The following is a 57196-nucleotide window of genomic DNA, read 5'->3' on the forward strand; positions in this document are numbered from 1 at the left end:
GCTCGCGTCAAGCTAACCCGCTGGCACCACTCAACTTAATTTCGGATCAGGCTCTGAGAGGATGTCTATTGGCGTCTGCCGCGTTGTTGTGCTCGGGAACAGCATTTGCCCAGGAAGCAACGCCCCAGGCGAACGACCAAACCGGGAGCGCCACGGAAGCGCTGGCTGAGGACATTGTCGTTACCGCCACCAAAAAGGGCTATGGCGAAAGCGTGCAGAAAGTACCGATGGCGGTCACGGCTTTTGGTGAAGCGCAGTTGGATGCCAAGTTCGTCCAGAATCTTCAAAGTCTGAGCTACGACGTTCCCAACGTCCAGCTCGAGGATGTGGGTACGGCACCGGGCTATGCCAATTTCACTATCCGGGGCCTCGGCATCAACAGCACGATCCCATCGATCGACCCCACCGTAGGCGTTTTCACTGACGGTATTTACCTCGGCATCAACGCTGGTGTCGTGCTGGACAACTTCGACCTTGAGGGGATCGAAGTTCTGCGTGGACCGCAAGGCTTGCTTTTCGGTCGCAACGTTACCGGCGGTGCCGTGGTTGTGCGGACCACACGGCCCAGCTTCGATTTTGGAGCCAAAGCCAAGCTATCCATTGAAACGGGACTGAAGAAGACCGTAAGCGGCACGGTTACCGGACCTATCGTCGATGACGTTTTGGCTGCCAAATTGGCCGTCTACTACAGCGACGACAATGGCTGGTTTCGCAACCGCTTCGACAATCGCAGCTTCGGTAAATCACATGACCTTATCATTCGCCCGGCACTTTCGCTCAAGGGTGGCGACCGCTTCCGAATGGATCTCCGCTATGAGCATGGCGATGTCGAAAGCGATGGAGCCCCTGTCCAGAGTCACGCGCTGTTTCCCCGCGACAGCTTCAGGTTTTCGATCAATTTCCCAGGTTTCTATGATGCCAAATGGGACCAGGCGATCGTGGAAACCAACATCGATGTCGGTCTGGGCGAAGGCGTCTTCACCAACATCGCTGGCTATCGGAAATTCCGATCCTCCGCGGGCGCTGATATCGATGGAACACCACAGTCCTTCTTTCATGCCTTTTTCGAAATCGACCAGGATCAACTCAGCGACGAACTTCGTTATGCCGGAAGGTTCGGTGACGTCGAATTGACAACCGGTCTATACTATTTTTCCCAGGATCTTCGTTACGCCGAGCTGCGGAATCTTTTGGGCGGTGCTCGGATCGTTTCCGGTGGGGGTACGCAAGACCAGACAACATGGGGCATTTTTGCTTCGACCGACTGGCATTTCACCGATACGCTGACCTTGAATCTCGGCGCGCGGTATAGCTGGGAACGCAAAGCCGTTCGGGTCTCGGCCTTACGCGCAAATGGTTGCAATCTAGACACGCTGATCTGTGCAACCAATTTCGCCGACGCGGCAAAATGGCGAGGGTTTACGCCGAAAATCGGCCTTCAGTGGAAGCCGGATGACGACACGCAGATTTATGGCCTTTACACGCGCGGGTTCCGCAGCGGCGGATATAATTTGCGCAACACCGATCCCGCTGTGCCGCCGGGGCCATTCAATCAAGAGACCCAGGACAGTTTCGAACTCGGCGCCAAGAAGCAATTCGGGCGCCACCGGATCAACCTGGCGGCCTTCTACAATCGCATGAAGGACCTGCAGCGCGAGATCAACCTGCCCGGACCGCTTGGCGTCAGCCAGGTCATACGGAACACCGCCGACGCCACAATCAAAGGCGTCGAGGCCGAGGGGCAGTTTTTTCTTTTGTCCAACCTCGTGATTTCGGGTCAGCTCGGCTACGTGAATGGCCAGTATCGCAACGTCCAGTTCGACCTCAGCGGTGATGGCGTCATCAACGATGTGGATCGTGCGCTCAAATTGCCAAGGCTGTCGCCATGGACCTATGGCGTGGGGCTGACTTATGATCAGCAGCTTGGCGAATTGGGGACAGCAACGGCGCGTGTCAGCTTCACGCATCGCGACAAGGCGGCATTCACCGACAACAACGTCGGCTTCCTTCAGGGCGCCGATATGCTCGATGCGAGCCTCACATTGGCGACCGACAACAAGCACTGGCGCTTCTCCATCTATGGCCGAAACCTCCTGAATGAGGTGACGATTGGCGGCGATACACCTTTGCCGGCGGCCTTCGGGGGCACGGGTGCAAGCCTTTCACCGCTAAACAGGGGGCGCGTCATCGGCGGAGAAGTGGCGATTAGCTTCTAGGCCATTTTCGAGGCGAGTGGAATCACCCGCCAACTCGGAAAATGCCCAAGATCAATTTGCTAGAGCATTTCCTGCCGGAAAGCCGGTTCCCACTTCTGCGCGAAATGCTCTAGCTGATCGCGACGGATGCAGCGGATTTCCGATCGCACCCCGCCCCCTTGCCGTTAATCCGATGGTGCGGTGCGCCATGCCTGACGAACAAGGCTGACGAGCGCACGGCCAGCCGGTTTTACCTGCCAGCGGCTACGCACAGCATAACAAAGCGTCAATGGATCGAATAAACCGATTCCCTCCAAGGCCACGAAATTGGCGCGAAACCATGAGTTCTCGGTGAACTGTTTTGCAACCATCCCGATAGCATCGGATGTGGCAACGATCCGTCGAACCAATTGAAAATAGTCTGTCATGTGGATCCAGTCAGCGGGACGCTTACCGCTTTTTTCGTACATCTGCTGAATGATCGATGTGTAGGGTTCGGAAGATGAGGGCACTACGAATTCGAACTGGACCAGCGGCTCCTTGCTGGTCGGGTTTATCCCCAGAATGGGATGATTGTTCCGCACAAAAGGCAGTATTTCGATCGAGGCGACCCGCTCGCACTTGAATTCCGGCCAGCGTGCAAAGGCCGCTTCAAGTCCAAAGGCGACATCGATATCGCCGCGCGACAGGAGTCGCACGCCCCTTTCGCTGTTGCCCGAAACGACTTCGACGCGCACTGCCGGATGGCGCCGCAGCAAAGAAACCAGAGGTTGGGTGAGCAACCAGTCGATTGACCCTGGGAACAGTCCGATTCGAAGCGGGCCCGCATAGGCGTCGGCGCGGCGGGCTGTATCTCCGAGTAGTTCAGCTGCGTCGGCAAGCAAGCGCGCTGCGCGATCGATAAATTCGCGTCCCTCCTCTGTCGGCATCGCGCCCCGTGAGGTCCGATGGAAAAGGGAATAGCCAAGATACCGTTCGAGTTCAGCGACACTCTTGGTCACCGCCGACTGCGTGACACCAACCGCATCCGCTGCCCTGGAGAAGGAACGAAGCTGACCAACCGCGACGGCATGCTTGAGGCGAGAATCGAGCATGGACATGCCCCACAGGAATAATTGCTCCAGAGAATGAATTAGGCGAATCAAGGTCATTTTGTCAATCTTACTTTCGACACTGCCGCCCAGCACGACTGCAACCCGTCTCGAAATCTGGAGCGGCGAAACGGCCTGGATCAAAGCGCCAAGGTCTCAGACGCAGGTATGCCTGAATGACGAAAACTGGTCCGCTTGCAGGCCTCAAAATACTCGAAATTGCGGGCATCGGCCCGGCGCCGTTTTGCGGAATGCTGTTGGCCGACCTTGGCGCCGATGTCGTCGTCATTGAACGCGTAAGCCCTAACTCCGAAAATATCGATCTTGGCAGCGGCGCCATTGTGAACCGCGGGAAACGTGTAATTGCCTTGGATCTGAAGTCCCCCGAAGGCGTCGCGCATGTCCTGGATCTCGTCCAAAGGGGCGATGTACTGATCGAAGGCATGCGGCCTGGGGTGATGGAGAGGCTCGGCCTTGGTCCCGAGGTTTGCCTAGCGCGTAACCCCCGCCTTGTATTCGGTCGCATGACGGGTTGGGGGCAGCAGGGACCTCTCGCCCAAGCGGCCGGCCATGACATCAACTATATCGCGCTGTCAGGAGCCCTTTGGTATGCTGGGCATCCTGGTGAACCGCCAATGGCGCCGCCAAGCCTGGTAGGCGATATTGGGGGTGGAGCGCTTTATTTGGCCATCGGCGTCCTCGCAGCGGCAATGCACGCCCGGGATACCGGGAATGGGCAAGTGGTTGACGCCGCGATCGTCGATGGGAGCGCTCACATGATGAACTTGCTCCTGAGCCTGAAGGCCGCCGGCCAGGTTGCCAGCATACGCGGCTGCAGCATCCTTGACGGCCCTCACTGGTACTCGACCTATCGGTGCGCCGACGGGAATTTCATCTCAGTCGGATCACTCGAGCCCAAGTTCTATGCGCTGCTTTGCAAAAAGCTGGGGTTGGCCGGCGATAGCAGTTTTGACGACGGCTATGATCGTGATGCCTGGCCCGAGCTCAAGCAGCGTTTTAGCGAGATATTCGCCATGCGGACACGGGAAGAATGGCGCGCACTGCTGGAAGGCAGCGATGCCTGCTTTGCCCCCGTGCTTGATCCGGACGAAGCGGCGCGCCATCCTCATATGGCAGCGCGAGGCGTCTATCGGGAGATCGACAATATCCTTCAGGCAATGCCGGCGCCACGTTTTTCGGGCTCGTCACTACCGATCCCCGGACCGATCCCGCTGCATCATGAAGATCCGAGTACAATTCGGCGGGGCTGGAGCAAACCGGACCGCTGCGGGATTACCGCCAGAACCGACTGTTGCGAGTAGTCGGTTGGCATGGTGGGCGGCCAGCGGCCCGACACGAACGGTGATTTCATAACTATGAACCAATGCGACGCTCCGCTTCGCTGCATTCAAATCAAAGGAGACAACGACACACAGGCACGTCAAACTATCCGATGATTCCTGTACGCCACGCCGGAACGGCGATTGCGGACGTGTCCACGGGACGTTGTTCGCATCGTGATTCGCTCGGCGCTTGAAATCAATGCTCGCCCCGGATGTGACGACGCCGATGGGATTTCCACTGCGGCGGCCACGGCCAATGTCCTGGCGTGAGGGCTTCGGTCATCGACCGATTCGACCGTCCGAATGCGGTCTTTTGGCGCGCCTGAGAATCCGCATCAGAGTTGAGTGCGCGTTGTTCGGGAATCTCATTTAAATATTTGTAAAAACGTAATAATATAGATAATAACTCCAACCTGTATCCAGTGTGGAGTAATGGTCGCAGGGCGTGAACTTACGCCCTTATGGATGCGTCGAAGTCCTTCAGTTTGAATCTCAGGAAATTGCGGCTTGCGATGCGCATCACGCAAGAAGCGCTCGCCCATGATGCGGGCACGAGCAGCTCTTATCTGAGTGCGATCGAAAATGGCCGGTCGAGCCCGACGCTGAAAGCAATGGAGCGGCTCGCGAAGGCACTCGGCGTCAATGCCGTCTATCTCTTGTCCGGCCGGATATCGATCTCGATCGTTTCGGACGACGAACTGGAAATCGGCGCGATACTGGCGCGCCCGGCGGTGACGCTCCGGCGCCATCCGCACAAGCCGACGGGGCGGCCGAGCAAGACCAAGTAAATCATCGGGGGCTGCACGCGCGTGGGCTGGAACCACGCGCCCGATAGACGCGCCCGCAACGCGCGCGTCGAAAGGAGTGCCCCTCGGTGCCGTTTCGCGACCTCGATGCCTATATTAAGCAGGCCAGGCGCGCGAACAGTGATCGCGAGCTGTTCAGTTGCAGCGAGGCCGCCGCACGCCAGCTCGGCCTCCCATGGCTCGCGATCGTCCAGAGCATGGCCTTCTTTCAGCCCGGTGGGCGATATTTCCGCATGGACAATTTCCAGAGCTGGGGCGACGTTTTCGTCGCCGAAGGCTATTACCGCGACGATCCCGCCTTGCTCGCGGCGCGCTCGACAAGCCGGGCGTTCGGCTGGCACGAAATGGAGCGACTGCTGGGCGGCTTCACGCGGCGGCAGGCGCGCATCGTGCGCGAAGCCGCGCGTCATGGCCTGCGCAACGGCCTCACCGTTCCGATTGGCGTCGCCGGCGAGCCGCCCGGATGCTGTACGTTCGCAACGCGCGACGGGCAATTGCCGCCATCGCATATCTGCCGGATCGCGACGCTGATGGCGAGCGAGGCTTTTACCGAGGCGCGGCGCTTGCACGGCTTTCCGGCGCGCCGCCTGGAATTGCCCCATCTCAGCCCAAAGCGGCTCGAATGCTTTCGCTTGGCGGCGATGGGCAAGAGCGACGTCGAGATCGGGATCATGATGCACATCGCGCCAACGACCGTGCGCACCTACATGCGCGACCTGCGCGAGCATTTCGGCATCTATTCCCGCGCGCAGCTCCCGGCGATCGCGCTCGCCTGCGGGATCGTCTGCATCGAGGAGATCGTCCCGCGCTTCTGAGTAGGATCGCCGCATCCTCAATATTGACGACTGTTTGAACTCCGCATCTCTGCTCCTTTTGCGACCGTTCACGTTGAACGGGAGCTACTGCTATGATCCATATTGTCCAAGGGTGCTCGCTTACCGATGCGCGCGCCGCCTCGATGTTCGAGGACCGCAAGACCCTGTTCGTCGATCTGCTGGGCTGGGATGTTCCGGTCGTCGGCGGCCGCTATGAAATCGACAGCTATGACGGCGACAAGGCGGTCTATCTGATCGCCACCGACGATGGCTGCATTCACCAGGGGTCGATGCGGCTGCTATCGACAGAGGGCGCGCATCTGCTCGCCGATCGTTTCGCGTCGCTCTGCGAGTGCGATGCGCCCCGGGGGGAGCAGGTTCGCGAGATTACGCGACTTTGCCTGCCGCAACGATTGGGCGCCCCCGGACGCCTGCGTGTCCGCAACCGGCTCATCTCGGCGATGGTCGATCATGCGCTCGGCAGCGGAATCACCATGCTAACCGGCGTCGTGACCGCTGCTTTTCGCGAGGAGGTTTTGGCGATGGGCTGGCGCGCAGCGCCGCTCGGCCCCGCGCGCCGCATCGATGGCGCGTTCCTTGGAGCGTTCCGCATCGAGATCTGCGCCGGTACGCCTGCGCTGCTGGCGTCGAACGGCATCTATGTGCCGGGTGCGATCACTCCCGATGCGGCGGCAAGAGCCGCGTGAAGGGAATGGCGATGCACGACCCCGCCCGCCTAGCCGCGATGCTGCTCGCCGACGGTTATGTCATTGTCGATAACGCCGTGCCGACCGAGCTAATCACCGCGCTCGAAGCCGAACTCGCACCGCGCTTCGTCGCCACGCCCTTTTGCGAAGGCGGATTCTACGGAGCCCGCACCAAGCGCTTTGGCGCGTTGTTGCGGCGTTCACGGCATATCGCCGGCCTTGTGCTGCACCCGATCATCTGCGGTATCGCCGAAACGGTGCTCGGGGAATGGTGCGATCGTATCGTTCTCAACCTCACCCAGGCGATCGAAATCCATCCCGGCGCGCTCGCGCAGGTGCCGCACCGCGACCAGGATCTCTGGGGCGGCGTCAAGACCGGGATGCACTATCAGATCAACGTCATCTGGCCGATCGATCCGTTCACGCTGGAGAGTGGCGCGACGCTGGTCTGGCCGGGCAGCCATCACGATGCGGCATCGCAACCGGGCGATGCACGTCCGGTCGCCGCCGAAATGCCACCCGGCTCCGCGCTGCTGTTCCTCGGATCGATCCTGCATGGTGCCGGCGCTAACCAGTCCGATCATGTGCGCCGCGCGGTCATCACCTCCTATTGCCTCGGATGGCTGCGGACGTTCGAGAATCAGTATCTCGTCTACCCGCCCGCCATCGCTCGAGCGTTCGATCCCGATCTGGCCGCGCTCATCGGCTATGCCCAGCATCGCCCCAATCTCGGTAATGTCGAAGGCCAGTGCCCATCGGTGCTGCTTTACCGCGACGATATTGACGGCCTCCCGGCGATCGACGCGCTGCTTCCCGGTCAGGCGGACATGTTGGACGCCTACGTCGCGGATCAGGAAGCGGCGCGTGCGGGCCTGATCGGCGGGTAACGCGGGTTCGTCGGACTAGACGCTGCATCCATGACACACGATCCGAACGACAAAGCAGGCGGCGGCGCACGAACACCGACCGAGGTGGCGCCGCCCGCTGTGAACGGTGGAGCTGTATCTTCGACCGCGGAGCGCGCCCGGCGGGCACGCGAACATTGCCCGTTCCTGACAACCAAGCAGGCCGCGTTCCATCTCGGCCTCGCAGCGGACACGCTCAAGAAGATGCGCCGCGAGCGGCGCGGTCCGTGCTGCCGGAAACACGGCACCGTCTGGCGCTACCATATCGACGATATCGAGGCCTGGTCGCGCGCGAACATGCGGGATGGCGGAAATGGCTAGGCTGTTACCCTCCCGTCTGCCGGTTCGGGCCTCCGTGCTGATCAGTGTTGGCGTCGCCGCGCTGACGGCGACGATCGCGCTGCCCCCGACGCCGCGGCTGGTCTGGAACGTGTCGGCCAGCGCGCCGATCGGCCTCTATGCCGTTGGCGGCCGTCACGACATCGCGGCTGGCGACATGGTGCTGGCCCGCGTGCCCGACCGCTGGCGCCGGCTCGCCGCCGAGCGGCGCTACATTCCGATCAACGTCCCTTTGGTGAAGCGCGTCGCGGCCGTGCCCGGCGACCGCGTTTGCGCCCGTGGTCGCGATATCTCCGTAAATGGCCGCCCAGTCACTGATCGCCGCGAAGCTGACGGCCGCGGGCGGCCGATGCCGCGGTGGAGCGGATGTGTGACACTGAGAACCGGTGCGCTGTTCCTCCTGATGGACAGCCCGGATTCGTTCGACGGGCGTTATTTCGGACCGACATCGCGCGGCGACGTCATCGGCGAGGCGCGGCTGTTGTGGCTGGGCTGAGGGTCGCCATCACCGCCTTGGCGCTGCTAGCGGCGGCGCCGGCTGGCGCGCAGTCGGTCGTTCACTGGCGGCCTTATATCGAGGCAGCCTCGGCGCGTTTCGGCGTGCCGGTAGAATGGATCGAGCGCGTCATGCGCGCCGAGAGCGGCGGACGCACGATGCTGGACGGTCGCCCGATCACCAGCCACGCCGGCGCGATGGGGCTGATGCAGCTCATGCCCGGCACCTGGTCCGAAATGCGCGCGCGGCTCGGGCTCGGGTCCGATCCACATAGCCCGCGCGACAACATATTGGCGGGGACGCTCTATCTTCGCCTGATGTATGACCGCTTCGGCTATCCCGGTCTGTTCGCAGCCTATAATGCGGGACCGGCACGCTATGCCGAGCACGTGCGGACCGGCCGCGCGCTGCCCGGCGAGACCCGCGCCTATCTCGCGAGCGTCGCCGGAGTGCCCGTCAATTCCCAGTCGGCTGTCGCGGCCGCCAGTGCAACGCCGCGTACCGCCAATGCCATCTTCTTCGCGATCGGCGACCGGCCCCCTGCCGGCCGGAGCGAAGCCGGCGCGGCCACGCTGTTCGTCGTGCTACGCGCAGGGCCGCCCGAGACGGCTGCGCCAGGCCGTCCGTAGTGAGCACCGATCCGGGCTTCATGCGGATTCGTGTTTCTGCTATGTTCCGAGGCTATGGAGTTGGTCGTCATGCTGCTCGGTCTGATCCTTTCCGCCACCGGCATCGTCCTCTTCGCCTGGGCGATGTTCCGGCTCGCCGTCTTCGCGCTCCCGGTCGGGCTGGGTGCGGCCACCTTTCTGTGGGCGGCGGGTGGCGAGCTGGGGCTGTTGCTCGGCCTGCTTCTCGGCCTCGTCGTCGGCGTCGCGGCCTTGCTGATCGGACGCATGCTCATCGCGTCACGGTTGCCGGTTCCAGTTCGCGGGGCGGTCGCTTTTCTCTTCGCTGTGCCCGCCGGGATCGCCGGCCACAGCGTCGTCTCCGGCCTGATGCATCTCGGCGGCGCGCGGCCGACCGCGACCGGCATCGCCGCGGCGGTCGGCGCGATCATCATCGCCAGTGCCGCCATGATGAGCCTGTTGCCCGCGATGACCGCTCGCACCGGTTCGCACGGATCCCCGCTGCACGGTTGATCCGCGGCGGGTCAGTCGGCCGAGTGCTCGCCTCCGCGTCACCGTCGCGTAAGGCGACCATGGCGAGAGTGCGTCAAGACGGCAGGGTCTGACCTGACGCATCCGGGTTTTTGGGCGCCTCGCGCCTGCGGCGCGACCGCCGCTCTATTCCGCTAGGCTCACATCCGTTCGCCAAGCTCCACCGGGCCACGCTTCGCGCGTCCCGGCCAAAGGTGATGATCGGACTGGCGGGATGCCGGAGCCTTGCTCCGGCCTGTCGTCGCCGCGCCTGACCGGCGCGGCGGCGTTTTTCGTTGGGCCTTCCCCTCGTCGCACGGGTGGACGGCGCTCCCTTCTGGGCCCGGCCCGGCGTCCCGCAAGCCGGCCCTCGACTGCGCTCGGGCTCGGCTCCTCCATTGCATTGCGGCCCTGCGGGTGCGGACCGCCTTCTGGCCGCGCCCGGCAGGTCGCAGTTCGCCGCCCACCCCCGCTCCGGGGGAGGCCCTGGGGTTTTTGGGGCGGTGCAGGAGGATAGCCATGCGCCAGAGCGGCAAGCATCGCGCGCGCGGAGAAGCTGGCAGGAGCCAGCCCCCGGCAGAGCGCGCCAATCTTTACGACGAGGTGACGAACCGGATCGTTGCCGAACTTGAGGCGGGCCGCGTTCCTTGGGTCCAGCCTTGGGGCCGCCCCAATGGTCAAGGCTTCTCCGCCGCCCCCGGCCTTCCGCGCAATGCGCTCACCAGCCGCAATTACAGCGGCGTCAACGTGCTCATTCTCTGGGGCGCGGTTATCGAGTGCGGTTATCCTTCGCAATCGTGGCTGACCTTCCGCCAAGCCCTTGAAGCAGGCGGCAACGTCCGCAAGGGCGAGCGCGGGACCACCGTTGTCTATGCCGACCGCTTCACCCCCGAGGCCGAGAAGGAACGCGCACGCCTGACCGGCGACGAGGCCCGCGCCGTGCCCTTCCTCAAACGCTTCACCGTGTTCAACGTCGCGCAATGCGAAGGCTTGCGCCCCGGCCTTGCCGCCGGCCCCGCGCCGCTCCCCGAACGCCAGATCGTGCCCGTCGCCGAAGCGGTTATTGCCGCATCGGGCGTCGATTTCCGCATCGGCGGCAACCGTGCCTTCTATGTACCCGCGCATGATTATGTGCAGGTTCCGCCGCAACCCGCGTTCTTCGAGCAGATCAACTATTATCGCACCGCGCTGCACGAACTGACCCATTCGACCGGCCACGCCTCGCGCCTCGACCGCAAGATTCTCAACCCGTTCGGCAGCAAGGACTACGCCCGCGAGGAACTGGTCGCCGAAATGGGTAGCGCCTTCCTCTGCGCCGCGCTTGGCATCGAACCGACCGTGCGCCATGCCGATTATCTGGCATCATGGCTGGAGGTCTTGCGCGAGGACAATCGCGCCATCTTCTGCGCCGCGAGCGCGGCGAGCAAGGCCGCCGACTGGATAATGGCGCGCCATACCGAGGCCAGCGAAAGCGACGAGCGGAGGGCGGCGGCATGATCCTGCTGACCCCCGAACTGCGCTTCGCGCTGCGCGCGAACGACTTGGCCCGCTGCGCCGCCGCGCGCGATGGCGCGCCAGAACCCGATCCCGTTCCGCTGGTCAAATTCTTCAATCCCTTGGGCGCGGCAACATGGCTCGCGACCGAGCTTTACGATGATGACGACACGCTGTTCGGCCTTGCCGACTTGGGGTTCGGCTTTCCCGAACTCGGCACATTCAGCCTGTCCGAAATGGCGAGCGTCCGCTTGCCCTTCGGCCTGTTCATCGAGCGCGACGAGCATTTCGAACCGTTCGCCCCGCTCTCGACATGGGCCGAGACCGCGCGGCGGGCGGGCGCGATCATCTTCGCTGAAACCGAACTTCGCCGCGCGGCCGACAGCCGCAACGGCAAGGAGCTTCCGCCCCGAGGCGGGTGACGCGCGGCGCGTTTCGCCGCATCGAGTGCCGGTCCCGCCCATCCAGCAAGACAAACGGGACCGGCGCTCCAGAAGGAGCAGACCAATGAAACTCGACTTTATCGACCTTGGCAAGCTGTCCGTCAGCAAGGCCAATATGCGCTACGCGAAGAAGGCGCCGGACGTGTCCGACATCCTTCCGACCGTCCGCGCGCGCGGCGTTCTCGTGCCGCTGATCGTGCGACCGAATTGCGGTCCCGATGCGTTCGAGATCGTCGCGGGCGCGCGGCGCTTCACCGCCGCGCAGATCGTCGCGGGCGAAACCGGCAGCGCCGACCCCTTGCCGTGCGCCATTCTCGAGAACGGCGACGATGCCGCCGCCATCGAGGCGTCGCTGATCGAGAATATCGCGCGGCTCGCGCCCGACGAGGTGACACGCTGGGAAACCTTCACCCGGCTGGTCAAGGAAGGCCGCGACGAAGCGGATATTTCCGCGACGTTCGGCATCCCCGAGCTTGGCGTCAAACGCATCCTCGCGCTCGGCAATCTCTTGCCGCGCATCCGCGACCTCTACCGCAAGGAAGAGATCAACGCGGCGACCGTCCGGCACCTGACCTTGGCGAGCACGAGCCAGCAAAAGGCATGGCTGGCGCTGTTCAGCGACCCCGACGCCTATTGCCCGACCGGCCATCAGTTGAAGGACTGGCTGTTCGGCGGCGCGTCGATCAAGGTCGAACATGCCCTGTTCGACGTCGAGAGGCTCAAGCTCGCGATCATCGCCGACCTGTTCGGCGAGGATCGCTTTTTCGCCGACGCCGACGCCTTCTGGCGCGAGCAGGACGCGGCCATCGAGGATCGCCGCGAAGCCTATCTCGACGAGGGATGGAGCGATGTCGTGATCGTCCCGCGCGGCGAATACTTCCATCGCTACGAGTTTGTGAAGGCTCCCAAGCGCAAGGGGGCGCGCGTCTATATCGACGTGCGCGCGAGCGGCGAGGTGGACTTTTACGAGGGCTATGTCACGTCGAAGGAGGCCAAGCGGCTCGAACGCGGCGAGCCGATCGACACCGCTCCCAAGGTGCCGCGCCCCGAGGTGACGAGCACGATGCAGACCTATATCGACCTGCATCGCCACGCGGCCGTGCGCGCCGCGCTGACCCGTCACCCCAAGGTCGCGCTGCGCTTGATGGTGGCGCACGCCATCGTCGGTTCGCCGCTTTGGACCATCAAGCCCGAGCCGCAGACCGCGCGCAACGATTTGGTTGCCGAAAGCGTCGAAACCTGCCGCGCGGAAACCGACTTCGATACGAAGCGCCGCGCCGTATTGGACCTTCTCGGCTTCTCGCCCGAGGAACCGACCGTGGCCGGCGGCAACGGCGACGACTTCGGACTTGTCGGCGTGTTCCTCCGCTTGCTCGACGTGCCCGACCGCGCCGTCATGGACGTGGTGGTGATCGTCATGGGCGAAACGCTCGCCAGCGGCAGCGCCGCCGTCGAGGCGGTGGGCGGCGAGATCGGCGTCGATATGGCCCGCTACTGGCAGGCCGACGACGCCTTTTTCGAGTGTGTCCGCGACAAGGAGGTGCTGACCCGCATCGTCGCCGAGGTGGCGGGCGAACCTGTCGCCGCCGCCAATGCGAAGGAACCGGGCAAGGTCTTGAAGCGCATCGTCCGCGACCATCTGGACGGCACGAACGGACGGCCCAAGGTCGAGGGTTGGGTGCCGAAATGGATGGCGTTCCCGCCCGCTGCCTATACGGCGCGCGGCGGCGTCGGCACCGTCGCGGCTCATGCCAAGGTGCTCGCGGCGCGCCCCGACCGCGAGCCGGAACCGACCGGCCCCGGCGCGGTGATTGCGCTTCCGGCCCCTGCCAAGGCCGAGCCGCAGGAACAGCCCGAGCGCGAAGCCGCATGAAACTGGACGGGCGGCGGCGCACCCGCCGCCCGTTCCGCCCCCCATAAAATCGCCGCGCCGCTCGGCCGCAAGCGGCCCTCGCAGCGCGGATTTCAGACAGGAGACTTGTCATGGCCGACCGTGTTTCGGCATCCATCACCATCGGCGGGACGCTCCCCGCCAGCCAGCTTCCCGCCTTCGCCGAGGCCATCGCGAACGAAGGGCTGTCCACCGAATGGGACGGCGAACCCTTCGCGCTCGGCGATCTGCCCGAGGGCGAGCCCTTGGCGCTCATGGCGCACGAGGTCGCCTGGGGGCGGTTCGAGGGACTCGAAGCCTTCTGCATCGCGCATGGGCTTTTCTTCGCGCGCTGGTCGGGCGCCTATGCCTGCCAGTGGGGTGCGGAACGCACCGTGTTCACCGGCAGCGGCGAACCGCAAAGCTACGCTGCCGACGAGGACGACTATATCCTCATGGGGCGCTGCACCGCCGAGCGATTGGGCAGCTATGCGGCGATCATCGCGCATTTCGATGCGGCCGACTTCGCGGTGCCCCCGCTTGTCATCACGCCCGAACGGGAGGAGGCGAGCAATGGCTGACATCTGGATTCAGGGCAGCTTCGCCTTTCGCTGCACCGCCGCCGAGTGCGCGCTGATCGAGGAAGTCGCAAACGCTGGCTACGCGCTGGCGAATGACGACGCGCCCGATCCGCCGAGCGCGGCGCTGCTCGCAGCCTTTCCGCCGGACGATGCGAACGTGCCGTGGAGCGGGTTTCGCGAGGCGTTCAACGATCCCGAATTTCCCACCATCGGAGCCGATTTCATCGCGGAAACCTGCCCCGACGACCCAGCCGTGCGGATCGTGTGTTTCGCCAGCATGGACGATTTCGACGCCTATGCTATCGCCGTGGTCGTCCAGCGATGTTGCGCCGAAACGTTGTCCAAGGGGCCGATAGGCTTTGATTGGGCGATGACCTGTTCCAAGCCCCGCATCGGTGAATTCGGCAGCGGCTGGTGCGCGATTTTCGCAGACCGCATCGAGATCGAGGCGACCAACGAGCCGCTGGCGCGCGCGCTCGCGGGCGACGGCAACTAGCCCAAATCGCGCCGCACCGCGCGCTCGCGTGCCGAAAACCCCCGCCGCCTGACCTACCGGGCGGTGCGGCGGATCACCGTCCGGGTGCTTCCGCATAGCGTGCATTCGTCCTTCTGCCGCTCGAATCCGCGCGTGCCGCCGAGCGCGCGGGTGACGACATTGGCCTGTGCGGTAACCCACAGGTTGAGCCGGTCAGTCACGCAGGCATCGCACACCGCCGCGCCGTCCAGCCGCACGATCAGCCGTTCGATCTGCCCCGCAATCGTCGTTCCTTCGTTCATCGCCGTGAGGCTATAGCCGCCGCTTCGTGGCCGCGAAAGCAATCATGGCTTCCCGGAAGGACGCCGGACTGGGCTTCCTGTCCGCGCGCGCATCTCGTCCTTTCGTGTCTCACCACCCCGTCGCCGGCTCCTTGGGCGCATGACCTGGGACGGCCGCGCGCCCCGCGAAACCATCGCGCGGAACTGATTTCCCCGCGCCGCTTTGGCGGCGCTCCTCGCGGCCGCTTCGCTCCAAATCAGCCCCGCGCTTCCGGTCCTCCGCTTCGCTTCGGCCTGCGGTTCGCAGCGCGCTCAAGGGCCGTCCCTTCGGTCCGCCCATCGCCCGGCATCGGGTCGGGCGACTGTGTGAAGGAGACGAGAAATGCCCGCAATCGGTCATGTCCAGCGCCAGAACGACGGTTCGTTCCGGGGCGCCTTGAAGACGCTTTCGGTCAATGCCGAGATCGCCATCATCCCCAATCGCGGTAAGACCGGGGACCAGCCCGACTACCGCGTGCTGTCGAACGGCGTCGAACTGGGCGGCGGCTGGATCCGCACCGGCGAGGTGAGCCAGCGCGAATATGTCCGCCTCGCCATGTCAGCCCCCGAACTTGGCGGCCGCACCCTCTACGCCAATCTCGGCCGCGCCGCCGGGCAGGACGACGACGACGCGTTCGCTGTCATCTGGAACCCCGGCGACTGAGCCGGATCGCTCCCGCGCCGGTCACCCGGCGCGGGGCTTTCCTCATGCCTTGAGGGCTCGGCGTGGGCCTTTTCCTGCACCGGAACGCGCTTGCGGGCCTGCAGAGAGGAAGAAATCCGCTCAGCAAGCACCGAGTATCCGGCGGCGAACGGACCGCCTCAACCATCGACGGTTCCCCCAATTTTCACGCCACCTGCGTTCCGCTTCGCTCCACTCCGGCGACGAGAAAATCGGCTCCCCCGTCGCCCGCTTCGCGGCCGCTGCGCGGTGGTTGACCCGACCCGCTCCCCGCCGGGCGATGGCTCATCTTTCGCTTGTATCAGGAGGATGAGATGTCGGTTGAACAACAGATCGAGGAGCTTCGCGCGGAGCTTTCATGGTGCGATGACGCGGCAGAACGGCGGCAGATCGAAGCCGAATTAAGGGCCGCTGAGAAGAGGCTGAAGCGGTGCAATCGGGCGCTGCGTCAGGCCGAACAGGCAGGCTGGCAATAAGGCGATGCGCTGTTGAAGGGGCAGGTTCGCGGGAGTGGTGCCGCATGGCGCCGCTCCCCTTTTCTAATCGGGAAGGCGGGAAGGCAAAGCGGGCGTCTGGGGCGGCAGGTGGCAGTCGGGCTTGACGGCAAGATAGAGGCAAAATCTCGCGATTTTGTAAGTGTTTGTCTGCACATCGTTTTTTGAAGGCTTTTGCGAGACTCGCCCTTTGAGTGCGAGACAGGGTTGCCAGGAATGGCGGTTTTCTGGGCTTTTCCGATCCCAATCGCGAGACTCCTTGCGCTCTGGCGAGGACGCGCCATTCTTATCGGCGGGGAGCGTCATTCCGGTATGGAAGGACGCCGCTATGCGCGATGATGAGTTCGAACCGCACCTGGGCCGGATGCGCTGCCGGGGCAAGGAGCAGCGCTACCTGAGCCGCGTCGTGAAAGCGGCAAAGCGCGCAGGGCTAAAAACCGGCAGGCGTGGCCGCTTCGACGGCAGCCGGATCGGACGTGGCGCGAGCGTTGCACGGGTGCTCAGATCGCGCGACCGATTGGGCGCGTTCCGGTCGCGCCGCGTGATCGTCAAGATACGGCCTGTTGGACTTGGCGGGAAAGGTATGGGCGGCGCGAAGGCGCACTTGCGTTATATCCAGCGCGATGGCGTGACCCGCGAGGGCGAGCCCGGCGCGCTCTATTCGGCCGACGAGGATGTCGCCGACGGCAAGGTGTTCCTCGAACGCTGCGACGGCGACCGCCGCCAGTTTCGATTCATCGTGTCGGCCGAGGACGCCGACCAATATCCGGACTTGAAGCCCTTTGTGCGCAGGCTGATGACGCAGATGGAGCAGGATCTCGGCACGAGGCTGGATTGGGTGGCAGTCGACCATTTCAATACCGGCCATCCGCACACGCATATCGTTGTGCGCGGCGTGAATGACCGGGGCGAAAATCTGCTGATCGCGCGCGAATATATTTCGCACGGGGCCAGGCAACGCGCGATCGAGATCGCCAACCTCGACCTCGGGCCGCGCACCGACCTTGAAATCGAGGAGCGGCTTCGCAGCGATACTGGCGTGGAGCGGCTGACCGCGATCGACCGACGGCTGATCCGCGACATGGATAGTATGCGCCTGGTCAGCGCGAGCGACAGCGACCCGTTTCACCAATCGGTTCGCGTCGGCCGCTTGCAGAAACTTGGGCGCATGGGACTCGCCTCGCATATCGGCAGCGACACCTGGCGGCTCGAGCCCGACCTCGCGAACACACTGCGCCGGATCGGGGAGCGTGGCGATATCATCCGTACCATGCAGCGCGAGCTGACCGCGCGGAAGCTCGACTGTGCCGCGGCCGATCGCGTCATCTATGATCCGACGGCGCAGGAAGCCGCGCCGATTATCGGCCGCGTTATCATGCGGGGATTGGCGGACGAGCATGAAGACCGCCATTATCTGCTAATCGACGGCATCGACGGGCGCACGCACTATGCCGAGATCGGCGAGGGCGAGATGGTCGATCCGACCCCCGAAAACGCCATCGTCCGGATCGTGCCGCGTGAGGGCGGCGTTCGCCCGGTCGATCGCACGATTGTCGAAGTCGCCGCCGCGAACGACGGACGCTACACGATCGACGCGCATTTGCAGCAGGACCCGAGCGCCAGTGAAGGCTTCGCCGAAACCCATGTCCGCCGGCTGGAGGCGATGCGGAAGATCGCCCGCAATGTCGAACGCGATCCCGATGGAAGCTGGATCGTCACGCCCGATCATCTTGACAAGGTGGTTCGGTTCGAGGCGCGCCAACTCCACGACCGGCCCGTCGCCATCGAGGCGCTGTCGACCGTCCCGCTCGACAATCTGCCAGCGGCCGAGGCCGCGACCTGGCTCGATCGTGAGCTGGTTGCCGCCAGCCCAGCGCCGGTGCGCGATGCCGGGTTCGGCCGCGAGGTTCGTTCAGCGCAGGCGATGCGACGGCAATGGCTGATCACCGAACAGCTTGCAGACGAACAGGATGGGCAGACGGTCTATCGGCGAGGGATGCTCGCCGCGCTCCAGCGGCGAGAATTGCTGCGTGTCGCCCGCCAGCTCTCCGACAAGTTAGGCGTTCCGTTCGCCGAGGCCAGAGAGGGGGAGGCTGTTCAAGGCAGGCTCGTGCGCGCAGTCGAGATGACGAGTGGTCGCCATGCGCTCATCGAACGGTCGCGCGATTTCACGCTGGTGCCGTGGCGCTCTGTTCTCGATCGCCATGTCGGCAAATCGGTCTCGGGCATCATGCGCGACGGCGGGATCAACTGGACACTCGGGCGGCAGCGCAGCGGGCCGAGCGTCTCCTGATCCGGAGGATTCGGGCTTCCTATTTTCATGAAATTATGTTTTCATGGATTCATGAAAAATATCGCAGCGCAAACCGATGTCGGCGACGAGCATCTTCAGGTGCAGATTCCTGCCGTTACGAAACGCGATCTCGGTCAACGGTCGCTCGATTCCCGCGAGCCGATCCGGATGATCGTACTGCGGGCACTTGAAGCCTATGGCGTGAGCGTCCCCGCAGACGCGATATCGGATCGCCGGAAGGGCAGGCGATGAGCGAGGATTTCGAAGCTCTCACTGTTGCGGATTATGCGAAGCAGGCCGCGCGGACTGATCAACGCAGCGGTGGCCGCGCACTGGGCTTCTCGATGCTTGGCCTTTTCGGCGAAGTCGGCAGCTTGCTCAGTGAGGCCAAGAAAAAGCAGCGCGACGATGCCTCCTACCTGGGTTACGCTCACGCCGTCGCGGAAGAGCTTGGTGACGTCCTTTGGTATCTGGCGGCGATCGCACGGCGCAGCCGCATGGCGCTCAGCGACATCGCTGCCGCCGCGGCGACAAACGGCGGACAATGGCAGACGGGCGGCAACGAAACGCTCAGTTTCCATGCGCTGCAGCCGCAGCACATTCCGCTTGCCAAGGCACCGATGCCGCAGTTCGAGCATAGCCTGCTCGCGCTGGCAGGCGACGTTGGGCTGCTCATCAACGATTTCCAGGCGGGCGGTCTTGCGAAGGACCGCGAAGCACTCGCGGGCCGGCTGGTCGCGGTCATGCGCCGGTTGATCCAGGCGGCAAACGAATCCGGTGTTACCATCGAGGCTGCCGCCGTGAAGAATCTTCACAAGATCTTCGATCGCTGGCCGCGCGAGCGCATCTATCCGGCGCCGACCGATGCGGCGCTCGACCCAGAAGAGCAATTGCCGCGGCGGATGGCGATCGACGTCTATGAACGCACCGTTCGCGGGCAGACATTCGTGTATCAACGCTCAAGCGGTGTGTATGTCGGCGACCGGCTCACCGACAACGCGCTCGAACCCGACGACTATCGCTTCCACGATGTCTTTCACTACGCTTATGTCGCGGTGCTTGGCTGGTCGCCAGTGCTGCGTGCGCTGCTCCGTCTCAAGCGCAAGAGCGATCCGAAACTCGACGACGCCGAAGACGGTGCTCGGGCGATTCTCATCGAAGAGGGCATAACTTCCTGGATTTTCGGACAAGCGCAGCAACTCCGGTACTTTGAAAACGTGAAGCGCGGTGGCCTTCCGCTGGACATGCTGAAGCATGTCCGCCAGTTCGTCGCCGGCTACGAATCAGAACGCTGTCCGCTGTGGCTTTGGGAGGAAGCGATCCTCCAGGGCTATACGGCTTTCCGCTTCCTTCAGGAGCATCGGCGCGGCCGCGTCCTGATCGACTTCGCCAATCGCCGCCTGCGTATCAAGGAATTGCCGTCATGACCCCGAAATCCTTTGTGTCCACCCTGGCGGCGACCGAACTTCCCTCAGTGTTCAATCCCTGGCGCGATCGCTGCACGGTCCATGACCGCAGCGACGCCGCCGCCCGGCGCCGCGACAATCTCGAAATGCTGCTCACCGCGGCGCTTGATCATCGCGTCGAAACGATCTGGATCGCGCGTGATCTCGGCTATCGCGGGGGGCGGCGTACGGGCGTACCGCTGACCGACGAAATTCACCTCGGACATGCCGGTACGCTGATGGGCGGCATCGCATTCGAACGTGCGACGCAGGGACCCGCCGTGGCGGAGCGCACCGCGGCGATCGTCTGGCGTGTGCTAGAGCGGATCGGTCAGCCTGTCATGCTCTGGAACGTTTTCCCGTTCCATCCCCATGAAGCGGATGATCCGATGTCGAACCGATGCCACACGCGAAGCGAGCGCGAGGCGACCTGGCCGATATTGCAAGCCCTCGTGTCAATGATCCGGCCCCGCCAGATCGTCGCGATCGGGCGCGATGCTCACCTGGCGCTGGACGGTCTCGACATTCCGACCACCGCGGTCCGCCATCCGAGCTACGGCGGGCAGCGCGAGTTCATCGAGGGCATGTTCAGCCTGTACGGTGTCGCGGATGACAACGATGAGCCGCTAGAACTGCCGTTGGGCGCGCCTCACGCCGCAGCAAGGAGATGTGCGCTCGCCTGATCGCAGCGCTCAAAGAGTTGCTTAAGATCGCCGCGGTTCCAGTTGGCGGTGTCGACCGTGGCGTTGGTCGAGACGATCGTGAGCGGACCCAGCGCGACCCCGCCTTCCTTGGCGATGAATTCGAGCAGACGGCCGAGGCCGATCAGATTGCCGAGCAGTTTTTCGATATAGTAGTGATTGCGGTAGAGCGCGGTCATGCCGAGGCGACGATCGTCGCCCTTGCCGATCAGCTTGAGACTGGCAAAGCTCAGGCACTGACCGCCGTAGGGCGAGTCATTCACGTCGCGGGCGGGGTCGAAGATCAGCAGTTCGAATTTGTTGAGCGCTCGGACGTTCGGGTTGCGCAGGCGCTCGACGATGCCCCAGATTTGATTGATTGGCTGGCCGTCGGCGCGGGGCAATTCCATCATCCGTTCGAAATAATAGCCCGACCAAGCGCCCGACCTCCGGACCTTCGGCAGCACGTTGTCGCGAAACCGGTCGAAGAATTGCGGCGCGCCGTAGCGCCTGTACAGCGCTGCCGGAAAAATCGTGTTGGCGACCGTCTCGATGGGCTTCTTGCCATGGCCCGAAAGGAAGGCATCGACTTCCGCCACGACGGGATCGGCGAGTGTTGCGCGCGCAGTCGGCTCGGCCACGGAGATGACGACATTCTGCGCCTGGTGTCCGGTGGCGAGGTCGACGAGCCGGACCGCCTCGCGCCAGCCAGCAACGCAGTCAGGCTGCGGCGGTATGGGAAGATACATCGACTTCCTCCGTCAAATTTGCCGTGGCGAAAAGGCGCGGCGCTAGAAAGCGCTCAGTAAGCCAGGCGTGGCCTTCCAAGCCCCAACCTGGTCCCCAGCTGTTGCGGATGAGAATGGCCGGGATGCCGTCCACGGTTCCATGCCCGACCGCGACGACCGCGTGCCGTTGCGCTGGCTCGGGGAGTTCGTCGTTCGCCGGATCGACGACGCCATCACCGCGCGGCTGGAAGAAAGACCGTGACAGCATCGTCAGCATGAGCACCGGCGTGTCACGGTCCAGCGCGGCAAGGATGGATGACAGGTCGGTTCCATCCCTCTGTCCGTTGCGGCCATAGAGCGGGCCAACGGTCGCCGGCGGCGTCCACAGTCGATGATCGGCTGGAACCGCAGCCAGATACGGCCAGCCTTTCTCGTCGGGTTGGCCATCGAGCCGTAGCGCGTCCAGCATTGTGGATAGCAGTGCGCCGCTCGTCGGCGGTCTGCCCGCCCGTTTCTGCGCGGCATGAAAGGCGAATTCACACGACAGCGGTGCCCAGCCGTCGCGAAGCCCGGCGTGGGTGTCGCTCGCGGCGAATGCGAGGCATGTCGGCCGCGCGCCTTGATCGCGCGCAGGTCCGAACAGCGGCCGAAGGTCACGGACGATATCGATCATGGGGCGTCAGGCGGCCTCGAGCAGGTGCCGCCGTTCGGCGCGCGACAGGCCCGTCTGTTCCGGGCCGGTGAGGTCGAAATCGAGCGTCAGGCTGGTGAGGGCCGGCGCAGGCTGCCACGGCCGCCGCTCGTCGAGCGACATGCGGCCGCGCCGCGGCGCATCGGGCGCCGCGGTGACACGGCGGACAACGGGACCACCGATGCCATCGCCGTCGATTGCCTCACGCTCGTCGCGAACGACGGCGAAGCCGCTGGCGATCAGTTGGTCGAGATCCCAGAGATACCCACCGCCGCTATGTTCTTCGAGCCGCAGCACGAAAAGATCATTGCGACTGCCATCGATCCGCGAGCCGGCATCGCGCTCGGTCAGCAGCCAGACGTCGCCGCGATAGTTGTCGGGCCGATAGTCCTTGAGGAGATCGACCTTCAGGCTGCGCGGCTGCGTCCGGAGCAGGTCGGTCATCACCGATGGCGAAATCAGATTGTAGCGAACCAGGGTGCGGCACGTCGCCTCATAGCTGGCGCCGATCCGCAGCGAGAGCTGATAGACGACATTGGGGCGCCGGAAATGATCGATCTGCCATCCTTGTCGCGCGCTGTGCGCGAGCATCAGCCATTTCGGCATCATGAAGGCGATCGCAAAGGCGTCGGCTTCGGTTTCCTCGAAGTTGTTTCCCGGTTCGGGCGACATCGGCATCCGGCGCAGGATGCTCTCATCGTCGAGGCTCGGCTCGTGTCGCATCGAAAAATGCCCGAGTTCGTGCGCGGCCGTGAAGCGCTGGATGCTCATCGGTCGTTCCGTCGTGACGAGAACGCCAGGAGCAGGTGCGCTGAGATAGGCGCCGAGCAGGCCTTTCAGGGGACGAAGCAGCAAGGGTAGACCCACGGCATGGATCGCGCCGAAGACATCGACGCTGCCGCCTTGGGTCTCGATCAGTGCGCGCGTATCGAGTTCGCGATGCAGGCGGCCCGCTGCCATCGTACCAGCGCGAACCGCGCTCGCATAATCCGACGCCATCGATCAGCTCCGTTCGCCGCCAGACCGCGAGCGGAGATATTCGGCAAACCGGCTCAGCTCGGCCCGGTCCTCAGTCGACAAGGCCGCAACGCGTCGCGCCAGATGGGCGACATCGGCGGGAAGGCTCGCGGAGGCCTCGTCTTCGCCGGTAAAATAGGCCACCGACTGGCGGTAAAGACGGGCAAGCCGCGTCAGTTCGATCGCTTCAACGCGGCGCTGGCCATTCTCGATATCGGTAAGCGCGGTCCGGGGAATCTTGAGATAGGCAGCAACTTCTTCCTGCTTGAGGCCGAGATATTTCCGTGCTTCGCGCAGACGGTCGCCCAAGCGCCGCCGCTCCTGCTCGTCGCCTTCCTGGCGGAGTGCGAGATTGGTCATGGCTTCGACCCTTTCTTCTTAACCCAGACGCGTTCGATCTTAGGGAGGAGGTCGTCAATCGCCTTCTCGATCGAATTGTAGCCGCCGGTGCGGACGATGCTGTCGCGAAGCTCGATGTCGAGGACCTGCTCCACCGCGCAAAGCGTGTCGACCACGGACAAGGAGTCGAGTGGCACGGGCGCCTGGATGATCTTCGGGTTTTCCGGAGGTAGGGCAATTCCGCGCACCTGTGCCTCAGCCCTGGCCACTTGCAGCAGTTCGTCGACCAACGCCCTAATGGCGTCGGCTTTGGGAAACGCGGTTGCCGCGGGCTTCGGAGGAGCGATTGTCGCCATGCATGCCTCGCACGATTTCACTACATTAAATGCGATATAATGTCTGATAATCCGACACGCAAGCCCGAATTTGCAGCTCGGATTTTTGCAGGGTGTAGCGGGTCATCGGCGGTGCGGTGTGGTGGTCAGTGCCACCTCGAGGGACAACGGCAGGGCAGAATCATCAACTCGGGTCATAGCTCGATCAAAAGAACAGAGCTGGAATATTGAGTCAGTCGCCGACGAGTGATCTCCTTCGGTCACCCACCAGCCCCCAGCGGCTCCGTTCATTTCGGGCGGCCCATAGCCGAGTCTTGAAGCCGCGCCCCGACCGCATCCGGCGGTATGGGCGGGAGCTTCAACGTGACCCCGACCAAATTGCTCATCGGCCAGATCCTTGTCGTGTTCGCAATCGTGATCGCGGGCCTCTGGGCGGCGACCCAATGGGCGGCGGCGATGCTCGCCTACCAGCCCGAACTTGGTCCGGCCTGGTTCATGGCTGGAAGCACGCCGGTCTATCGTCCCTGGGCGCTCTTCCCCTGGTGGTATCACTACGATGCCTATGCGCCGCATGTTTTCGACAAGGCCGGCGCGCTCGCCGGCGCGAGCGGTTTCATCGGCTGCGGCGCGGCGATCGCAGGCTCGCTCTGGCGCGCGCGGCAGTCGCGCCAGGTCACCACTTATGGTTCCGCGCGCTGGGCCAAGCCGAACGAGATCGAGCGGGCAGGCCTTCATGGTGACGCCGGCGTGTTCCTGGGCCGCTCGCGTGGCCGTTATCTGCGCCATAACGGCCCCGAACATATCATGGCGTTCGCGCCGACCCGTTCGGGCAAGGGCGTCGGGCTGGTCATACCGACGTTGCTCGGCTGGACCGGCAGCACCGTCGTTCACGACATCAAGGGTGAAAACTGGCAGCTCACCGCCGGTTGGCGCGCGCGCTTCTCCCACGTCCTGCTGTTCAACCCGACCGATCCCGCTTCCGCCAAATACAACCCGCTGCTCGAAGTCCGGCGCGGCGAGCATGAGGTCCGCGACGTCCAGAACATCGCCGACATCCTGGTCGATCCCGAAGGCGCGCTCGAACGGCGCAACCATTGGGAGAAAACCAGCCACAGCCTGCTGGTCGGCGCGATCCTCCACGTTCTTTATGCCGAGCCGGAAAAGACGCTCGCGCGGGTAGCCACATTCCTGTCGGACCCCCAGCAGCCGTTCGTCACCACGCTCCGGCGGATGATGACCACCAATCATCTCGGCACGAAGGATGCGCCGATCGTGCATCCGGTCGTGGCGTCGGCGGCGCGCGAGGTGCTCAACAAGTCCGAGAACGAGCGCAGCGGCGTCCTCTCCACCGCCATGTCATTTCTCGGCCTCTATCGCGACCCGACCGTCGCCGAGGTCACGTCGCGCTGCGACTGGCGGATCGCGGATCTCGTCGAGGCGGGCCACCCCGTCTCGCTCTACCTCGTCATTCCGCCATCGGACATCAGCCGAACCAAGCCGCTGGTACGCTTGGTGCTCAACCAGATTGGTCGCCGCCTTACCGAGAAGCTGGATGCCGATCCTGCCAAGGCGGGCAAGCACAAGCTCCTGATGATGCTGGACGAGTTTCCGGCATTGGGGCGCCTCGACTTCTTCGAGACCAGCCTTGCGTTTCTTGCAGGCTATGGGGTTCGCGCCTTCCTGATCGCGCAGTCGCTCAATCAAATCGAGAAGGCATATGGCGAGCACAACTCCATTCTCGATAACTGCCATGTCCGTATTGCCTTCGCGACCAATGACGAACGCACGGCGCGGCGGATCTCGGACGCGCTCGGCATCGCCACCGAGCAGCGCGCGATGCGCAACTACGCCGGCCACAGGCTCGCGCTGTGGTTGGCCCATGTCATGGTCAGCCGGCAGGAGACGGCGCGGCCGCTCCTGACCACCGGCGAGGTGATGCAGCTCCCGCCCAAGGACGAACTGGTGCTCGTTTCCGGCATGGCGCCGATCCGCGCGAAGAAGCTGCGCTATTACGAGGATCGCAATTTCCGCGAGCGGATCGCGCCGCCGCCCCAGCTCGCGCCCGGAGACTATCCCGATCGCCCGCAGGGCCGCCCCGACGATTGGAGCGGGCTGGTCCGCGCGCCTGACAGCCGGCTTGGCAAGGCCGACGACGACGCGAAAGCCGATGAGGACGGCGGCTTGCAACAGCAGCGCCATCCCGGACTCGGCGAGGAACAGACCAAAAAGCCCGAACCGCCCAGGCAGCTCGATCTTCTCGGCCTCGACCGCGACGACACCGATCCCGTCGCCGAAAAGCACGCGATGGACCGCGCCGGCACCACCGGCACGCTGATCCGCGCCCATACCATCAACCAGGGTCGCGACAGCGACACACTGCCGAGCTTCTGACGATGGCGGCGATCAAACCCAACCGCGTCCGCTACCAGCTCTTCCTGCCCGAAGATCTGAGCCACCGCTTCGAGGCGCTGGCGAGCCAGCCCGGCGCGTCCAAATCGGCGATCCTCACCGACGCGCTCACCGCCTGGCTCAACCGGCAGGCGGCGAGCGGGCTGGAGAACAAGTTCAGCCAGCGGCTCGATCGCATGTCGCTCGCGCTGGGGCGTGTCGAGCGTGACGGGCATGTGCTGCTCGAGAGCCTGGCGCTGTTCATCCGCTATGAACTGATGGTGCAGGCCCCTTTGGCCGAAGCCGACGAAGCGGCGCGTGCGATCGGCCGAGACCGCTTCGAGGCGTTCATTGCCCGCGTCGGCGAAGCGCTCGCCAGCGGCCAGCGCACGCTTGCTGCCTCCGCGAAAGACAATGGAGGTGGGCGATGAGCGACACGCTTTTCGGCTCCGATAATTCCGCAGGGCGTCGGCGCGCGATGCTGCGCACCGCGATGGGGACGACTATCGCGGCGGCGCTGGCCGATCCGATGGTCATCGAGATCATGGTCAACCCGGACGGCGTGTTGCGCCTCGATCGACTTGGCGAAGGCCGGATCGATACCGGCACCAAATATGAGCCCGCGCAAGTCGAGCGGATCATTCGTCTGGTAGCATCCCACGCGCGCACCGAGGTTCATGGCAATGCGCCGATCGTTTCGGCCGAGCTGCCGCCGCACGGCGAAGGCGCGGGCGAGCGGTTCGAGGGTATCCTGCCGCCGGTCAGCCTCGCGCCATGCTTCTCGATCCGCAAGCCCGCGGCGCGCATCTACACTTTGCTCGACTATGTGCGGGACGGCATCATGCTCGCCGACACGGCGCGACTGCTGTCGATGGCCGTGGTCGAGCGCAAGAACATCCTGGTCGCGGGCGGCACCAGTTCGGGCAAGACGACGCTTGCCAACGCGCTGCTCGCCGAGATGGCGCACCTCGATGAACGCGTCATCATCATTGAAGACACGCGTGAGTTGCAATGCGCCGCGCCCGACGTGGTGGGGCTGCGCACGCGTACGATCGGCACTGCCGGAGCCGGCGGCGTCACGATGGCTGATCTTGTCCGCTCGACATTGCGGCTCCGCCCCGATCGCATCGTCGTTGGCGAGGTGCGCGGGCGCGAAGCGCTCGACATGCTCAAAGCCTGGAACACCGGGCATCCGGGCGGCATCGCAACCGTCCACGCCAATTCGGCAGTGTCGGCCCTCTACCGGCTCGAGCAGCTCGTGCAGGAAAGCGTCGTCACCGTTCCGCGCCGGCTGATCGCCGAATCCATCGACATGATCGTGTTCATCGCCGGGCGCGGCCTCGCGCGCCGCGTCGACACGATCGCGCGCGTCGCCGGCCTCGATCCCGACGGCGGCTACGCCGTCCTCGACCTTACTCCCGACCACGCCCTCGAACCCCAAGGAGAATGACCATGCGCTTGTCCCGTATTCCTGCCCGTATTCCTGATCGTCGGAGCATCTTCCTCACCGGAGCCGCCATCGGCCTCGGGCTTGCGCTCGCCGCCACCGCGCAGGCCGCCGGCTCGGGCATGCCGTGGGAGGAACCGCTCCAGCAGGTGCTGGAGTCGGTCCAGGGTCCGGTCGCCAAGATCGTCGCGGTGATCATCATCATCGTCACCGGTTTGACGCTGGCGTTCGGCGAGACAGCAGGCGGGTTCCGCCGCCTCATCCAGATCATCTTCGGCCTGTCGATTGCGTTCGCGGCGTCGAGCTTCTTCCTCAGCTTCTTCAGCTTCGGCGGTGGAGCGCTCATCTCGTGATCGCCTCCGGCAGTCATATCGAGGGTTTCGAGGCGCCGATGCACCGCGCGCTCGCCGAGCCGATCCTGCTCGGCGGGGCGCCGAGGGCGATCGCGATCGTCAATGGTACGATCGCGGCCGCGCTCGGGCTCGGTCTCCAGCAGTGGATCGCCGGGCTGGCCATGTGGGCGTTCGGGCACACCCTCGCGGTGTTCGCCGCCAAACGCGATCCCGACTTCGCCCCGGTCCTGGTTCGCCACCTTCGCCAGAAGGGGCATCTGTCATGCTGAATCTGCGCGAATACCGTCAGAAGGCCGCCCGGCTCGCCGATCACCTTCCATGGGCGGCGCTTGTCGCGCCCGGCGTGGTGCTCAACAAGGACGGCAGCTTTTCGCGCGTCCTCAGGTTCCGCGGCCCCGATCTAGAATCCGCCACCGAAGCCGAGCTTGTCGCCGCCTGCGCGCGGGCGAACAATGTCCTGAAGCGCTTCGGCTCGGGCTGGGCACTCCATTTCGAGGCCGAGCGGCGCGAAGCGCTGGGTTATCCCGACAGCAGCTTTCCCGATGCGGCGTCGTGGCTGGTCGATGAGGAACGGCGCGCGGCGTTCGAAAGCGCGGGCGCGCATTTCGAGAGCCGCTATTATCTGACGCTCACCTTCCTGCCTCCGCCCGATCAGGCGGACACGGCGGGCCGAGCGCTGGTCGAGCGCAGCGACGACGCGAAGGGCCGCGACTGGCGACAAGCGCTTGCCGGCTTCATCGCCGAGACGGATCGCGCGCTTGACCTGTTCAGAGGCTTCATGCCCGAGGTGCGCGCGCTCGGCGACAGCGAAATGCTGACCTTTCTCCACGGTGCGATCTCCGCGCGCCGCCATGTCGTCGCCGTGCCCGAAACGCCCATCTATCTGGACGGGCTGCTGGCCGACACGCCGCTGACCGGCGGGCTGGAGCCGATGCTGGGCGACCAGCATCTGCGGACGCTGACCATTCTCGGATTTCCGAACGCGAGCCGTCCCGGCATCCTCGACGGACTCAACCATGAGGATTTTGGCTATCGCTGGGTGACGCGCTTCATTGCGCTCGACAAGACCGACGCAACCAAAGCGCTCACTCGCCTGCGGCGGCAGTGGTTCAACAAGCGCAAGTCGATCACCGCGCTGCTGCGCGAAGTCATCTACAACCAGCCGGTCCAGCTTCTCGACAGCGATGCCGACAACAAGGTGGTCGATGCCGACCTGGCCTTGCAGGCGCTCGGCGGCGATCATGTCGCGTTCGGCTATCTGACGACGACGATCACCGTTGCCGATATCGACCGCGCCCGCGTCGAGGAAAAGGTCCGCGCGGTCGAGCGCATCGTCAACGGGCTCGGCTTCACCTGCATCCGCGAGGGCATGAATGTGGTCGAGGCGTGGCTGTCGAGCCTGCCGGGCCATGTCTATGCGAACGTCCGGCAACCGATCGTCCACACCCTGAATCTCGCGCATCTCATGCCGCTGTCCTCGGTATGGGCAGGACCGGCGCGTAATCCGCATCTCGACGGTCCGCCGCTGCTTTATGCGGAAACCAGCGGCTCGACGCCGTTCCGTCTCAGCACGCATGTCGGCGACGTCGGTCATATGCTGATCGTCGGACCCACCGGGGCCGGAAAGTCGGTGCTGCTCGCAATGCTCGCGCTTCAGTTCCGGCGATATCCAGACTCCCAGGTCTATGTCTTCGACAAGGGATTTTCGGCGCGCGCGGCCGTGCTGGCGATGGGCGGCGCGCATCACGCGCTCGGGCTTGGCGGCGAGAGCGGTCATGCCGATGACGAGGGCGGGCGAACGATCGCCTTCCAGCCGCTGCGCCACATCGATCGCTCCAACGAACGAGCCTGGGCGGCCGAATGGATCGGCGCGCTGCTCGCCCATGAGAAAGTACTGGTCACACCCGAGATCAAGGAGGCCGTCTGGTCGGCGCTCACCAATCTCGCGACTGCCCCGATCGAGGAACGCACGCTCACCGGCCTGTCGCTGCTGCTGCAATCGGCACCGCTGCGATCGGCGCTCACGCCCTATACGCTCGAAGGACCGTTCGGCCGCCTGCTCGACGCCGCCGAAGACGATCTAGCGATCGCCGACGTGCAGTGCTTCGAGACTGAAGCGCTGATGGGGCAGGCGGGCGTCGTTGCGCCCGTGCTGACCTACCTGTTCCACCGGCTCGAAGAGCGCTTCACCGGGCGGCCGACGCTTCTCGTACTGGATGAAGCCTGGGTGTTCCTCGACCACCCGCTGTTCGCCGCGCGCATTCGTGAGTGGCTGAAGGTGCTGCGCAAGAAGAACGTCAGCGTCGTGTTCGCGACACAGAGCCTAGCCGATATCGCCGACAGCACGATCGCGCCGGCCATCATCGAAAGCTGTCCGCAGCGCATCTTGCTGCCCAATGATCGGGCGATCGAGCCGCAGGGCCAGACGGCCTACGTCCGCTTCGGTCTCAACGCGCGCCAGATCGAACTGGTCAGCCGCGCGACGCCCAAGCGGCAATATTATCTGCAATCAGCGCGCGGCAACCGGCTGTTCGAGCTTGGGCTAGGCCCGATCGCGCTGGCGTTGTGCGGCGCGTCCGATCCCGACAGCCAGAAGCGCATAGACGCGGTGCTGGCCGAAAAGGGCCAGGCCGACTTCGCCGCGACCTTTCTCTCCCAAGCCGGCCTCGATTGGGCGGCCGACCTGCTTGGGCGTCACCCTGCCGCCCGCCCCCCAGAAGACAAGGAGTAATTTCCCGTGCCCCGTATCCCTATCCGCAAATATGCGTGCCTCTCTGCTCTCGCGCTCGGCGCCGTCGGCTCGCTCGGTATCGGCATCGCGTTGACCTCGACGCCCGTCGCGGCCCAGCTCAGCGTGTTCGATCCATCGAACTATTCGCAAAACCTGCTCACCGCCGCGCGCACGCTCGCCCAGATCAATAACCAGATCCAGAGCCTCCAGAACGAAGCGCAAATGCTGATCAACCAGGGCAAAAACCTCACCAGGATCGATTTCCCGCAACTTCAGGAGCTTCGCCAGCGCCTCCAGCAGATCGACCAGCTCATGGGCCAGGCGCAGGGCGTCGACTTCCGCATCGATCAGCTCGACGAGCGCTTCCGCCAGCTCTACCCGCAGGAGTTCGATCAGGTGTTCCGCCGCGATCAGCGTGTGGCTCGCGCACGCGATCAACTCGATACCGCAATGTCCGCGTTTCGCCAGACGATGGGGGTCCAGAACCGCATCGTCGACAACGTACGGAGCGACACGCAGGCGCTCGCCGACATCGTCGCGCGCAGCCAGGGCGCGGAAGGCTCGCTTCAGGCGCAGCAGGCCACGAACCAGCTTCTCGCGCTCACCGCCAAGCAGCAGCTCCAGCTTCAGCAAATGATGGCGGCGCAGTTCCGGGCGGAATCGGTCGAGCAGGCGCAGCGGGGCCAGATCGCGCGCGAGGCACGCGAGTCAACGCGCCGCTTCCTCGGCGACGGCAAGGCTTACACGCCACGCCAATGAGCTGAGGCAGGCGAGGACCGCGCCCCCAGCTCCCCCCGGTCCGAACCTGTCTCGTCGCGGGGGCCGTAGGGCTTGCCCCTCTCATGGCCGCCGGTCCCCGCGACACCTTTCAACTTCAAGCAGGAACCCGCCCATATGGATGACCTGAATGTCATCGATCAGTTCATGGAGGCCTTCGCCTCCTACATCGACAGCGGGTTCGGCCTGTTGGGCGGTGACGTCGGTTTCCTGACCACGATCCTGATCGGCATCGACATCACTCTCGCCGGGCTGTTCTGGGCGCTCGGCGGCGAAGACGACGTCATCGCCAAGTTCCTCAAGAAGATCCTCTATGTCGGCGTCTTCGCCCTGATCCTCAACAGCTTCTCGACACTGTCCGATATCATCTTTCGCAGCTTCGCCGGCCTCGGCCTCACCGCAGGGGGCAGCGCGATTACGGCTGACGATTTATTGCGACCCGGCAAGCTGGCCGGGACCGGCTTCGAGGCAGCATGGCCGCTCCTCGAGCAGGCGAAGGAGTTGGTTGGCCCGATCGCCTTCTTCGACAATTTCATCGAGATCGCCGTGCTGGTGATCGCCTGGGTCGTCGTCATCGCCGCCTTTTTCATCCTCGCGATCCAGCTTTTCATCACAATCCTCGAATTCAAGCTCACTTCGCTCGCCGGCTTCGTGCTCGTGCCCTTTGCGCTGTGGAACCGCACGTCGTTCCTCGCCGAACGGGTGCTCGGGAACGTCGTCAGTTCGGGCATCAAGGTCATGGTGCTCGCGGTCATCGTCGGCATCGGCTCTAACTATTTCGCCGACTTCACCAGTGCGATCACCGGCGACGAGGTGTCGATCGAACAGGCCGTGTCGCTGATGCTCGCGAGCCTCGCGATCTTTGGCCTCTCCATCTTCGGCCCGGGAATCGCATCCGGCCTCGTCGCCGGCGCGCCGCAGCTCGGCGCCGGATCGGTGATCGCCACTACCGCGCTTGCCGGCGGAGGTCTTGCGATGGCAGGCGCTGGCGCCGTCGGCGCGGCACGCGGTCTCGCGGGGGCCGGTCTCGGCGCGATCCGCGCCGGTACATCGATGGGGTCTGCCGCATCCACCGCCTACAAGCTCGGGCAGGAAACCTCGGGCTCGACCAGCGTCGGCGCGGGCCTCGGCGGCGTTGCGACCGCCATGCGCGGCGCGGCTGCCAACCGGATGAGCGGCGGTCTCGGCGTTAGCGCTGCCGCCGATCGTGGGCAGCGCGCCGCATGGGAAGCAGGAAGCACCCGTGCCGGCGGCGGCGCCCCCGCAGCCGCGCCGACAGGCGCAGCTGAAGGAACACCCGCCTGGGCGCAGAAGCTTCATGCCAGCCAGAATGCTCGCCACCGCCGTCAGATGGCGATCCACGCAATCCAGGGCGGCGACCGCGGCGGCGCTGGCGCCACTCCAGACATCAAGGAAAGGGACTGAGCGATGAAATTTCGACGCGCATTGCAGCGCTATGGGCGAACGCCCGAACCCGAGACACCCTACCAACGAGCGGGCCAGCTTTGGGATGAGCGTATCGGCTCGGCTCGCGCACAGGCGAAGAACTGGCGGCTGATGGCCTTCGGCGGCCTGTTCCTGACCACTGGTCTGTCGGGCGCGCTGGTCTGGCAATCGATGCAAAGCCGCGTCGTGCCCTATGTGGTCGAGGTCGATGCACTCGGGCAAGCACAGGCCGTCGCGCCTGCCGCCAAGGACTATCGGCCGACCGATCCGCAGATCGCATGGTTCCTCGGCCGGTTCATCACCGGCGTTCGAGCGCGCTCGCTCGATCCGGTATTGATGCGTGAAAACTGGCTATCAGCCTATGATTTCGCGACCGAACGTGCGTCACTGTTCCTCGGCGAATATGCCCGCACCTCCAATCCGTTCGCCGATGTCGGGCGCAAGACGGTTTCGGTGCAGGTGACGAGCATCGTCCGCGCGTCAGATACGAGCTTCCAGGTCAAATGGACCGAGCAGCAATATGAGCGGGGAAGCCTCGCCAGCACGTCACGCTGGACGGCGATGCTCACGGTGAAGATCAAGCCGCCGCGCTCGGCCGATGTGCTCCGAAAAAACCCGCTCGGTCTCTATGTTGACGCGATCGACTGGAGCCGCGAACTGGAAACGCCGCAGGACCGGCCACCTTCGCCGCAACCATCGGCCGTGCCCGATCCCGCACAATCACTCCCGGTCGCGCCGCCCGCCGACATTCCGCTGGGCTCGCCGCTCGATCCGACCCTTGCTCAACCCGCAGCCGCACCATCCCCCGAAAGGACCGACCAATGATCCGTGCCCTCATCCTGGCGGCGAGCGCGATGGCGCTTGCCATGCCCGCCGCTGCGCAGAGCCGCGAACCCGCGTCACCGACCGCGCGCGTCACTGCCGCCAACCGGGCGGCACTGCGCGAGCCGTCGAGCGCGGGATATATATATGCCGTCCAGGTCTATCCCTGGGCGGAAGGCGTGCTCTACCGGCTCTATGCCGCGCCCGAGCGCATCACCGACATTGCCTTGCAGCCGGGCGAAACGATTGTGTCCGTCGCCGCCGGCGACACCGTGCGCTGGACTGTCGGCGATACCACCAGCGGCATCGGCGAAAGCAAGCGCGTGCACATCCTCGTCAAGCCGTTTTCGGCGGGCCTACGCACAAACCTTGTCATTGCTACCGATCGCCGGACCTACCATCTCCAGCTCGAAAGCACGCCCGCGACCGCGATGGCGGCGATCTCCTGGACCTATCCACATGACGAGCTGATCGCGCTCCGGCGTCAGCGGGATGCAGCCGTGGCGGCGACGCCGATCGCGTCGGGCCTCTCGGTCGAAAGCCTCAACTTCAACTATGCGATCTCGGGCGACAAGCCGGCCTGGCGGCCGCTGCGCGCGTTCGACGATGGGCGGCAGACCTACATCGAGTTCTCGCCCGCGATCGCCGTGGGTGAGGCGCCCCCGCTGTTCGTGATTGGCGAGGATGGCGAGGCCCAGCTCGTCAACTATCGCGTCGCCGGCCGCTATTATGTGGTCGACCGCCTGTTCGGTGTCGCCGAGCTGCGCCTTGGCGGCAAGAAACAGCAGATTGTCCGTATCACCGCCGCCCAGCCGAAGAGCCGGCAGCGCAAGGCCGGGAGGGGCGCGTGACCGATCCAACCGCTTCTTCCGCGCCGATCGCGGCGCCCAAAGCCGACCCCGAAACGCTCGTTCTGCGCGCGGCGCCGGGCCGCGTCACCCGTTTTCGCCGCGGTGCGATCGTCGCCATCGCTGCCGCCGGCTCGACCGCGATCATCGGCGTCGCCTGGCTGGCGCTCAAGCCCGCGACCCTGAGCCTGATCGCACCAAGCGATGAAAAGCTGGTTGGCGCGAAGGCGCCGCCTGATGCGCTCGCGGGCGCGCCGACGAGCTATGGCGACGTGCCGAAGCTCGGGCCACCGCTTCCCGGTGATCTCGGGCGGCCGATCCTCGAGCGCCAGCGGCAGCTTGGCGGGATGGTTCCCCCTGACCCCGCTGCCGATGCGGTGAGCCGGGCCGCGCAGGAAGCCGAAGCCGAGCGCCAGCGCATCGCCGCTGAGCAGAAGGCCGCACGCGAGTCTGGCGTCATGCTGCAATTGGCGGGCGGCGGTCGCGCCGCCGCCCCTGCACCGGTGACTACCGATGCAAGTGTTCCGCCAGCATCGGCCGAGACTGCCAAGCCGCTCCTCGACCCTGACCGAGATCCTAACGCCCAGGGGCGCAAGAACGAATTGGTCGGCCGCGCCAATCGCGACGACGACATCAATCCGCACGCGCTGGCGCAGTCCGTATCGCCTTGGATCTTGCAGGCCGGCAGCATCATTGCCGCGAGCCTCATAACCGGGCTCAACTCGGATCTTCCCGGGCTCGTCACCGCGCAGATCACGGAGAACGTCTATGACAGTGTGACCGGGCGCGGTCTGCTCATTCCGCAAGGATCGCGGCTGATCGGCAGCTACGACAGCGTTGTAGCGTTTGGGCAGAGCCGTGCGCTGGTCGTCTGGCAGCGGATCATCCTGCCCGACGGCTCGTCGATTCGTATCGACAATGTGCCGGCGACCGATACGCAGGGCTATGCGGGTCTGTCCGACCGGATCGACCGGCATACTTGGCAGCTTCTGAAGGGCGTCGCCCTGTCGACATTGCTGGGCGTCGGCACTGAATTGAGCTTCGGCAGCACCGAAAGCGACCTTGTCCGGGCGATCCGCGAGTCAGCGCAGCAGAGCGGCGCGCGCGCCAGCGATCAGCTCGTCACGCGCAATCTCAATATCCAGCCGACCTTGCGCGTTCGCCCCGGCTGGCCGCTACGGGTGGTCGTGCACAAAGACATCATATTGCCCGGACCCTGGGGAGGCCGTCATGGCTGATTTGAAGCTGCCAAGGCTGCCCGATCGGACGCCGGTTAAGATCACGATCAACGTCATGCCGGATCTCATCGAAGCGCTGAACGACTACGCCGAGGCCTATGAGGCGGCCTACGGCCGACGCGAGTCCGTACCGGACCTCATTCCATTCATGCTTAGCGGCTTCCTGGCGAGCGACCGCTCGTTCAGCCGGGCACGTAAGAAATAGTCCGATGTCGGCCCGGCAGCCTGCAACGAATGGCGACGACGCGCCCCCGATTGGGCCGATAAGCGTTCGCATTCCCGACGCAGTACGGATGACGGGGCTCAGCAAATCCAAGATCTACCAGCTCATCGCTTCCGGCGACATCGAGGCAGCCAAGGTCGGCCGTGCAACCGTGGTGTTTGTCGATAGTCTGCGGTCCTTTCTGCGATCACACTGTAAACAGCCGCGTTCTCGGGCGTAGCAGGGATCGCGCATGTCGGCCTGTCGATATTTCGGCACGGCCTGTCGCGAAGGGGTAAAATTGGGGGTGGATTGAGCGGAATTATCGGCACGACGATCAAGAACGTTGTTATAAATCAGTATCTTATGTTTTTCGTGTGAATCCCTCCTCCGCTACCACGAAAATAAGCACTTGAAAATTAACGATAAAAATCCACAAAGTGGGACTCGAACGGCGTCGAGTTCCTCCGTCAGGTATCGGCGCCTAGTCACTGATATTACGAAAATTTTGAAGTGTTTGAGTTAGCGGTACCCAATCCGGACATCGCCTCTTGCTCGACTATGCGGGGGTATTTTGGTGGTATCGCGGAAGGGCTAAACTGGCCCGCAATACCCCCCAAGGGCCGCAGGGGAGTTCCATAAGCGCAAACAATGTTGCCGCTGGCTCGGGTCGGGCATGCATCGCACGTCTAAGCGGCCGTTGCGCGCGCTTACGCTGGTCAGCGCAGCTGGTCTGGCAATCATCCGGAATCCGCCTGGGCGCCATCGGTCGGATTGACTGGACCTGAGACTTAGCCGTCTTTACCCGCCACTCAACCGAGTGACGGTAATTGCCAGAAGCGGCCAACTCACGTCCCTAGTGAAGTTGGCGGTTGGTCTCGATCCCTATCTGTGCGCAACGCATGATTGTACCGATCCCGATCCGCGATTGGAGTTCACGCCGCCGGCAAGCGGAGTATCGCTGTTGTTCCGCCGCCCGGTGTATCGCGTAGCTCGAAGGCGCCTGCATGCTGCGCGGCGAAATTGTGCACGATGCTCAGCCCCAAGCCTGCCCCGCCCGTGTCCCGATTGCGAGAACCTTCACCGCGTTCGAAGGGGCGCAGGAGCCGCTCCCGGTCCGTCTCGGGAATGCCCGGGCCTTCGTCGCGCACCGAAATGGCAACCTCACCCTGCGACAGCGCGATGCCGACCGTGCCGCCACCCGCGTAGGTCACGGCATTGCTGAGCAAATTCTCGATCGCCCGGCGGAAGGCGGGCTCGGGGACCCGGATCTGTGCGTCCTCGCCCGGTTCGAGCTGGATCATCCCTCTGCCTGCATCCATCTCTTCCACGATCAGTTCGAGTGCCGCGTGCACGTCGATCAGCGCGGTCGGTGCGGCCGCGTCGCGGGCGAAATTGAGCACCTCGCCGATCATCGCCTGCATCCGCTCGACATCATGCACCATGCGCGTGCGTTGCGGCTCGGGCACGGCTTCGATCCGCAGGCGCAGGCCGGTGAGAGGGGTGCGCAGGTCGTGGGCGATAGCGGTGAGCATGCGCGCGCGTTCGTTTGCCTCTTCGGCAAGCCGTTGCTGCATCGCGGCGATCGCGGCAGCCGCCTCGCGCAGTTCGCGCGGGCCCTCCTGCGGGATCGACGCTGCATCGCTGCCCAGAGCCTCCGCCAGCGCGCGAAACGGACGCGTCAGCCGCCGTGCGAAGAACCAGGCGAGCGGGGCCAGCAGCAGCAGGCTGACGGCCAGCGCGATGAGGATGCTGCGCTGCCATCCGCCGAGGAACGGCTCGGCAGGCCGGACGACCAGCCAGCGGCCGTCGGGCTGGCTCAGGCTGGCGGCATAGGCTGGCAGGGGCAGATCGAGCAGCACCTTCCGCAAGGCCCCTGTCGCGGCGGCAGGTTCGACCACCTTGAGCTTCGCCGCGTCGCGCTCACGCAGGACAATGGTATCGGGCAGGTCCTTGCCGAACACGCGCACCGCCTCCTCTTTCGGCATGGTCCGGACACTGAGGGCGACGTCGGGTGCCGCGTCGAGCCGTGTCACCCGCAGATCACTGTCGGGCTTGCCGAGTTCGGCGGCGAGCAGGCCTTCAATCATGGGGATTCGCGGACCCGAAGGCGGCGCGGCGGCGATGCTTCGCTCGAAGCCGGGGGTCTCGGCGCGCAGGGCCATGATCGCTTCTGACGCAACGATCCGCGTCGCCGGAGGAGGCGGCGCGGCGAGGACGATGATCGCCGTCGCCGTCACGCTGAGGACCGCCACCGCGATCCCGAAGCCGCCGATCGACACGAGGGCGCTGGGCGCGCGCTTCATGCCCGCTGCACCTTCGGAAGGAACCGGTAACCCGCGCCGCGCACGGTCTCGATCAGCGGGGCCGGGTCCGCCTCGGCGAGCTTGCGGCGCAACCGGCTGACGGCGATGTCGATGGCGCGGTCATAGGGCGCGGCATCCATCCCGCGGGCAAGGTCGAGCAGGACATCGCGCGACAGGATGCGCCCGGGCCGCCTGACGAAGGCGGCGAGCAGCGCGTGCTCGCCCTCGGTCAGTGTCAAGGGATTGCCAGAGGGCGAACGCAGCCGCCTTTGCTCGACATCGAACCACCAGCCCGCGAACGTCACGGCGTCGCCGGATGGACCGAGCGTTTCCCCCCGATCGACCGCCGGGCGTCGCAGCAGCGCCCGCACCCGCGCCAGCAACTCGCGCGGCTCGAAGGGCTTGGTCATGTAATCCCATGCGCCGACCTCGAGCCCCACGATCCGGTCGGTCACGGCATCGAGCGCGCTGAGCATCAGGATCGGCGTGCCGCTTGCGCCCAAACGCCGGCACAGCGACAGGCCGTCCTCGCCCGGCATCATGACATCGAGCACGATCAGGTCGGCGGGCGCTGCCGCCAGCGCGCGCTCGCACGCCGCCGCATTCTCCGCCGCGCGAACCGCATAGCCGTGCATCCCGAGAAAATCGGCGATCGCGTCGCGAATGCTCGCATCGTCGTCGACGACGAGGATCGCGCTCGGGGAATCGGGCAGGGGCGTCATGGCGGGCGGGATAGCAGGGCTTTGTAGCATTGGCGTATCACGACCCGTTACACCCGCGCCATCCGGTCGATACGCAAGACTGCTCTTGTCTCCGCCAGGTTCACGAACTTGGAGATTTGGTGTGACAGTGAGATGGTGCGGACTGGCGGCGGGACTTCTGGCGGGCGCGGCGCCGGGCGCAGTGCTGGCGCAGGCGGCTGAGGAGACGAAGGCCCCCCCGGCCGCGAGCGATTCGCAGGCGCAAGGAGAAGGCGAGGCCGCCAACCCGCCGAAGCGGGTCTTCTACGGCGCTGATGGGAAGCCGCTGCCTCCGGAGCTCGCAAGGCAGATCGAGGAACAGCTGAAAGACCAGTTGCCCCCGCCGGACGCCACAGGAGCGCAGCCGGGGGTGCGGGTCCAGACGCTTGACGGCAAGCCCCTGCCGCCCGAACTCGCCAAGAAGCTGCTCGAACAATATGGCGATCAGCTTCCGCCCGAAGCGCGCGAGGCCGCACGCGCGGCCGCGAGCACGGCGGAAGGCGGCGAAAAGGCGGCTACGACGAGCGGAGCTCCGCCCAAGCCTGATGGCATCGTCGTCTCCGGCGAGCGTCCGCGCGGCTCGGTGAACAGCGACATCCCGCCCGAACGCAGCTTCAGCCAGCTTGATATCCGCGCCTTCGGTGCCGAGAACATCGGCGCACTGCTTGACACCATTGCCCCCCAGACCGCCAGCAACCGCGGTCGGGGTGACGCCCCGCCGGTGACGCTGCTCAACGGAAGGCGCGTCTCCGATTTCGCGGAAATCGCACGGATCCCATCCGAGGCGATCGAGCGCATGGAAATCTTCCCCGAGGAACTCGCGCTGCAATACGGCTACCGCGCCGACCAGAAGGTGGTGAACATCGTCACCTTCCCGCGCTATCAGTCGCGAATTGGGCAGGCGAGCTTTCTGACCCCGGGCGAAGGCGGGCGGGAAACCGGCATCGGCAATGCCGACTATCTGCGGATCGCCGGCGACACCCGCATCGCGCTGGGCGCAACCTATTCGCACGCAGACAACCTTCTCGAAAGCGAGCGCGACGTGCGGCAGTTTGCGGCCACGCCCGAGCTGGGCGAGGTCCGCACGCTGCTCCCCGAAAACGAACGCTTCGGCGTCAACGGCGTGCTGAGCGGGCATGTCCTGAACGATATCTCGGCAACCCTCAACGGCCGGGTCGACGTCAGCCGCAACGACAGCCTGCTGGGGCGCGGGCAGGGGCGGATCCTGCGGCGCGACAGCGATCAGACGCTGGTGCATGTCGGCACCACCATCGGCGGCCGCCTTGGCCGGTGGCAATGGACCGCGCTCGGCAATTTCGACCGGACCGAGGGCGAGGTGCTGACCGATGCGGCGGATACGCCATTACGGCGCGACACCGCGCTATCGACCGACACGCTGTTCAACGCCGATTTCCTCGCTTCGGGGCCGGTTGCAACGCTGCCTGCGGGCCCGCTGTCGGCAAGCCTGCGGGTCGGCGGGGAATTCCGCGACTTCACCGGCCGGGCGAGCTTTGCCGGCACCGCAACGCTGGCCGATCTGTCACGCGACCGTGGCGGGGTGCAGGCGGATATCTCTGTCCCCCTTCTGAGCCGCACCGAGGAGAAGGCATCGCCGCTGGGCAATCTGACGCTCAATGCCAACCTCGCCTACGACCGTCTGTCGGACGCAGGGACGCTGTGGACCTATGGCTTCGGTCTCAACTGGTCGCCCGCCAAGGCCATCGACATCGTCGCCTCGTTCACGCGCGAAGAGGGCGCGCCCACGCTCGAGCAGCTGGGCGGGCCGACGCTGATCACGCCGAACCTTCGCACCTTCGACTTCGTCCGCCGCGAGGTGGTCGACATCAACCGCGTCACCGGCGGCAATCCTGCTCTCGCCAATGACGATCGCCGCCTGTTCCGGCTCGGCGTGACCCTGCGGCCGCTGGCCAAGACCGACTTCAGCATCAGCGCCGATTACGTGCGCAGCCGGACCGACAATCCGGTTTCCCCCTTTCCAATCCTCACTTCGCTGATCGAGTCGGCCTTTCCCGAGCGCTTTACCCGCGATGCGGCGGGCCGCCTGCAACAGATCGATGCCCGCGCGGTCAACTTCGCCGAGGCGCGCCAGCAGCAGCTGCGCTGGGGGGTCAACTTCACCCGCCCGCTCGGCAAGGTGCCCGAATATCTGCGTGATGCACGGGTGAAGGTGGTAACCAGCGAGGCCGAGGTGAAGCGGCTGTTCCCGAACGCCGCGCTGGTCCGCGCCGAACCCGGCAGCGCGACCGCGCAAGGGGCGGCCAACCTCACCAGCCGCGTCTTTGTCAGCCTCTACCACAACTGGTTTCTCGAGGACGAGATCACCTTGCGCCGCGGCAGCCCCAGGCTCGACCTGCTCGATGGCGGTGCGGTCGATTTCCTCGGCGGCAGGCGGCGGCACGAGGTCGATCTTCAGGCGGGCGCGTTCAAGGGCGGCTGGGGCGCGCGGGTCTCTGCCAACTGGCGCAGCGCGACCGCAGTGCGTGATCCGGGTCAGCCCGCGAGCGACCTGCGCTTCGACGACTACGCGATCGTCAATCTCAATCTTTTCGCCAACCTCTCCGAGGCGGTCGGCGGCAAGAAGCCTCCTGCTTGGCTGAGGGGCACGCGCGTTTCGCTGGGGGTCACCAACCTGTTTAACACCCGCCCGCAGGTGCGCGACGCGGCAGGCACCGTGCCGTTGAGCTACCAGCCGGCCTATCTCGATCCGCTCGGCAGGGTAATCAGCTTCAGCCTGCGCAAGATTTTCTGAGCGCCCCGTGCCACCGGTCGGCCATCCTTTTCATCGTCCCTTGTGAGGTATTCTTCATGCGTCCCATTGCCCTAATCATCGTCGCCCTTGCCATGGTCCTTCCTGCCCCCGCACCGGCTGCGCCGCCCGAATCTGGCGAAGTCAGCCGCTTCCTCGCGAGCCAGGGCTTTACGGTCCTCAAGCTCACCAAGCTGCCCACCGGTCACGAGATCATCGACGTTGAGATCAATGGTCAGGCGGGCACTTTCGTGCTCGACTCCGGCGCCGGTGCGACCGTGGTGAGGCATGACCGGCTGGCGAAGTTCGGGCTCGGCGCAGCAACCGGCGAACAGCAGGGCGCGGGCGCCGGGGGCGCCATCGCGATCACCAGCCATCCGATCGGAAGCATCGCGCTCGATGGCCGGGCCGTGCCCCTGAAGCAGGTCTACAGCACCAATCTCGACAGCGTCGTCGCGCGGCTGAAGGCGGCTACGGGCACCGAGATCGACGGGGTCGTCGGCCAGGACATCCTCAGCGGCTTTGCCGGGATCATCAATATCGGATCGAGCGAGCTCTACCTCAAGCTTCCTGCGGGCTGAACCGGCGCGCCAGCGCGCATCGGCATGGTCGCTGCGTGATCAAGTCGTCTTCACGCTACGTTTTCGTTCAGGAACCGCTCGGTGTGCGCCATCTCTTCGCGCACCCACTCGGCAAAGGCGCGGACGTGGGGCGGGGTGGGCCGGTCGGCGGGAAGTGCGAGGTAATAGCTCCACGACGAGGCATGGCGCGGCCCCGCCACGGTGACCTCGCGGTTGACAATCCGGTCGGACATCAGGACCAGATCGAGCACGCCCATGCCCGTACCTGACATCACCGCCCCGATCACCAGCTCGCGCGACATCACCCGGATTTCCTGACCGCCCTGTTGCCACTGCGGCCAAGGATCCCAATCGTCTTCGCTCCCGACCCACACGATCCGCGGGATCGCTGCACCGTCCGCCCGGTCGCTGCGCACCAGTGGGCCGAAATACTGCGGCACCAGCAGATGCGCATCGATCCCCGGCCAGTCGCCGGGGCCGAGCCTGATCGCACAATCGATCCGCTCGCGCTCGAGATCGAGCAACCGAGGCGAGGTCGCCAGACGGACATCGATTTCGGGCCGGGACTCGGTAAAGCGGGCAAGCCGCGGCAGCAGCCAGTTGACCGCGAAGCTGTCGTAGGCGCTGATCGTCATCACTTGCCGCGCGCTGCGGACCTCGTCGAGGGCAGCGTCGATCGCGGTGAAGGCAGCGCCCAGCTGCGCGGCGAGCTTTGCACCCTGCACGGTCGGCACTGCCCTGCGCCCCTCGCGCCGTAGCAGCGGCAGAGGCATGGCAGCATCGAGCGCTTTCAGCTGATGACTGATTGCAGAAGGGGTCAGCCTCAGCTCGGTGGCGGCCGGGTTCACGCCGCCGAGCCGCACAACTGCTTCGAACATCCGCAATGCGTTAAGCGAGACACTGAGCGAAGCACGCGAGTTCATAGTTGAGATTTTCTCATATGCAGCGCGGATCAATTCGATAGTCATCGCAGGATTTGCAAGGGATACAAGCGCCCCGTTCAACAGGCCAGAATGCCTCTCCGATGAAAAGATCAACAATTGTCGGGTTCGTCGCCGCGCTGCTCGGAGGTGTCGCCGCGGCGCCGCTCCACGCCCAGCGTTCGACCGAGAATGCGCTTCAGGCCGCCAAGGATGCCTTCGGCACCAGCATCGGGCGCGAGAATATCGGGCTCTACGGCTCGGATGATGTGCGCGGATTTTCGGCGGTGGATGCGGGCAATGTGCGGCTCGAGGATCTTTATTTCGACCCGGTCACGCTGCCCTCTTCGCTGCTGCGATCGACCACCACGATCCGCGTTGGGATCGCGGCTCAGGGCTTTGCCTTTCCTGCTCCCTCGGGCGTGGTCGACATCCGGTTGCGCAGACCGGCCGCAGACCCGGGGCGCAGCCTGTTCGTCTCGGCGGACACCTTTGGTTTTCTGGTATCGGAGGCGACCGCAGATGTCCGGCTTTCCCCGCGCTTGGGCGCGGCGCTGGGTGCGGGGGCCTATCGCGAGGCCTATGGCAACGGCACCACCGACTGGATCGCATCGGGAAGTGCGACCTTCGAATGGAAGCCCTCGGACAGTCTCGAGGTGGTGCCCTTCTTCTCCTATCTCGCAATGCGCGAGGTACAGAGCCCGCCCGACTACATAACGGCGGGCGAATACCTGCCCCCGCGCGTGCCCCGGCAGTTGTTCACCGGGCCGGCCTGGGCCGAGAACGCGCGCAACCGCTATAACTTCGGCACCGTCGTCAAGTGGCAAGAGGGGGGCTGGCGGCTGCGGGCAGGGCTGTTCCGTTCTGTCTCGAATGCCCCCGCGAGTTTCGCCAATCTCTACCTCGACGTCACCCCCGGTGCGACGGCGAGCCAGCTGATCGTGACCGATCCGCCCGCGCGCAACGGATCGACGAGCGGCGAGCTGAGGCTCGACCGCGCTTTCGGCAGCGGCGATGTGCGGCACACGTTCACGCTGTCGCTACGCGGACGGCTGCGCGAGCGCCTGTTCGGCGGGAGCCAATTTGTCGAACTGGGCAGGATCGCCATCGGCGCGCCGCAGCCTGCGCCGCCTCGGGGCCCCGCGTTCGGAGCACAGGACCTCAACCAGATCCGGCAGGGCACGATCGCGGCAGGATATGCTCTCAGTTGGCGGGGCGGTGCCGACCTTAATCTCGGCCTCCAGAAGACCGATTACCGCCAGCGCGCCGTGCCCGGCAACAGCGCGGCGCTTGTCGGCAGAGCGAGCCCCGTGCTGCTCACCGCGACCGGATCGGTACGACTTGACGAGCGGCTGTCGGCCTATGCCAGCTATGCCGAGGGGCTTGAGGACAGCGGCGCTGCGCCGGGCAGCGCGATCAACCGCAACGCGCCGCTGCCCGCCAGCCGGACCCGCCAATACGATGTCGGCATGCGCTGGAAGGTGAAGCCCGGTCTCAGCCTGATCGTGGGGGCCTATGATCTGAGCCGCCCCTATTTCCAGTTCGACCCGCAGGGCGCGTTCAGCCAGCTCGGCAGCACCGCAAACCAGGGCATTGAGGTGAGCCTGTCGGGCGCGATCACCCCGCGGCTCGATGTGGTGGGCGGGGCGATCCTCGGCGATTCCAAGGTACGCGGCCTGGCGGTGGAGGCAGGAACGGTGGGGACCGAGGCGGTAGGGCGACCCGATCGACGTTTGAGCCTTGCCTTTGACTGGCGCCCGCGCTTTGGCGAGGGCGTAACCCTGTCTGCCGGATTGCGGGCGCAGTCCTCGGTCGTGGCGACAAGCAGCAGTGCGGTGCGGGTTCCTGCGCGAGCCCTGTTCGATGCGGGCTTGCGCTACGGCTTTCGCCTCGGAGATGCGCCTGCGCAGGCACGACTAAGCGTCACCAACCTCGCCAATACCTTCGGATGGGACGTCTTCGGCAGCGGCGTTTACGGGTTCATCGATGGGCGTGCGGTGCAGTTCAGCCTGGGAGTCGATTTCTGAACCGGCCTCACGCCACAGACTCGGCGCGGTAGCGCTTGATCTGGTGCCACAGTTCGATCTCCTGGCCGATGTCCAGCATGGTCGAACGCGCGATCAGCCAGGCGCGGCGGCCCTGCCGGGTGTCGATCCGCCCCAGGTCCTCGACCAGCCGGGCGCGCTGCTTGCGCGGCATTTCGCGCAGCGCGGCGAGCAGCAGCAGCGCCTCCGCGCTGTCTCCAAAATCGACCAGCGCGCGCGCCATCTGCTCGATCTCCCGCATCCGGGGCGAGCGATAGGCAAAGCGCTCGCCCTGAGCCGCGAACAGCTTGGCGCGGGCAACGAGGGTGTTGGCGAGCGTTCCCTGCCGCACCCGCTCGCGCGCGGCGCCGGGCAGGGCCACGACCGACGGGCCCCTGTCCGGTTCGGGACAGGCTGCCCGGCTGATTCCACGTGCCATTTTCCTCTTCCCCCCTTGCGCCCGTGCTCAGAAGCTTTCGAAAGCGCCGATATCGATGCCCGCGCCCCGCGGCCGGCGCGCTCCGGCGATGTCGCGCGCCGGACTGCCGAGGCTACGCGCGGCATCGATCGCGAGACTTCCCGAGAGCAGGCGGAAATCCTGCTGCGCCGGATCGACGAAGCGCGGATCGCCGGTCACGTTGTTCTGCCCCGAGCCTTGCGCGAAGCCAGTCCCGCCGAACACGAGGTTGAAGCTGAAGGCTACCCCCGTGGCACGGCTGATCTGGCTTGCCAGCTTGTCGGAGCGCGCGGACAGGATGGTGTTGAGCACCAGCACGTCATCGGCATCGGTGACAGCGATCTCGCTGGTGATGTCGGGATGGCGGGCGTTGGACCAGCTGGTGTTGTTGACCACGTCCACCCGGTTGCTGGAATAGACATTGATCCCGCGCCCGCCATTGCTGAACACGATGTTGTTCTCGATCAGCGTACGGCCCGGATAGATCCCCAGCGTGGAGCCGCGCTGGGTGTTACGGAAATCGTCGATGATGATCCCGTTGCCATCGGTGACGCGGCGCTTGGCCGGGTCCGGATCGGAATAGTAGAACGGGATGTAGTTGTAGTTCTCGTAAGCCACATTCTGGCGGATGATCATCTTGACGGCGGTGGAGTTATCCGAGTTCCACGGCTGATAGATCGAGATGCCGCTATTGGCGTAGGGCGCGTACCAGGCGTTGCGATAGACCCGGTTGCGCTCGATGGTGAGATAGTCGGCCGCCTTGGCGTAGATCCCGCCGCCGGGGAAATCGCGTACCTCGTTGTCGCGAATGACGACATGGGCGGGGCGCACCTCGGGTCTGTCCTGCGACGGCGCGATGCCAATCCCGTTGCCGCTGGTCACCGGATTGCCGAGGTTGTTCGCCTCGGCCTGCGCTTGCTGGAGCGTAATCTCGGCGCGGTTGCCTTCGAGCGTCAGGCCCTCGACGATAATGTAGGAGGCCTGCACACCGACCGCGTTCCAGTTGCGCGCCTTCAGCAGGGGCTTGTGACCGGGATAGCCGATATAGGCGATCCACGCGTCCGATTGACCGCTGCGCGAGATCGTCAGGATGTTCGCATCGGCATTGGTCTGCGAATAGGTGCCGTTCATCACCAGCACGCTGTCACCCGGCTGAGTGATCGCATGGGCGGCCTGAAGCGTGCGCTTGGGGGCGCTTTCGTAAAGGCCCGATGCCGCATCGTTGCCGCTGCCCGCGACATAGATCACGCGGCCGATGCTGACACCGAGATCGAGAGTGGTGCTTGCCACCTGCCGCCCGCTCTGGTCGAACCCGCGCGCCTCGTAGCGGTCGGTGCGATTGGCGCTGGCGGTGTAGGCCACGCGGAACCCGAAATCGCGGGTGTTGTCGCTACCGACCAGTTCTCCGCCCCGATAGAGCTCGACCCGGGAAACGGCATCGCCGCCAGCCGCAGTGAACGTGACCCAGCCGGGCCGGGTTACCGGACCATCGGCGGCGAGGACAAGTGTCGAGGCCGTCGGCGTCGGAGAAGGACCAGGTGTGGGCGTGCCGCCGCCCACCGATATGCCGGGCGCTGCCCCCTCACCCTCGCCCCCGCCGCAGGCTGCGAGCAAGGTCAGCGCAAGTGCCGCGAGGCAGCTGCGCACGGGTTGCCAGCGCAGGCCACTCACAGCACCGCTCCGGCGCGCTGGGCCACCCGCTGCATCAGCGCATCGTCTTCAGCCCGTCCGGGCAGACCGGCGTAATCGAAGAAAGCCCGGATCTGCGGGAATTCGCCATCATTCGTCGGCGCCGCGCCGTAAGGGGCGATTGCGCCGCTGATGAGCGCTTCCTCATGCAGCAGCAGGCTCATGCGGAAGAAGTTCGCCGCCGTGCGCTTGTAGGCGGCGATCTGCGCGTTCTTGATGTCTGCGCTGACCGCGGTGTTGCCGGCGCTGTTCCAGCGGCTCGGCATCTGCCGGTTGTACTTGGCGAAGTAGCCGAAGAACAAGTGGTAGGGCGGCGGTTGCGCGGGCGAAGCCTCGGGTCGATACGATCGGTTGACGAGCCGCAAGGCCTCGATGAACACGCGGTGGTTGAAGTAGTCCAGATCATGCAGGTTCGCGTGCAAGTACTCTCCCAGCAGTGTCGCATTGGACTGGTGAGTGCGCTGCAGGCCCGGATCGAAGCGCAGACCCATCACGAACCAGGCGATCCGGATGTCGGTTTCGGACTGGCCCGCAGTCAGCCCGGGATCGACGCTGTCGACGACGAATTGCGGGTAGCCCATGATGGCGAGCCGGTCGCGCAGGGCATCGCGCGAGGAAATGTTGCCGACCTGCCCGGCGCTCGAGGGATCGGCATCGAAGCCGAACCGGGCGTAATCCCCGAATTCCCAGATCGGGTTGGGCAGGAACCGCGGCAGGCGCTCGCCCGAACCGCCGGTGGCACTCTGCTTGTCGAACATCGTGCGGAACGGTTCCGCTGTGGCGAGATAGGAGAACGGCACCGCCCCGCGCATGAACTGGTCGCGCCGCCCGAGCGCCTCGGTGCGCAGGATATGCTGCCCGACCATGGCGTTGCGCAGCTTGAGATCGGCCACGCGCGCGATCTTCGTGTCGTGCGCGGCAAGGTTGCCCGGGCGCAGCGCGAAAGGCTGGGTCATGTTCGGCATCGCGAAGTAGATCTTCCAGAAATTGAGGTCGCTCGGGTCGGCGAGGTAGGCGTCCTGCAAGGCGAGCCATTCAGCGCGCCGCTCGGGCCGCGGGGTGAGCGCGACGTCGGCCACCCAGTCGTTGAGATTGCCCTCGGCAGCCCCGTGGAACTTGTCCGTCGACCAGATCGGAAAGGGGATGCCGATCTTCATCTTGTCGAAGTCGATCGCGAGCAACTCGTCCCGCGCGCGCTTCGCGTCTGTCAGCGTGCGGATCGGGCGGTCCGAGGTCAGCGTGGGCGCAAAGCGCGCCAGTTCGCCCGCAAAGGCGACGTCACGCTCGATCGTACTGGCGCCGGGCAACACCGCGCCGCCGGGTTGCAGCGGGCGGAAGGTGCGCGGGTTCTCCGCCTTGAGGCTGTAGGCCTGACGCACCAGCTTGATCCCGGCGATCAGTTGGTCGACCTCGGCCGGCGAGGCCCCGTCGATGATCCCGCGGCGGCTGATATCCGCGTCGGGTGAGCCGATCCGGGCGAGGTCGAAAAAGTCCGGGCCGTGGCACGACATGCACTCCCCCTTGATCCGCGGCGCACGCCAGACAGCCATGGCCGCCTGGTAGGTCGGGTTGCTGGCGAGGGTCGCGGGGGTCACCGGCGCCGGTGTGGCGGAGGCCTGGGCCGAGCCCGGCACCGGGGTGACACCGGCAGCGGGCGGCGCGCTCTCGCCGCCGCCGCCGCAAGCGGTCAGCGCAAGTGTTGCGAAGGCGGCTGCGAGTGTCACGTGCGGGCGTGTTATCGGCATTGAGACGGTCCCTGACTCTGCGGTCGGTGGTGGATTTCTGGAAGCGGCCGTAAGGGGCGCTGCAATCCGGGTTGCGCGCAGGACAGAGCCGCGTCACGCGACGGCTCTGCCCTGCACGTGGGGGAGGTCAGATCACCTCGTCGATGCTGAACGCGAAGGGCTTGCCCGCCAGCAGGCGGCCCGTGCCATACTGGAACGGCTGGCGGTTCGGATCGTCCGGCCCGGCAAAGGGCCATTGCTCCTGCCAGAAGCCATCGAGCCGCCCTGGCTGGTAGGTCGCGGGGTAATTCGGGATGTACATGCCGTAGACGTGGACGGTCTTGCCCTCGTAATCGAGCACGGTCAGCCCCTGCGCCTGGAGCGCGCGGTCCTTGCCGGCGCCGAAGAAGCCCGCGCCCTGCTGGGCGATCACCAGCGCAACAGGATCACGCAGGCGGCTGTCCTTGAGCACCGCATGGCGATCGCCCTTGTAGCTGTAAACGCCCACCTCGCGCGCTCCGCGGCTGACGATGTAGAGATCGTCGGTGCGGACCGCTCCGGCGATCGGCGTGGTGATCTGCACCGGGTTGCGACCCACCCGCCATTCGCGCACCGCAGCCGTCGGCATGGTCGAACTGCTTGCCGGATCGATCAGCGAGCGCACGTCGTATTGCCGGATGGTGCCGTCCATCGACCCCACGGTGAGCAGCGTCGACAGATAGTTCCAGCTCCGCCCGTCCCAACCGGACAGGGTGTTGGTCCCGGTGCGGATCTGGCGCGCGAACACGGCGGTCGGCTGGACCACATCGAGCGTGCCGAGCACCGTGGGGCGCTGTTCGGGCTTGTGCGCGAAGGTGTAGGGCCACTGGTTGTCGCCGGGACCCTGATTGCTGTTGGCGGTCTCGTTCCACTTGGCCTGCGTGGTCAGGTACTGGTCGCGGTAGAAGCGCAGCAGCGGGCGCAGATCGACGATTGCGACCTTGTTTTCCGCGCGCGAGCCGACCACAGCGTAACCTGCCGAGGCGAGCAGCCTCCAGTATTCGGTCTGCGGAATGAAGGTATCGAAGGCGAGGTTGCTGCGCGCGAACCAGCGATCGCGCTCGGCCTGGGTGTCGAGCCCGCGCCCGCGCCACTCCTCGAAGCCACGGAACTTCATCGTGCCGGTCGAAAGCGTGACCGACAGCGTGTTGGGCGCCGCCATCGGCAGATCGACGAAGCCGAGGAGCTTCAGCGATCGGACATTCGGCCAGCTCTGGACGCCCCAGCCGTAGCGCCCGGTATCTTGCGGGCCGATGTTGGCCGGGTCTTCCGGGTTGACTGCGATCACTCCCAGCTGCCCCTTGCGCGCCGCCGCATCCCACACGGTAACGAACAGGAACTCGTTCATCGCAGAAAGTGCCAGCGCGGTCGGCACCTTGCCTGCGGGCAGGCGCAGGCTAGGCTCGACGAGATTGCCGATCCCGCTGTAGGAATCGTTCCCCGTTCCCGCCGCGGCAATCAGCCCGTTCTGGAATGCAAGAAAGCCGGTCACCGAGTTCTGGATGTCCCCGCGTGCCACGGCCACGGCCGGAAGCGGTAACGTGGCATCACGGCGGCGCAGGTTGGCGACGGCAGGGGTTGTGGGTGTGGAGATGTTGTTGCGGTTCCACCAGTCGCCGTACCACGAGGCGTTCATGCGCATGCACAGCGCCTGGGTCGAACCGTCGCTGGCTCGGGTCGCCATCGCCCCGTCGAAGGCGCGCGCGTTGGCGACGCCGGCAGACAGCTCGGCAGGTGCATTGGCGTCTGGGCTGAACAGCATCTGGCCCGACCAGATCCAGCCCCCGCCCCCGCCGAAGCCATCCCCATAGCCATCCGGGGCGTCGCTCTGGATCAGCTTGTCGGAAGTCTGGCAGAACTTGTCGGCGAGCGCGCGATTGAGCCCGCCCTTCCACAGCCCGTTGGGTTCGGGCTGGTAGATGGTCGCGGTGGGCGCTGGCTCGTTGTAGTCGGTCGCGCGCGGCCCGAGGCGATAGCTGACCATTTCGGCGGTGTGGTAAGCGTTGGCGACGCGGGTGTACTCGCTCCAGTTGATCGAGCCGTCATTGTTGAGGATGAGCTCGCGCCACTGCCCGATCTGGCGCTCGCCGCCGACTATGGCGGGAGGCGCTGCGGTGGGAGTCGGTGTCGGCGTGCCGCCGGTTGCGGGCGGTGCGCCCGAGCCGTCTCCGCCGCCGCAGCCGGCGAGCAGCAGGCTCGCCGCCAGCGCAGCCGTCATGCCTTGCATTCGTGCCGCAACTGTCCCCTTCGTCATGCCCCATCCTTTCGCCTAGCTGCATCGATCAGGGCGAAACTCGGAATTTCACGGATAACTTTGGGTAAACGCCGGAGTTTTTGAGCAATATTTCAAAAGGCTTATCGGAGGCCCATTAACCATCGCAATCCAGGCGAAGCGATCGCTACATAAAACTGTCGACAGCGTTGAGTGGACCGGCCAGTAACAATACTCCCGATGACGAAAGCGCTCTACCTCGTGCCAGTTCGGCCCCGTTCGGAAGGCTTTGCATGCTCGAATCGCCCCTTACTTTGCCCTGCGGTGCCACCTTGCCCAACCGACTCGCGAAGGCAGCCATGACCGAAGGACTCGCCACGCCAGACGGCGTCCCGACAGCGGAGCTGGAACGACTTTACGGCCTGTGGTCCGATGGCGGGGCGGGGCTGCTCATCACCGGCAATGTGATCGTTGACCGCGACCACCTCGAACGTCCCGGCAATGTCGTGATCGACCGCGTCCCCGACGCAGCGATGGCGACTGCACTCGCGGGCTGGGCGAGGGCTGGGACGCGCGGTGGCAACCATCTATGGGCGCAGATCAGCCACGGCGGGCGGCAGGTGCAAAAGACCGTCAACCCCGCGCCGAAGTCTGCATCGGACGTGCAACTCGCACTTCCCGGCGGTCAGTTCGGCAAGCCGGTGCCGCTTACTCGCGACGAGATTGCCGATCTTGTCCGGCGTTGGGCGATTGCCGCCAAGGCCTGTCAGGACGCGGGCTTCACCGGCGTCCAGATCCATGCCGCGCACGGATACCTCGTCTCGCAATTCCTCAGCCCGCGCTCCAATCACCGGACCGATGACAACGGCGGGACCCTGGAAAACCGCGCGCGCTTCCTGCTCGAGATCGTCGCCGCGGTGCGCGCAGCGGTCGGCCCGGCCTTCCCGGTCGCGGTCAAGCTCAACAGCGCCGATTTCCAGAAAGGCGGCTTCGACTTCGCCGACAGCCTCGCTGTGGTCAAATGGCTGGAGGCCGCCTCGGTCGATCTGATCGAAATTTCGGGCGGGACCTACGAACAGCCCAAGCTGCTCGGGATCGAGGGCATGGAGGCGGTGGAACACCAGAACGTCGCCCCCTCGACCGCCGCGCGCGAGGCCTACTTCGTCGATTTCGCGCAGGCCATGCAGGCCGAGGTCAGCATCCCGCTGATGGTCACCGGCGGCTTCCGTAGCCGCGCGGCGATGGTGCAGGCGATCGAGGGCGGGGCAGCGGACGTGATCGGCCTCGGCCGCCCGATGTGCGTGATGACCGACGCCCCGCGCCGCCTTATCGAAGGGCTCGCCCAGCTGCCGCGCTACGAGGACCGGCTTGAGGTGATCCCGAAATGGCTCGGCTTCCTCAAGCGGTTTCAGGTGGTCAAGGCGATCAACGGCTTTGCGGGCATGGCGTGGTATTACCAGCAGCTGTGGACGCTCGGCCAGAAAGGCCGGACCGACGAGGCGGCGGTGCCGTTCAAGACCTTCTTGGCGCTCGACAAGCGCAACAAGGCGATCCTCGCCGCGCGTGCGCGCTGACGTCACAGACCGGACGCGCCGAGGGGCGCCGAAAGGCGCATGGTCAGCCAATCGAACGCCAGAGTTCAGAAAGTCCATTCCGGCCATCTTCAGTCCCATGCAGTTCCTGGACATCGCCGATACCTAGCCCCTTGCCGGGAATGCCCCGCTCATCGATCGGACGGCGATCGTGCCGGCTGCCCATTCAAGGACCGGAGAGGTCGCCGCGAAACATGCGGATGCCGTTTTGCTCGTCGACATAAGCGAATTTGCCAAGGCCGAGGCTGGGGTGACGTGCTGGCCTGTTGTCGATCAATGAAGTCGGACCGCCCTTGTCGATGGCGTGCAGATATCTTGCCCCCTGTCGGCCAACTGAGCTGGTCGAGTGCGTTCCGGTACCCCGATTGTATGCCAGTCTGGCAGCCTCTGCCAAAATCGGACCTTTTGATGCTCTTGGGCTCGAACGGCTGGCCTTGGGCAGAGAGCTACGGAACCCGATTGGATGATCGGACATCGATATGGCGTATCTCTTTGCGTTGAACGCGCCATGAGCAAAGCCGTCCATTTGCCGAACTCGAGACAATAAAGGGAACCCCTGATTGTCCGCGATTGAACGTTCGTCCTGCCATTTCGTCTCCTTGGTGGATGTCGGAAACTGGGGGTACAGGAGGGGGCGTCATGCATATGACCGAGTATCTTTTCGATCCATATCAAGCGCTTATGCGTTACCTGAAAGTCCCTCCTCCGCTACCAAGAAAATAAATCATGGAAGATAAACGATAAAAATTCAGGAAGTGGGTCTCGAACGATATCCACTTTCCGCTTTAGGTATCGCTGCTTAATTGCCGAAATAAAACGATTTTGGGGCGATTGGGTTAATTATCCCTAACCTCGAAATCCACCGTTGTTTGAATGTGCGGGGGTATTCTGGGGGTATCGCTCAACGGCTCAACTGGCTCACGATACCCCCTAACGCGCGGGGAAGCTGCATAAGCTCACGCGATGTTGTCGCTGGCTCGGGTCGGGCCTGGACTGCGCACCGGAAGCGGCCGTTTCGCGCACTTATGTTGGTCAGTGCGGCTCGCTTATGGATTGCCTGAAAGCCAACTGGTTCCCCATCCGCCGCATTGACGGGATCTGGGACAAAACTGCCAATCGGCGCTGTGTGCGGAAGTGACCAGTTCCGCCGAAACCGGCAGTTCGTTAAACAGCGCGGACGGCTGCGGTGAAATCTACAATTGGTCGGCAGCTGACCGTGCCCCACCCGAACCGTATGGCAGCCATTTGGGGATCGCATCCTAGTCCAGCATTCAGTCAGCGTGCTCGCAGCCGACATCGGTTGTTGGCTTCACGCGTCCGCTGTCGCGCCTACCTCATTACGATTGCCGGGCTCCACAGGCCATAGCACACGCGCCCGAGCTATGGCTTGCGGCACCTAAGGATCCTTCGAAATCGTCTGACGATGCTTGGAAGTAACGATTTGCTGCGCGCGGACGAATCCCGGTCTTGCGCCGATGCGCGCGATTGCGTTCCGAGAAGTGCAAGTCATGGAGTGGTTTGGTAAATAATGGTGAGCAAGCCCGCGCCACATCAGCAATGGAACGCGCGGCGTCTCGCGGGCTTCATTGCAGGGTTCGGAGCCCTGATCATCCTTGCCGAGCTGCTGCTACGGCTGACCGGCTGGCTGCAAGGGGAGATCGGCTGGGCGCTGCTTGACCGCGATGTGCCCGAAGAAGCGGCGCAACTTGTTGCCGCACTGGCCGGCAGCTTGCTCGCGATGACCGCGCTGGTTAGCCTGTTTGCTGTGGCCGAATGGCGGCATCTGCGCTTTGCGCGCCTCCTCCCGCGCTATGGCGAGGGCCTGCTGTACACCGCGACCGCGCTGGTGCTCGCCAGCCTAATCCAGACGGGTGCCTTCGCTGGGCTGACGCGGCTGGGATTCGCGCCGCTGCTGCGCGCCGAGGAACTCGGCCCGGCGCTGGTGGTGCTGCCCTTCGCCTACATGATCGGCATCGGGTTCTTCGAATACTGGTTGCACCGCGCGCTGCACGGCGTGCCGCTGCTGTGGCGACTGCATGCGATCCACCATCAGATCGAAGGGCTCAATGCGGCGCGCAGCTATTCGCACTGGGCGCAGGATGCGCTTTATTTCGCGGTAATCACAGTGCCGATCGCCCTGCTGATCGACCAGCCCCAGCCGCACGTGACGCTGGTGACGAGCTTCTACCTCGTGTCGAACTACTACATGCACAGCGACAGCCCCGGGCTTTCCTTCCCGCCGTGGCTGCGGCACGTGCTCGCCGACAACGTCTACCACCACCACCATCACGCGCGCGCGGTAGAGCACTGGGGCCGCAATTACTGTTCGTTCTTCAGCTTCTACGACCGCCTGTTCGGCACCCAGCACATGCCCGGGGACGAGACCTTCCCGGCGACCGGGATCGAGGGATACCGCCCGCTGTCGGGCTGGCGCGATTATCTGGTGCGCCCCTTCATGCGCGACCCGCGGGCAGGGGCCGAACCGACCCGGTGATCCTGCGAAAGCGCTGCGGCCTCGCCAAGCTGTAACGGAGGACGATCCAAGCGCGAACCGCCTTCAGGGACCGGAGATCCGGTGGCTTGATCGAAAGGAATAAGGCTATGAAGCGCATGATTGTTTCTGTGGTACTTGCGGCAACGGCAGCGGTGGCGACGCCGGCACTGGCGTCGGGTTCGGGCTCGGGCGGTGGCGGCGCTGCCGTCGGCGGGTTTAACCGCTTCGAATCCGTCCTCGACGAGCAGCAGCGGCTCGAACAGCGCGGCCGTTCGCAGGTCAAGAAGCGCATCACCTGCACGGCTTGCGAATACAAGGACGGCATCACCCGCCAGAACGCCGGCGCGGTCGCGCAGGCGGTGCGCGGCGGCAGCTTCGAGTTGACCAAGAAGGACCGTGAGGCCGTGCTCTTCTTCCTGAAGCAGCGATATGGGGTGTGACGGTTAGCGCCCGGCTTGCCCTCGCCGAGCCGGGATCCCCCGGCGAGCACCGCGGGCGCGCCTCCGACCTGCGGGCGATGGCGGCGGCCTCTGCGTGTCTCGGCACGGTCGGCACGTTGGTCTTGCTCTCGCGGCAGGTGGCGCCGCCGATCATCGGCTATGCGGGCGCGCTTGCGGTCGGTGGCGCGCTGGTCAGCCTCCTGCTCTGGCGGCCGGTCGCTCTGACGGCGCGCACGGTGCTGCTGGTGGCGGCCGCCGCCCACATGCTCGCCCTGTTCGGGCACACCGTGTTCGAGGACGATTACTACCGCTTCCTGTGGGATGGCTGGCGGGTGCTGGAAGCAGGCACGCCTTACGGCGTGCCGCCCGCGCAGTTCATCGATGATCCCGCGCTCCCGCCCGCATGGCAGGCGGTGCTCGAGTGGATCAATTACCCCGAGTTGCCGACGATCTACGGCCCCGCGCTGCAAGCCGTGTTCGCCGCTCTTGCCGCCGTCGCCGGAACCGATCCGCTGGGGCTGCGCCTCGCCTTTGCCGCAGCCGCGCTGGGCCTGACCGCGCTGGTGCTGCGCCGCCACGATCCAGGCCGCGCGGCGCTGTTCGCCTGGAACCCGCTGGTGGTTGCGGAGAGCACGCTCCACCTCCACCCCGACATCCTGATGGCGCTGGCGCTGTTCGCGGGGCTGGTCGCTGGGCGGCGGCACCCGATTGCGGCGGGCGCGTTCCTCGGCCTTGCGGCAGGGATCAAGATCGTCGCGCTTGCCGCCTGGCCGCTGCTGCTGCGCCTGAGGCCGCGTGCGCTGGCGACCGCGGTGGCGGTGCTCGGCGCGCTCTATCTGCCTTTCGCTCTGCAGGGGCAGGGTATCGGCTTCGAGACCACCGCCACCTTCGCGACCGACTGGTACTTCAACCCGCTCGCCTTCGAGCCACTGCTGTGGCTGCTGGGGCCGGGGATCGGCCGACTGGCGGCGCTGCTGCTGGCGGGGCTGCTGGTGCTGCGTCTGCACGCGCGCGCGCGCGACATCGACAGCGTGCCGCTGGCGGCGATTTTCGGTGCCATCCTGCTGTTCGCCCCTGCGGTCAACGCCTGGTACCTGCTGTGGCTGCTGCCCTTCGCGCTCGATCGGCGCGAGGTGTGGCCTTATGCGGCGAGCGCTGCCCTGCCGCTGTCCTACCTGACCGGGCTCAACCTCGAGCTTTACGAGCTTGACGGCTTTGCCCTGCACCCGCTCGCGCAGC

Annotated in this window: 55 protein-coding genes (1 of these 55 cut by a window edge); 41 read left to right on the forward strand and 14 right to left on the reverse strand. The window is 65.2% G+C overall.

All coding sequences use genetic code 11. From position 1 onward, the window contains the following. Positions 1-2216 (forward strand): TonB-dependent receptor domain-containing protein (locus AX708_RS03270; RefSeq protein WP_331709955.1); only part of this gene is annotated, 2216 nt, incomplete at its 5' end. 164 nt (positions 2217-2380) lie between these two features. On the opposite strand, the gene AX708_RS03275 is transcribed toward AX708_RS03270, so the two are convergent. Beyond that, the gene (locus tag AX708_RS03275; RefSeq protein WP_066113775.1) at positions 2381-3382 is read right to left on the reverse strand and encodes a LysR family transcriptional regulator; all 1002 of its coding nucleotides are present in this window, start codon (positions 3380-3382) and stop codon (positions 2381-2383) included. Positions 3383-3462: 80 nt separating this feature from the next. Between AX708_RS03275 and AX708_RS03280 the strand changes: the two genes are divergently transcribed. From AX708_RS03280 to AX708_RS03345, 14 genes are all read left to right on the forward strand, one after another. Beyond that, positions 3463-4608, forward strand: coding sequence for a CaiB/BaiF CoA-transferase family protein (locus tag AX708_RS03280; RefSeq protein ID WP_041685272.1), 1146 nt, complete (start codon positions 3463-3465; stop codon positions 4606-4608). 482 nt (positions 4609-5090) lie between these two features. Next, a complete protein-coding gene (locus tag AX708_RS19670; RefSeq protein ID WP_017499963.1) occupies positions 5091-5417 on the forward strand; it encodes a helix-turn-helix domain-containing protein in 327 nt (108 codons plus the stop codon). A gap of 86 nt (positions 5418-5503) precedes the next feature. After that, positions 5504-6250 carry a LuxR family transcriptional regulator gene (locus tag AX708_RS03290; protein ID WP_066113774.1) on the forward strand — a complete coding sequence of 249 codons (747 nt, stop codon included), beginning with the start codon at positions 5504-5506 and terminating at the stop codon, positions 6248-6250. A gap of 92 nt (positions 6251-6342) precedes the next feature. Continuing rightward, on the forward strand, positions 6343-6957 hold the full coding sequence (locus tag AX708_RS03295; protein WP_058454899.1) for an acyl-homoserine-lactone synthase: 615 nt from the start codon (positions 6343-6345) through the stop codon (positions 6955-6957). A 5-nt stretch (positions 6958-6962) separates the two neighbouring features. Beyond that, positions 6963-7844 carry a phytanoyl-CoA dioxygenase family protein gene (locus tag AX708_RS03300; RefSeq protein WP_082731460.1) on the forward strand — a complete coding sequence of 294 codons (882 nt, stop codon included), beginning with the start codon at positions 6963-6965 and terminating at the stop codon, positions 7842-7844. 30 nt (positions 7845-7874) lie between these two features. Then, complete coding sequence (locus tag AX708_RS03305; protein WP_082657684.1) at positions 7875-8183, forward strand: helix-turn-helix domain-containing protein; 309 nt, start codon at positions 7875-7877, stop codon at positions 8181-8183. A gap of 34 nt (positions 8184-8217) precedes the next feature. After that, positions 8218-8697: a S26 family signal peptidase gene (locus AX708_RS03310; protein ID WP_369815587.1), complete on the forward strand. Its 480-nt coding sequence runs from the start codon at positions 8218-8220 to the stop codon at positions 8695-8697. After that, a complete protein-coding gene (locus AX708_RS03315) occupies positions 8685-9326 on the forward strand; it encodes a lytic transglycosylase domain-containing protein (RefSeq protein ID WP_058454896.1) in 642 nt (213 codons plus the stop codon). The genes AX708_RS03310 and AX708_RS03315 overlap by 13 nt, the downstream gene beginning before the upstream one ends. A gap of 69 nt (positions 9327-9395) precedes the next feature. Beyond that, positions 9396-9836, forward strand: a complete 441-nt coding sequence (locus AX708_RS03320) for a hypothetical protein (protein WP_137775485.1) — start codon at positions 9396-9398, stop codon at positions 9834-9836. Between the two features lie 516 nt (positions 9837-10352). Further along, a complete protein-coding gene (locus AX708_RS03325; protein ID WP_058454894.1) occupies positions 10353-11330 on the forward strand; it encodes an ArdC family protein in 978 nt (325 codons plus the stop codon). Then, the gene (locus AX708_RS03330) at positions 11327-11749 is read left to right on the forward strand and encodes a DUF2958 domain-containing protein (RefSeq protein ID WP_058454893.1); all 423 of its coding nucleotides are present in this window, start codon (positions 11327-11329) and stop codon (positions 11747-11749) included. Before AX708_RS03325 ends, AX708_RS03330 begins: the two co-directional genes overlap by 4 nt. A gap of 85 nt (positions 11750-11834) precedes the next feature. Beyond that, a complete protein-coding gene (locus AX708_RS03335; RefSeq protein WP_058454892.1) occupies positions 11835-13643 on the forward strand; it encodes a ParB N-terminal domain-containing protein in 1809 nt (602 codons plus the stop codon). Positions 13644-13753: 110 nt separating this feature from the next. After that, positions 13754-14221 carry a hypothetical protein gene (locus tag AX708_RS03340; protein WP_017499952.1) on the forward strand — a complete coding sequence of 156 codons (468 nt, stop codon included), beginning with the start codon at positions 13754-13756 and terminating at the stop codon, positions 14219-14221. Then, on the forward strand, positions 14214-14717 hold the full coding sequence (locus tag AX708_RS03345; RefSeq protein WP_058454891.1) for a hypothetical protein: 504 nt from the start codon (positions 14214-14216) through the stop codon (positions 14715-14717). Before AX708_RS03340 ends, AX708_RS03345 begins: the two co-directional genes overlap by 8 nt. A 53-nt stretch (positions 14718-14770) precedes the next feature. Here AX708_RS03345 and AX708_RS03350 read toward each other — a convergent pair whose 3' ends face one another. Continuing rightward, positions 14771-14998, reverse strand: coding sequence for a hypothetical protein (locus AX708_RS03350; RefSeq protein ID WP_058454890.1), 228 nt, complete (start codon positions 14996-14998; stop codon positions 14771-14773). Between the two features lie 361 nt (positions 14999-15359). Between AX708_RS03350 and AX708_RS03355 the strand changes: the two genes are divergently transcribed. From AX708_RS03355 to AX708_RS03375, 6 genes are all read left to right on the forward strand, one after another. Further along, positions 15360-15680, forward strand: coding sequence for a DUF736 family protein (locus AX708_RS03355; RefSeq protein ID WP_058454889.1), 321 nt, complete (start codon positions 15360-15362; stop codon positions 15678-15680). A 332-nt stretch (positions 15681-16012) separates the two neighbouring features. Next, entirely contained in the window at positions 16013-16174 is a 162-nt protein-coding gene (locus AX708_RS20735; RefSeq protein WP_167541760.1) for a hypothetical protein, read from the forward strand. Between the two features lie 346 nt (positions 16175-16520). Next, complete coding sequence (gene rlxS / locus AX708_RS03365; RefSeq protein ID WP_058454888.1) at positions 16521-18485, forward strand: relaxase/mobilization nuclease RlxS; 1965 nt, start codon at positions 16521-16523, stop codon at positions 18483-18485. 51 nt (positions 18486-18536) lie between these two features. Further along, entirely contained in the window at positions 18537-18737 is a 201-nt protein-coding gene (locus tag AX708_RS19675; RefSeq protein WP_017499946.1) for a hypothetical protein, read from the forward strand. Beyond that, the gene (locus AX708_RS03370) at positions 18734-19912 is read left to right on the forward strand and encodes a nucleoside triphosphate pyrophosphohydrolase family protein (RefSeq protein WP_017499945.1); all 1179 of its coding nucleotides are present in this window, start codon (positions 18734-18736) and stop codon (positions 19910-19912) included. The genes AX708_RS19675 and AX708_RS03370 overlap by 4 nt, the downstream gene beginning before the upstream one ends. Then, positions 19909-20613, forward strand: a complete 705-nt coding sequence (locus tag AX708_RS03375; RefSeq protein ID WP_017499944.1) for a uracil-DNA glycosylase — start codon at positions 19909-19911, stop codon at positions 20611-20613. Before AX708_RS03370 ends, AX708_RS03375 begins: the two co-directional genes overlap by 4 nt. Here the strand turns inward: AX708_RS03375 and AX708_RS03380 are convergent. From AX708_RS03380 to AX708_RS03395, 5 genes are read right to left on the reverse strand one after another with little or no spacing between them, the layout of a single operon-like run. Beyond that, complete coding sequence (locus AX708_RS03380) at positions 20580-21359, reverse strand: hypothetical protein (protein WP_058454887.1); 780 nt, start codon at positions 21357-21359, stop codon at positions 20580-20582. The two genes, AX708_RS03375 and AX708_RS03380, sit on opposite strands and share 34 nt — an antisense overlap. Continuing rightward, positions 21331-22011, reverse strand: coding sequence for a C1 family peptidase (locus AX708_RS19680; protein WP_058454886.1), 681 nt, complete (start codon positions 22009-22011; stop codon positions 21331-21333). The genes AX708_RS03380 and AX708_RS19680 overlap by 29 nt, the downstream gene beginning before the upstream one ends. 6 nt (positions 22012-22017) lie before the next feature. Continuing rightward, positions 22018-23028 carry an ImmA/IrrE family metallo-endopeptidase gene (locus AX708_RS03385; RefSeq protein WP_082657683.1) on the reverse strand — a complete coding sequence of 337 codons (1011 nt, stop codon included), beginning with the start codon at positions 23026-23028 and terminating at the stop codon, positions 22018-22020. A 3-nt stretch (positions 23029-23031) separates the two neighbouring features. Then, positions 23032-23406, reverse strand: coding sequence for a helix-turn-helix domain-containing protein (locus tag AX708_RS03390; RefSeq protein ID WP_017499940.1), 375 nt, complete (start codon positions 23404-23406; stop codon positions 23032-23034). Beyond that, entirely contained in the window at positions 23403-23741 is a 339-nt protein-coding gene (locus AX708_RS03395; RefSeq protein WP_058454885.1) for a hypothetical protein, read from the reverse strand. The genes AX708_RS03390 and AX708_RS03395 overlap by 4 nt, the downstream gene beginning before the upstream one ends. A gap of 342 nt (positions 23742-24083) precedes the next feature. Here AX708_RS03395 and AX708_RS03400 point away from each other — a divergent pair, with 342 nt between their 5' ends. From AX708_RS03400 to AX708_RS21250, 13 genes are all read left to right on the forward strand, one after another. After that, positions 24084-26111 carry a conjugal transfer protein TraG gene (locus tag AX708_RS03400; RefSeq protein ID WP_058454967.1) on the forward strand — a complete coding sequence of 676 codons (2028 nt, stop codon included), beginning with the start codon at positions 24084-24086 and terminating at the stop codon, positions 26109-26111. 2 nt (positions 26112-26113) lie between these two features. After that, positions 26114-26539 (forward strand): hypothetical protein, encoded by a 426-nt coding sequence (locus tag AX708_RS03405; RefSeq protein ID WP_058454884.1) that lies wholly within the window; start codon positions 26114-26116, stop codon positions 26537-26539. Further along, complete coding sequence (gene trbB, locus AX708_RS03410; protein WP_058454883.1) at positions 26536-27558, forward strand: P-type conjugative transfer ATPase TrbB; 1023 nt, start codon at positions 26536-26538, stop codon at positions 27556-27558. The genes AX708_RS03405 and trbB overlap by 4 nt, the downstream gene beginning before the upstream one ends. Continuing rightward, positions 27555-27908 (forward strand): TrbC/VirB2 family protein, encoded by a 354-nt coding sequence (locus AX708_RS03415; protein WP_017499935.1) that lies wholly within the window; start codon positions 27555-27557, stop codon positions 27906-27908. The genes trbB and AX708_RS03415 overlap by 4 nt, the downstream gene beginning before the upstream one ends. Before the next feature lie 38 nt (positions 27909-27946). Beyond that, entirely contained in the window at positions 27947-28177 is a 231-nt protein-coding gene (locus AX708_RS03420) for a VirB3 family type IV secretion system protein (RefSeq protein ID WP_051035683.1), read from the forward strand. Continuing rightward, positions 28171-30639 (forward strand): conjugal transfer protein TrbE, encoded by a 2469-nt coding sequence (gene trbE, locus AX708_RS03425; protein ID WP_058454882.1) that lies wholly within the window; start codon positions 28171-28173, stop codon positions 30637-30639. The genes AX708_RS03420 and trbE overlap by 7 nt, the downstream gene beginning before the upstream one ends. A gap of 6 nt (positions 30640-30645) precedes the next feature. Then, positions 30646-31398 carry a P-type conjugative transfer protein TrbJ gene (gene trbJ / locus AX708_RS03430; RefSeq protein ID WP_058454881.1) on the forward strand — a complete coding sequence of 251 codons (753 nt, stop codon included), beginning with the start codon at positions 30646-30648 and terminating at the stop codon, positions 31396-31398. A gap of 135 nt (positions 31399-31533) precedes the next feature. Continuing rightward, entirely contained in the window at positions 31534-32841 is a 1308-nt protein-coding gene (gene trbL / locus AX708_RS03435; RefSeq protein WP_058454880.1) for a P-type conjugative transfer protein TrbL, read from the forward strand. A 3-nt stretch (positions 32842-32844) separates the two neighbouring features. Then, positions 32845-33687 carry a conjugal transfer protein TrbF gene (gene trbF, locus AX708_RS03440; protein ID WP_058454879.1) on the forward strand — a complete coding sequence of 281 codons (843 nt, stop codon included), beginning with the start codon at positions 32845-32847 and terminating at the stop codon, positions 33685-33687. Continuing rightward, on the forward strand, positions 33684-34535 hold the full coding sequence (gene trbG / locus AX708_RS03445; protein WP_058454878.1) for a P-type conjugative transfer protein TrbG: 852 nt from the start codon (positions 33684-33686) through the stop codon (positions 34533-34535). Before trbF ends, trbG begins: the two co-directional genes overlap by 4 nt. Next, positions 34532-35770 (forward strand): TrbI/VirB10 family protein, encoded by a 1239-nt coding sequence (locus tag AX708_RS03450; protein ID WP_058454877.1) that lies wholly within the window; start codon positions 34532-34534, stop codon positions 35768-35770. Before trbG ends, AX708_RS03450 begins: the two co-directional genes overlap by 4 nt. Then, positions 35763-35975 carry a DUF2274 domain-containing protein gene (locus tag AX708_RS03455; RefSeq protein WP_058454876.1) on the forward strand — a complete coding sequence of 71 codons (213 nt, stop codon included), beginning with the start codon at positions 35763-35765 and terminating at the stop codon, positions 35973-35975. Before AX708_RS03450 ends, AX708_RS03455 begins: the two co-directional genes overlap by 8 nt. Positions 35976-35979: 4 nt before the next feature. Further along, the gene (locus AX708_RS21250; RefSeq protein WP_051035681.1) at positions 35980-36213 is read left to right on the forward strand and encodes a helix-turn-helix domain-containing protein; all 234 of its coding nucleotides are present in this window, start codon (positions 35980-35982) and stop codon (positions 36211-36213) included. A 694-nt stretch (positions 36214-36907) separates the two neighbouring features. Here AX708_RS21250 and AX708_RS03460 read toward each other — a convergent pair. Both AX708_RS03460 and AX708_RS03465 read right to left on the reverse strand, forming a co-directional pair. Further along, positions 36908-38278, reverse strand: a complete 1371-nt coding sequence (locus AX708_RS03460) for a HAMP domain-containing sensor histidine kinase (RefSeq protein ID WP_066531725.1) — start codon at positions 38276-38278, stop codon at positions 36908-36910. Next, a complete protein-coding gene (locus AX708_RS03465; protein ID WP_066531727.1) occupies positions 38275-39000 on the reverse strand; it encodes a response regulator in 726 nt (241 codons plus the stop codon). The genes AX708_RS03460 and AX708_RS03465 overlap by 4 nt, the downstream gene beginning before the upstream one ends. Positions 39001-39121: 121 nt before the next feature. Here AX708_RS03465 and AX708_RS03470 point away from each other — a divergent pair, with 121 nt between their 5' ends. Further along, positions 39122-41788, forward strand: a complete 2667-nt coding sequence (locus tag AX708_RS03470) for a TonB-dependent receptor domain-containing protein (RefSeq protein WP_156443479.1) — start codon at positions 39122-39124, stop codon at positions 41786-41788. Between the two features lie 92 nt (positions 41789-41880). Continuing rightward, on the forward strand, positions 41881-42366 hold the full coding sequence (locus tag AX708_RS03475; protein WP_066531731.1) for an aspartyl protease family protein: 486 nt from the start codon (positions 41881-41883) through the stop codon (positions 42364-42366). Positions 42367-42416: 50 nt separating this feature from the next. On the opposite strand, the gene AX708_RS03480 is transcribed toward AX708_RS03475, so the two are convergent. Next, positions 42417-43334 carry a LysR substrate-binding domain-containing protein gene (locus tag AX708_RS03480; RefSeq protein WP_082745674.1) on the reverse strand — a complete coding sequence of 306 codons (918 nt, stop codon included), beginning with the start codon at positions 43332-43334 and terminating at the stop codon, positions 42417-42419. A 56-nt stretch (positions 43335-43390) separates the two neighbouring features. Between AX708_RS03480 and AX708_RS03485 the strand changes: the two genes are divergently transcribed. After that, a complete protein-coding gene (locus AX708_RS03485) occupies positions 43391-45313 on the forward strand; it encodes a TonB-dependent receptor domain-containing protein (protein ID WP_066531734.1) in 1923 nt (640 codons plus the stop codon). 7 nt (positions 45314-45320) lie between these two features. Here the strand turns inward: AX708_RS03485 and AX708_RS03490 are convergent, their stop codons facing one another. From AX708_RS03490 to AX708_RS03505, 4 genes are all read right to left on the reverse strand, one after another. Then, positions 45321-45692: a hypothetical protein gene (locus tag AX708_RS03490; RefSeq protein ID WP_066531736.1), complete on the reverse strand. Its 372-nt coding sequence runs from the start codon at positions 45690-45692 to the stop codon at positions 45321-45323. 84 nt (positions 45693-45776) lie between these two features. Then, positions 45777-47438, reverse strand: a complete 1662-nt coding sequence (locus AX708_RS03495) for a right-handed parallel beta-helix repeat-containing protein (RefSeq protein WP_156443480.1) — start codon at positions 47436-47438, stop codon at positions 45777-45779. Further along, positions 47435-49180 (reverse strand): hypothetical protein, encoded by a 1746-nt coding sequence (locus AX708_RS03500; RefSeq protein WP_066531739.1) that lies wholly within the window; start codon positions 49178-49180, stop codon positions 47435-47437. The genes AX708_RS03495 and AX708_RS03500 overlap by 4 nt, the downstream gene beginning before the upstream one ends. Positions 49181-49328: 148 nt before the next feature. Next, a complete protein-coding gene (locus AX708_RS03505; RefSeq protein WP_066531740.1) occupies positions 49329-51437 on the reverse strand; it encodes a hypothetical protein in 2109 nt (702 codons plus the stop codon). A gap of 287 nt (positions 51438-51724) precedes the next feature. On the opposite strand from AX708_RS03505, the gene AX708_RS03510 reads away from it, so the two are divergent. The 4 genes from AX708_RS03510 to AX708_RS19690 all read left to right on the forward strand — a co-directional run. Beyond that, the gene (locus tag AX708_RS03510; RefSeq protein WP_066531741.1) at positions 51725-53005 is read left to right on the forward strand and encodes an NADH:flavin oxidoreductase/NADH oxidase family protein; all 1281 of its coding nucleotides are present in this window, start codon (positions 51725-51727) and stop codon (positions 53003-53005) included. 1546 nt (positions 53006-54551) lie between these two features. Then, positions 54552-55517, forward strand: coding sequence for a sterol desaturase family protein (locus tag AX708_RS03515; RefSeq protein WP_066531742.1), 966 nt, complete (start codon positions 54552-54554; stop codon positions 55515-55517). Between the two features lie 107 nt (positions 55518-55624). Further along, positions 55625-55957 (forward strand): hypothetical protein, encoded by a 333-nt coding sequence (locus AX708_RS03520; protein WP_066531744.1) that lies wholly within the window; start codon positions 55625-55627, stop codon positions 55955-55957. Next, positions 55954-57196, forward strand: the 5' portion of a protein-coding gene (locus AX708_RS19690; RefSeq protein WP_197426340.1) for a glycosyltransferase family 2 protein. Its footprint extends 881 nt past the window's final position; 1243 of the gene's 2124 nt are visible here — the first part of the coding sequence; its start codon is at positions 55954-55956; its stop codon lies beyond the right edge, outside the window. Before AX708_RS03520 ends, AX708_RS19690 begins: the two co-directional genes overlap by 4 nt.

Source organism: Erythrobacter sp. CCH5-A1, assembly GCF_001557115.1.
GTDB lineage: Bacteria > Pseudomonadota > Alphaproteobacteria > Sphingomonadales > Sphingomonadaceae > Erythrobacter.

Bases quoted from the DNA above. Each gene is read 5' to 3' on its own strand.
- AX708_RS03465 (WP_066531727.1), bottom strand. From the start codon at position 39,000: ATGACGCCCCTGCCCGATTCCCCGAGCGCGATCCTCGTCGTCGACGAC.
- AX708_RS03380 (WP_058454887.1), bottom strand. From the start codon at position 21,359: ATGTATCTTCCCATACCGCCGCAGCCTGACTGCGTTGCTGGCTGGCGC.
- AX708_RS03475 (WP_066531731.1), top strand. From the start codon at position 41,881: ATGGTCCTTCCTGCCCCCGCACCGGCTGCGCCGCCCGAATCTGGCGAA.
- AX708_RS21250 (WP_051035681.1), top strand. From the start codon at position 35,980: ATGTCGGCCCGGCAGCCTGCAACGAATGGCGACGACGCGCCCCCGATT.
- AX708_RS03350 (WP_058454890.1), bottom strand. From the start codon at position 14,998: ATGAACGAAGGAACGACGATTGCGGGGCAGATCGAACGGCTGATCGTG.
- AX708_RS03420 (WP_051035683.1), top strand. From the start codon at position 27,947: ATGCACCGCGCGCTCGCCGAGCCGATCCTGCTCGGCGGGGCGCCGAGG.
- AX708_RS03460 (WP_066531725.1), bottom strand. From the start codon at position 38,278: ATGAAGCGCGCGCCCAGCGCCCTCGTGTCGATCGGCGGCTTCGGGATC.
- trbG (WP_058454878.1), top strand. From the start codon at position 33,684: ATGATCCGTGCCCTCATCCTGGCGGCGAGCGCGATGGCGCTTGCCATG.
- AX708_RS03405 (WP_058454884.1), top strand. From the start codon at position 26,114: ATGGCGGCGATCAAACCCAACCGCGTCCGCTACCAGCTCTTCCTGCCC.
- AX708_RS03505 (WP_066531740.1), bottom strand. From the start codon at position 51,437: ATGACGGCTGCGCTGGCGGCGAGCCTGCTGCTCGCCGGCTGCGGCGGC.
- trbE (WP_058454882.1), top strand. From the start codon at position 28,171: ATGCTGAATCTGCGCGAATACCGTCAGAAGGCCGCCCGGCTCGCCGAT.
- AX708_RS19670 (WP_017499963.1), top strand. From the start codon at position 5,091: ATGGATGCGTCGAAGTCCTTCAGTTTGAATCTCAGGAAATTGCGGCTT.
- AX708_RS03335 (WP_058454892.1), top strand. From the start codon at position 11,835: ATGAAACTCGACTTTATCGACCTTGGCAAGCTGTCCGTCAGCAAGGCC.
- AX708_RS03520 (WP_066531744.1), top strand. From the start codon at position 55,625: ATGAAGCGCATGATTGTTTCTGTGGTACTTGCGGCAACGGCAGCGGTG.
- AX708_RS03370 (WP_017499945.1), top strand. From the start codon at position 18,734: ATGAGCGAGGATTTCGAAGCTCTCACTGTTGCGGATTATGCGAAGCAG.
- trbF (WP_058454879.1), top strand. From the start codon at position 32,845: ATGAAATTTCGACGCGCATTGCAGCGCTATGGGCGAACGCCCGAACCC.
- AX708_RS03340 (WP_017499952.1), top strand. From the start codon at position 13,754: ATGGCCGACCGTGTTTCGGCATCCATCACCATCGGCGGGACGCTCCCC.
- AX708_RS03455 (WP_058454876.1), top strand. From the start codon at position 35,763: ATGGCTGATTTGAAGCTGCCAAGGCTGCCCGATCGGACGCCGGTTAAG.
- AX708_RS19675 (WP_017499946.1), top strand. From the start codon at position 18,537: ATGAAAAATATCGCAGCGCAAACCGATGTCGGCGACGAGCATCTTCAG.
- AX708_RS03510 (WP_066531741.1), top strand. From the start codon at position 51,725: ATGCTCGAATCGCCCCTTACTTTGCCCTGCGGTGCCACCTTGCCCAAC.
- AX708_RS03385 (WP_082657683.1), bottom strand. From the start codon at position 23,028: ATGGCGTCGGATTATGCGAGCGCGGTTCGCGCTGGTACGATGGCAGCG.
- AX708_RS03325 (WP_058454894.1), top strand. From the start codon at position 10,353: ATGCGCCAGAGCGGCAAGCATCGCGCGCGCGGAGAAGCTGGCAGGAGC.
- AX708_RS03480 (WP_082745674.1), bottom strand. From the start codon at position 43,334: ATGACTATCGAATTGATCCGCGCTGCATATGAGAAAATCTCAACTATG.
- AX708_RS03415 (WP_017499935.1), top strand. From the start codon at position 27,555: ATGACCATGCGCTTGTCCCGTATTCCTGCCCGTATTCCTGATCGTCGG.
- AX708_RS03390 (WP_017499940.1), bottom strand. From the start codon at position 23,406: ATGACCAATCTCGCACTCCGCCAGGAAGGCGACGAGCAGGAGCGGCGG.
- trbB (WP_058454883.1), top strand. From the start codon at position 26,536: ATGAGCGACACGCTTTTCGGCTCCGATAATTCCGCAGGGCGTCGGCGC.
- AX708_RS03280 (WP_041685272.1), top strand. From the start codon at position 3,463: ATGACGAAAACTGGTCCGCTTGCAGGCCTCAAAATACTCGAAATTGCG.
- rlxS (WP_058454888.1), top strand. From the start codon at position 16,521: ATGCGCGATGATGAGTTCGAACCGCACCTGGGCCGGATGCGCTGCCGG.
- AX708_RS03515 (WP_066531742.1), top strand. From the start codon at position 54,552: ATGGTGAGCAAGCCCGCGCCACATCAGCAATGGAACGCGCGGCGTCTC.
- AX708_RS03345 (WP_058454891.1), top strand. From the start codon at position 14,214: ATGGCTGACATCTGGATTCAGGGCAGCTTCGCCTTTCGCTGCACCGCC.
- AX708_RS03330 (WP_058454893.1), top strand. From the start codon at position 11,327: ATGATCCTGCTGACCCCCGAACTGCGCTTCGCGCTGCGCGCGAACGAC.
- trbL (WP_058454880.1), top strand. From the start codon at position 31,534: ATGGATGACCTGAATGTCATCGATCAGTTCATGGAGGCCTTCGCCTCC.
- AX708_RS03395 (WP_058454885.1), bottom strand. From the start codon at position 23,741: ATGGCGACAATCGCTCCTCCGAAGCCCGCGGCAACCGCGTTTCCCAAA.
- AX708_RS03300 (WP_082731460.1), top strand. From the start codon at position 6,963: ATGGCGATGCACGACCCCGCCCGCCTAGCCGCGATGCTGCTCGCCGAC.
- AX708_RS03320 (WP_137775485.1), top strand. From the start codon at position 9,396: ATGCTGCTCGGTCTGATCCTTTCCGCCACCGGCATCGTCCTCTTCGCC.
- AX708_RS20735 (WP_167541760.1), top strand. From the start codon at position 16,013: ATGTCGGTTGAACAACAGATCGAGGAGCTTCGCGCGGAGCTTTCATGG.
- AX708_RS03295 (WP_058454899.1), top strand. From the start codon at position 6,343: ATGATCCATATTGTCCAAGGGTGCTCGCTTACCGATGCGCGCGCCGCC.
- AX708_RS03355 (WP_058454889.1), top strand. From the start codon at position 15,360: ATGCCCGCAATCGGTCATGTCCAGCGCCAGAACGACGGTTCGTTCCGG.
- AX708_RS03305 (WP_082657684.1), top strand. From the start codon at position 7,875: ATGACACACGATCCGAACGACAAAGCAGGCGGCGGCGCACGAACACCG.
- AX708_RS03485 (WP_066531734.1), top strand. From the start codon at position 43,391: ATGAAAAGATCAACAATTGTCGGGTTCGTCGCCGCGCTGCTCGGAGGT.
- AX708_RS03375 (WP_017499944.1), top strand. From the start codon at position 19,909: ATGACCCCGAAATCCTTTGTGTCCACCCTGGCGGCGACCGAACTTCCC.
- AX708_RS19680 (WP_058454886.1), bottom strand. From the start codon at position 22,011: ATGATCGATATCGTCCGTGACCTTCGGCCGCTGTTCGGACCTGCGCGC.